The organism is Pseudomonas sp. Con_6 (genome assembly GCF_059379395.1).
Window position 1 is genome coordinate 1,858,613 of record NZ_CM182011.1, and the last position, 54,041, is coordinate 1,912,653.

A 54,041-nucleotide genomic window follows, 5' to 3' on the forward strand; every position below is an offset into this window, starting at 1 on the left:
TTCTGGGCGACTGGTACACTGCGGTGCAGCATGTTCCGTTCACGACTCGCGACAACGGCTTGCCCAAGGTGGCGATCTACGGGGCCGGTGCTGCCGGAAATCAACTGGTCGCTGCTTTGCGTCTGGGCAAGGTTATGCGGCCTGTTGCTTTTATCGATGACGATAACAGCATCGCCAATCGCATCATTTCCGGGCTCCAGGTCTACAAGCCCCGTCACATCCAGCGAATGATCGATATGACAGGTGCTGAAGAAATCCTGTTGGCCATCCCTTCGGCCTCGCGTGGTCGGCGTCGTGAAATCCTAGGGTTTCTCGAAGGTTACCCTTTGCATGTCCGCAGCGTTCCGGGATTCATGGACCTGGCAAGTGGTCGTGTCAAAGTGGATGATATTCAGGAAGTCGACATCGCGGACTTGCTTGGGCGGGATGCCGTTCCTGCCCAGGATGACCTTCTCGAGCGTTGCATTGCCGGTCAGTCGGTGCTCGTGACCGGAGCCGGTGGATCGATCGGATCGGAGCTGTGCAGACAGATCCTCAGTCTGGGTCCTAGAACGTTGCTTATGTTCGAGCATAGTGAGTTCAACCTGTACAGCATTCTTTCCGAACTGGAGCAGCGTGTTTCCCGAGAGTCTCTGCCAGTACGGTTGATTCCGATTCTGGGTTCCGTGCGCAATCAGCCGCAGCTGCTGGATATCATGAAGACCTGGAAAGTGGATACGGTATATCACGCTGCAGCGTATAAACATGTTCCCATGGTCGAGCACAACATAGCTGAAGGGATTCTGAACAATGTTATCGGTACCCTTTACACCGCTCAGGCTGCTCTCCAGGCCGGCGTAGCCAATTTTGTTCTGATATCCACCGACAAGGCGGTTCGTCCGACCAATGTCATGGGTAGCACCAAGCGCCTGGCTGAAATGACCCTGCAGGCGTTGAGCCGTGAGGTGGCACCAGTGCTGTTTGCCGATCAAGGCAATGTGTCCCAGGTAAACAAGACCCGGTTTACCATGGTGCGTTTTGGGAATGTGCTAGGTTCTTCCGGATCAGTCATTCCACTTTTTTACAAGCAGATCAGGTCGGGCGGCCCGCTGACTGTGACTCATCCGAACATTACTCGCTATTTCATGACAATCCCGGAAGCAGCCCAGTTGGTTATCCAGGCAGGCTCCATGGGGCAAGGCGGTGATGTATTCGTTCTGGATATGGGGGCGCCAGTGAAAATTGTCGAACTCGCAGAAAAAATGATTCATCTTTCCGGTCTGAGTGTTCGTTCGGAGCGTAACCCGCACGGGGATATCGCCATCGTATTCAGCGGGCTCCGGCCGGGTGAGAAACTCTATGAAGAACTTCTGATCGGAGACAATGTTGTTGCCACGCGACACCCCATGATCATGAGCGCTACGGAAGATTATCTGCCTTGGGATGTGCTGAAAGACAAACTTTCCATATTGCTGGTGGCCATTTCCAATGATGACTACGATCGTGTCCGTCAACTGCTTCGCGAAATGGTCAGCGGGTATGCTCCAGAAGGCGATATCGTCGATTGGATTCACCAGCAGCGCTGTTGCGAACCTTAGCGTTTGCATACGGCCGTCATTCCAGATCACGGCTGCTTGATGTGGATCGTCAGCATTCACAATGACGTGGCGATATTGCTGTCGGTGTTCAAGGAACCTGTCTGCCGCCGTGCTCGTTGCGCGCAGCCAGTTGAGGAGAGAGTATGCGGATTTTGGTAACCGGCGCGAAGGGATTTGTCGGGAGCGCGGTCTTGGAGCAGTTACAGGCTTATGAGTCCATTTCGGTGACGGGGGTGGTGCGCTCCCTACCCGTTGAAGACCACGCCCAGGGTATTTATCACGCAATCGGGGACATGGGGCCTGATACCAATTGGTCTGCAGCGCTTGAGGGGGTCGACGTCGTTATCCACCTGGCAGCTCGTGCACATATCTTGAACGATACTGATACCGACCCGCTCTCCGCTTTCAGGCGGACCAATGTCGGTGCAGCTCTCGCGCTTGCCAAAATGGCGATCGAAAAAGGGGTCAAGCGTTTTGTCTTCATCAGTTCCATTGGTGTGAATGGAAATGTTACGAATGGTGTGCCGTTCTCCGAAACCTCCTCTCCCGCGCCTCATGCGGACTATGCCACTTCGAAACATGAGGCAGAGCAAGCACTGAAGCAAATGACTTCCGGTAGTGGCATGGAGTTGGTGATCATCAGGCCTCCCCTTGTATACGCTGCCCACGCGCCCGGAAACTTTCGACGGCTTCTGAAGCTGGTCGCTTCGGGGCTGCCCATGCCGTTCGCAATGGTGAAAAACAAGAGGAGTCTGGTTGCCCTGGAGAACCTGGCTGACTTCATTATCACCTGTGCGCGTCATCCAGCGGCTGCTAATGAAATCTTTTTGATCAGTGATGGCGAAGACGTTTCTACTGCGGAAATGTTACGTTTGTTGGCTCAGGGGATGGGAAAAAGGCAGGTGTTACTACCTGTACCTGTACCACTGCTCGGCGGGCTGGCAGTTGCTGCAGGGAAAAAAAACCTTTACACCCAATTGTGCGGTTCATTGCAGGTGGACTCATCCAAGTGCAGAGAACTATTGGGATGGACGCCGCCCGTGGCTGCAAGTGCCGGTTTGATAGAGGCTGGACGTCGGTACCGATTCGAGCGCTGACGAGAGGTCATGTGACGTCACGCTACGGAATCCAATGTCATAGACACATTGGGTTTCATCCTTCCCTGACTCGGCAAGAACGTTGGGGCATGGATGGATTTGATGCAGGCTGGTAATAATCTGGCAAGAAATGTCGCTTTGATGGTTCTCGCGGGTGATCTAAGTTTGAAAGGCAGCCATGGAAATGCTGCCTTTCTTCATCTGAATCCCAAGGAGCTTCATCGTATGCGTAACGCTTCTATCGCTTCGCTTCTGATCGCCGTACTCGGCGTCTTATCACTTCCTCTGAGTGCAGCCCCCGTCAATCCGACCCCAGCGGTCGTGATGGCGACAGATGCCCAGCCAGCACCACTCGACCTGAACAAAGCCGACGCCCTGACGCTGCAAAGCCAGTTGACTGGCATCGGCAAGAACAAGGCGGAAGCCATCGTGGCCTATCGTGAGGAGAACGGTGCTTTCGCGTCGGTAGAGGAATTGTTGGAGATCAAGGGCATCGGCAAGGCGTTGTTGGAGCGCAACCGTGACCGGTTGACGGTAAACTGAGCTTATACGCCTGGAAAGAAAGGCCGATCAATAGATCGGCCTTTTTCATTCGCTGCGCATCAACGATCTTGTGCCTCCTTGGCATCCATTTCCGCATTGCGTTCGTGAATCCGCTTGAGCTGTTCATCCGTCAACGGCAACTTCTTCGCAGTGTCCCTGAGCATCATCAATCCACCCACGATCGAGCCGATCGCCACCAATAGTATCAACCAGGCGTACCAGGGCATGATGTTCCTCCTTTGTACGGCAATGGCGCCGCATCTGTAATATCGAGTCAAACCTGTTCACGTTGGTTCAATTATAGGGTCGGATGCGTCACCTGTTGATTTGCGATCACCGGCCCCCGTTGCAACGCTGCATCGTTTACAATGCGCGCCGTTTTCGACTTGCCAAGAGACCCTGCCCATGTCCGCCTGCCAGACGCCCCTTATTGTCGCCCTGGATTTTCCCACCCGTGACGCCGCCCTGAAGCTGGCCGATCAGCTGGACCCTGCGCTGTGCCGGGTGAAGGTCGGCAAGGAGCTGTTCACCAGCAGCGCTTCCGGCATCGTCGAGACCCTTTGCGCCAAGGGTTTCGAAGTGTTCCTGGACCTGAAATTCCATGACATCCCCAACACCACGGCGATGGCGGTCAAGGCTGCGGCCGAGATGGGCGTGTGGATGGTCAACGTGCATTGCTCCGGCGGCTTGCGCATGATGTCGGCCTGCCGTGAAGAACTGGCCAAGCGCAACGGCCCGCAGCCATTGCTGATCGGCGTGACCGTGCTGACCAGCATGGAGCGCGAGGACCTGGCTGGCATTGGCCTGGATATCGAACCGCAGGAGCAGGTATTGCGCCTGGCCGCGCTGGCGGAAAAGGCCGGCATGGACGGCTTGGTCTGCTCGGCCCTGGAAGCACCGGCACTGAAAGCTGCGCACCCGTCGCTGCAACTGGTGACCCCGGGCATCCGTCCGGCAGGCAGCGCACAGGACGACCAGCGCCGTATCCTGACCCCGCGCCAGGCCTTGGATGCCGGTTCCGACTACCTGGTGATCGGCCGCCCGATCAGTCAGGCTGCCGACCCGGCCAAGGCGCTGGCTGCGGTGGTCGCGGAAATCCGCGGCTAAGAAAGAAGACAGGGCCCGAAAGGGCCCTGTTTCGTTTCAGACCTTCAGCACCAGCTTGCCGAAGTTCTCGCCGCTGAACAGCTTCAACAGCGTCTCGGGGAAGGTCTCCAGACCTTCCACCACATCTTCCTTGCTCTTCAGCTTGCCGCTCGCCAGCCAGCCGGCGATCTCCTGGCCCGCTGCGGCGTACTGAGATACGTAATCCATCACCACGAAGCCTTCCATGCGTGCGCGGTTGACCAGCAGCGCCAGGTAGTTGGCCGGGCCTTTCACCGCCTGCTTGTTGTTGTACTGGCTGATGGCGCCGCAGATGACCACCCGCGCCTTGAGGTTCAGGCGGCTGAGCACCGCATCGAGGATGTCGCCGCCGACGTTGTCGAAGAACACATCCACGCCTTTCGGGCATTCGCGCTTGAGACCTTCCAGCACATCTTCGGCCTTGTAGTCGATGGTGCCGTCGAAGCCCAGTTCATCCTTCAGGTACTGGCATTTTTCCTTACCGCCGGCAATACCCACCACGCGGCAACCCTTGATCCTGGCAATTTGCCCGGCAATGCTGCCCACCGCACCGGCGGCGCCGGAAATCACCACGGTGTCGCCGGCCTTCGGCTGGCCGACATCGAGCAGGGCAAAGTAGGCGGTCATGCCGGTCATGCCCAGCGCCGACAGGTAGCGCGGCAGTGGCACCAGCTTCGGATCGACCTTGTAGAAGCCCTGTGGCTCGCCGAGGAAGTAGTCCTGCACGCCGAGGGCGCCGTTCACGTGATCGCCGACGGCGAACTTCGGGTTGCGCGAGGCGATCACTTCACCGACGCCAAGGGCGCGCATCACTTGGCCCAGGCCCACCGGAGGAATGTACGACTTGCCTTCGTTCATCCAGCCGCGCATTGCCGGGTCGAGGGACAGGTACAGGTTCTTCACCAGCACCTGGCCGTCGGCGGGTTCGCCCACCGGGACCTGTTCGAAGCTGAAGTCGTCCCGGGTCACGGCGCCCACCGGGCGTTTGGCGAGCAGGAAGCGGCGGTTGGTCTGGGCAGTCATGAAGGCCTCGCGAAGGTTGGGCAAAAGTCTTGTGATAGACCCTCACGGCGCCTTCGGCAAGCTCGTGCGCTGCAGCGAATACCCGAGCATCCAGCAGGATGATGAAGGCAAATGGGGATAATCATCGCTTCGCATGGTGCTCCAACCGGCGCCTTGATGATGCTGCCCAAGCGCGACGCCGCCTGACTAGACTCTCGCCACTCTCTTCACCCTTGTTGCAGGAGCTATCGATGAGCATGAAATTCAGCGGCCAGGTCGCTCTGGTCACCGGCGCCGCCGCAGGTATCGGTCGGGCAACGGCCCAGGCATTCGCCGCAGAAGGCTTGAAAGTGGTGGTCGCCGACCTCGATGTGGCCGGTGGCGAAGCCACGGTACAAGCGATCCGCGCGTCAGGCGGCGAAGCGCTGTTCGTGCCGTGCAACGTAACCAGGGATGCTGACGTGCAGCAACTGATGGGTCGCACCATTGAGGCCTACGGTCGCCTGGACTACGCCTTCAACAACGCCGGTATCGAGATCGAGCAGGGCCGCCTGGCCGAAGGCAGCGAGGCCGAGTTCGACGCGATAATGGGCGTCAACGTCAAGGGCGTGTGGTTGTGCATGAAGTACCAGTTGCCACTGATGCTGGCCCAAGGCGGTGGGGCGATCGTCAACACCGCTTCGGTGGCCGGTCTCGGTGCTGCGCCGAAGATGAGCATCTACGCAGCCTCCAAGCACGCGGTGATCGGCCTGACCAAATCCGCCGCCATCGAATATGCGAAGAAGCAGATTCGCGTCAACGCGGTGTGCCCGGCGGTGATCGACACCGATATGTTCCGCCGTGCCTACGAGGCCGATCCGCGCAAGGCCGAGTTCGCCGCAGCGATGCACCCGGTGGGGCGCATCGGCAAGGTCGAGGAAATCGCGGCCGCCGTGCTCTACCTGTGCAGCGATGGCGCAGCGTTCACCACAGGCCACGCCTTGACCGTAGACGGCGGCGCCACCGCTATCTGACCTGCAGCAGTGCCTGGATCCTGGTGTTGCGGCTGGCGCGCAGCAGTGCGCCAGCCACCACCAGGCAGCCGAGCAGCAGCAGGACGCCGAACGACGCCAGCGCGGTGCCGGCTCCAAAGCGGTCGGCGAGCAGGCCGGTGAAGATCACCGGGAGGCTGAACCCGAGGTATGCCAGTAGGAAGAATCCGGCGCTAGCGCGGGTTTTTTCCGGGCCGGCCAGGGCATTCACCGCCGACAATCCCCCCAGGTAGATGAAACCGTAGCAGGCGCTGCTGGCGCCGATCGCCCCCAGCAACACCGCCGCCAGCACGCCGCTGTGGGCACCCCAGGACAGCACGACGTAGCTGCACGGCAGGACCAGCAGCCCGAGCAGGGTAGAGCGGTTCGACGTCATCCGTCGCGCGATTGGCTGGAACAGCAAGCCGCAACTGATCACGCAGAAGGTCGAAAGCCCCGACCAGTTCGCCAATTCATGGCGCGCCAGGATCGACGGCATCAGGGCGATCACCAGGCCGACACAAGCCCAGGCCAGCAGGATCGCCAGGCCATAGGGCAGGCTGCCAGCCGGGTAGAAGGGCAGGCGTAGCAACGGCGTGGAGCGGCGTGGGGCTGGGTCCGGCAGGCGCAGCACCGCCAGCAGCGCGACCAGGGCCAGGCCCAGGTGCAGGGGGAAACTGCCCGGTGCCAGGCTCGGCCCCTGCAACAGAAACAGGCTGGTGACCGCCGCACCCAAGCCGAAGCCCAGCGACGTGCTGGCGGTGACCCGGTTTGCGGCGGCGCGGCTGTCACTACCCTGCAGCAGTTCGCACATGTACGCCGTGCCGGTGGCCGAGGCCAGTGCTGTGCCGACGCCGAGCAGGGTGCGGGCAAAGGCGAGGCTGGTCAGGCCCGGGGCGATCAGCATCAGCACTGTGGCCGCCATGGACAGCAGCAGCGCCACGACGATCAGGCGCTTGTGCCCGACCCGGTCCGCCAGTCCGCCCAGCAGCAACAGCACGGGCAGGACCCCGATCACATAACCGGAAAACGCCACCGCCGTAGCCGCCGCGCCCTGACCGGACAAGGCCGCGTAGGCGGTGTACAACGGGGCTTGGAGGTTGACGGCGAAAGTCACCAGGCACAGAGCGAAGGCCAGTGTGGTGGAGGCGTGGCGGCTGGTCATGGGGTTCTCCTTGGATGCTCCCTCGATTGTCCGCAGGCGTCCGGAGCCGGGAAAGACACAGCTCGCAGGCTTTTGTGATTAACTGTTTGGCCAAACCGACCAAACACTTCACGTCATGAAACTGAATCTCGACCGCCAGTCGACCACGCCCCTGGTGCAGCAACTGAGCGATGGCCTGTGTCACTGGATCACCGTCCAGCGCCTGCGCCCCGGTACCCGTCTGCCGTCGATCCGTCATCTGGTGCGCGAGCAGGGTGTCAGCCAGTCCTGTGCCATCGAGGCCTACGACCGCCTGGTATCCCAGGGTTGGCTGGAGGCGCGGCACGGCGTGGGATTCTTCGTCGCCGAGCGCCGGGGCCAGGCACCGTTCGCCGAGGAACCGGCCTGGGATGAGGGCGCCGAGGGGCGCTGGCGGCTGTTCAGCGACGAGCAGGAAGACCTGCTGCGTCTCGGTTGTGGCTGGCTGCCAGGCAACTGGCGACAGAGCGAGGAGATCGCCCTGGCGATTCGCCAGGTCAGCCGCGGCGCCGACCAGGACCTGTTCGGTTACGGCCCGCCGCTGGGCCTGACCGCGCTGCGCCAGCAGGTGCGCAAGCGCCTGGCGCTGCTTGGCATCCAGGTGCAGCCGGAACAGATCCTCGCCACCCAAGGCGCCAGCCAGGCCCTTGATCTGTTGGTACGCACCCTGCTCAAGCCCGGCGACACCGTGCTGGTGGAGCGCCCCGGTTATTACAACCTGTACAACCTGCTGCGTCTGCATGGCGTGCACATGCTGGAGGTGCCGCGCACTGCGGAAGGTCCGGATCTCGAGGTACTAAGCGTATTGCTGCGCGAGCATCGCCCGCGTTACCTGTTCCTCAACAGCCTGTACCAGAACCCCACCGGCACCAGCCTCAGCCCGCGTTGCGCCCAGCGCTTGCTGGAACTGGCCGGCGAGCATGACCTGCGGATCATCGAGGACGACATCTACGCCGACTTCCAGGAAGGCCCGGCAACCCGCCTGACGACCCTCGACAGCCAGCAGCGGGTGATCTACCTGGCAAGCTTCTCCAAGACGCTCAGCAGTTCGCTGCGGGTCGGCTATCTGGTGGCTGACGCGGGGCTGATCGCGCGCTTGGCCGAGGTCAAGATGATCACCGGTATTGGTGCTTCGCGCTTCGCCGAACAGGTGGTGGCGCAGTTGCTCGGCAGCGGCGTGTACCGCAAGAGCGTGCAACGCCTGCGGGTACGCTTGGCGGAGCATATGGCCAGCGCCCTGCGCCTGCTTGAAGCCAATGGCTGGGAAGTCTTCGCCGAGCCCTACGGCGGCATGTTCGTCTGGACCCGCTACCCGGGCGTGGACTTTGCCTGCCTGCAGCAACTCGCCCAGGCCGCCGGTGTACTCCTTTCACCGGGCTCCGCTTTCGACCCGCAAGGCCGCGACAGCGACTGGCTGCGCATCAACGTCGCCTATGCCCGCGACCTACGTGCCCAGGCGTTTTTCCAGGCCGTCTCGCAAGCATCGTCGCGACGACCTCCAGCTTCCTGAAAACGACGACTCCCTAGCTTTTTGCCATTATTGCGACAGGGGTGTCTTGTGCACTCACCAACGCCATTGCCACTCTGCACCCTTGGATATCCGGCACGTTTTCCAAGGGCAGCAGGAGAGGGCGGCGAACAATGAACTCGGGCGCGAATGGCGGTTTTGCCAACCTGGGCATGGCCCGCAAGCTGGGGCTTGGATTCACTCTGGTACTGCTGCTCACGGCAGTGGTGGCGGCAATCGGTATCGCCGCGTTGTACGGGCTGGGCCAGCGCTTCGACGGGCTCAAGCAGATCACTGCGTTCAACAACGGCGTGCTGGCGCTGCGCATGCATGAGCAACGCTACGCCCAGCGCTCCGATCCCAAGGAGGCCGAGGCGCTGCGCAAGGGCGTCGAGGCGCTGACCAGCCGGGCCGCGGAACTGCCCGAGCTGGCTGGCAGCGATGTCGCAAGCGCGCTCACCGCCTACCGCCAGGCCTTCGACGAGTACGTGGAGCTGACCCAGTCCAAGGAACTGGCGCTGGACATGGCCAGTTGGTCGGTGTCCAGCGTCGCCAACAACCTCGATGTCCTGCAGGCCGGACTGGCCGACGACGGCACCTGGACCCTCAAGGATTCCCAAGGCCAGAAAGGCGCCGAGTTCGTCGAGCAGGCCGGCCAGGTTGCCCAGGTGGCGCGCCTGATGCTGCAGGCCATGGACGAGGCGCGGGTACGTCTGGAGCAGAACCGCAAGGGCGCCGAGGATGCACGCCAGGGTCGTATCGAGCAGGCTGAGCAGGCCGCGCAACTGGCCGGCCAGCTCAAGGGCACGGTGCAGGATCCGGGCTACCAGAGCGTGCTCGGCGAAGTCACCACGCATATTGCCAGCTTCGGCGAGAAGCTCGGTGAATACACCGACCTGCTGGCCCGTGAAGATCAGTTGCGCAAGCAGTTGCAGGCGCGTTCCGAGCAGGTCACTGCACGGGTCGATCAGATCAACGCCGACATCGACGCCGCCATGCAGGCGGAATTGAAGCGCAACGCCTTGCTGATCCTGATTTCTTCACTGGCGGCGCTGCTGGTGGGCGTGGTGGCGGCGGTCCTTATCACCCGCGCGATCGTCCTGCCACTGCGCCGGGTCATCGTCCGCGCCCAGGAAATCGCCGCTGGCGACCTGCGTGGCGAGATTGCCGTTGATCGTCGCGACGAGGTCGGCCAATTGCTCCTGGCCATGCAGCAGATGGGCAGCGGCCTGAGCGGCATCGTCAGCGGCCTGCAGGCCGGCATCGACAAGCTCGCCAGCAACGCCCACAGCCTGTCGGCGGTGACCGAGCAGACCAACCGCGAAGTCAGCAGCCAGAAGGACGAGACCGACCAGGTCGCCACTGCCATGCAGCAGATGACCGCCACCGTCCACAGCGTCGCCCGCGATGCCGAGGAAGCGGCGCAGGCCGCGCAGTCGGCGGACGGCAAGGTGGAAAGCGGCCAGCAGGTGGTGCGCCAGAGCATGCAGCGTATCGAGCGCCTGGCCAGTGCTGCGGACTCTGCCAGCCACAGCATCGAGAGCCTGAGTGCCGAGATTCAGCACATCGGTTCGGTACTGGAAGTGATCAAGAGTGTTGCCGAGCAGACCAACCTGCTGGCCCTCAACGCGGCCATCGAGGCAGCCCGGGCCGGTGAGCAAGGTCGTGGCTTTGCCGTGGTCGCAGACGAAGTGCGCGCCCTGGCCCAGCGCACCCAACAATCCACCGGCGAGATCGAGCGCCTGGTCAGCAGCCTGCGCAGCAATGCCCAGGCCTCGGTGGCGCAGATCCAGGGCAGTGGCGAACTGGTCAAGCTGGCGGTGGCCGACGCCCTGCAGACCGAAAGCGCGTTGGGCAGCATCGCCAGCGCGGTGTCACTGATCCAGCAGATGAACCAGCAGATCGCTGCGGCGGCCGAGCAGCAGAGCTCGGTGGCCGAGGAAATCAGCCGCAGCGTTACGCAGATCCGCAGCAGTGCCGATCAGTCAGCGATGGCCATGCGCGGCAACGCCAGTTCGAGTATCGAACTGGCGCAGTTGGGGACGGAGCTGAAGGGGATGGTCGGGCATTTCCGGATCTGAGTCCGGAAAGGCCTGTCAGACGGCCTTGCGCCAGTTGAGGATCAGCAGGGTCAGCACCCCGGCGACGATGCCCCAGAAGGCCGAGCCGATGGAGAACAGGGTGAAGCCCGAGGCGGTGACCATGAAGGTAATCAGCGCTGCCTCGCGCTCTTTCACTTCGTTCATCGCCACGCTGAGGCCGTTCATGATCGAGCCGAACAGGGCCAGGGCGGCGATAGACAGTACCAGCTCTTTCGGCAGCGCGGCGAACAGCGCCGCCAGGGTGGCGCCGAAGGTGCCGACGATGGCGTAGAAGATCCCGCACCAGACTGCCGCGGTATAGCGCTTCTCAGGGTTCTCGTGGGCGTGTGGCCCGGTGCAGATCGCCGCGCTGATCGCCGCCAGGTTGACCCCGTGGGCGCCAAAGGGGGCGAGCAGCAGCGAGGCCAGGCCGGTGACCGAGATCAGCGGCGACGCCGGCACCTGGTAACCGTCGGCGCGCAACACGGCGATCCCGGGCATGTTCTGCGAGGTCATCGCCACCACGAACAACGGGATGCCGATGCTGATCGTCGCTGCCAGGGAGAAGGTTGGCGTAGTCCACACGGGCGTTGCCACTTCCAGGGTGAAGTGGCTGAAGTCCAGCAGTCCCAACACTGCGGACAACGCCGTGCCCACCACCAGCGCCGCCAGCACCGAATAGCGCGGCGACAGGCGCTTGACCAGCAGGTAGCTGAACAGCATGGCCAGGACCAGGCTGGTGCGATGCTGCGCGGCGACGAAGATTTCGATGCCGATCTTGAACAGGATGCCCGCCAGCAATGCCGAGGCCAGCGAGGCCGGGATCCGTCGCATCAGGCGTTCGAAGCTGCCGGTCAAGCCGCAGATCACTACCAGGACGGCGCAGGTGATGTAGGCGCCAATGGCCTCGCCATAGCTCACGCCGCTCAGGCTGGTGACCAGCAAGGCGGCGCCCGGAGTGGACCAGGCCACGGTCACCGGTGTGCGGTAGCGCAACGACAGGCCGATGCTGCACACTGCCATGCCCATCGACAGGGCCCAGATCCACGAGGAGATCTGGCCTGTTGTGAGGCCTGCTGCCTGGCCGGCCTGGAACATCAGGACCAGCGAGCTGGTGTAGCCGGTGAGCATGGCGATGAAGCCGGCGACCACCGCCGAAGGAGAAGTGTCGGCCAGCGGCCGCAAGTGCGCGGAGGTGGCGTCGGGCATGGGAAATTCCTTATTGTTTCGATGTAAGCAGATTTTTCAGACTACCGTGCGATGGGGTAGCGGGTGCGGTACAGCCGTCAGTGCATTTAACCGTACAGTCATCGTTTTTCGTTTTGCGCAAATGGGGGAGGGGCACGATGTACAAGGTCTATGGGGATTATCAGTCGGGCAACTGCTACAAGATCAAGCTGATGCTGCATCTGCTCGACCTGCCCTACACCTGGCAGCCGGTGGATATTCTCAAGGGTGAGACGGAGACGCCGGAATTTCTGGCGATGAACCCCAATGGCAAGGTGCCGGTACTGCAGTTGGAAGACGGCACCTGCCTGTGGGAGTCCAATGCGATCCTCAACTTCCTCGCCGAGGGCAGTGAATTCCTGCCTAGCGAGCCGCGCCTGCGCACCCAGGTGTTGCAATGGCAGTTCTTCGAGCAGTACAGCCATGAGCCCTATATCGCCGTGGCGCGTTTCATCCAGTTCTATCTGGGGCTGCCGGACGAGCGCCTGGACGAGTACCGCAAGCTGCACAAGGGCGGGCACAAGGCGCTGAGGGTGATGGAGCGGCAACTGGAAGTGACACCGTACCTGGTGGGGGACCGGTATTCGATCGCCGATGTGGCGCTGTATGCCTACACCCATGTGGCCCATGAGGGCGGCTTCGACCTGGCGGCCTATCCGAAGGTGCGTGAGTGGCTGGCGCGGGTGGCGGAGCATCCGCGGCATGTGCCGATGGTGGATTGATGTCGCTGCTGCCGGCCCTATCGCTGGCAAGCCAGCTCCCACCGCGGCGACTCCAGGGCTGTATTCCACAGGCACAGCACTGCTATTGAGATCGGTGCGGTACCTGTGGGAGCTGGCTTGCCAGCGATGAGGCCGGTAGTCACACCGCCGAGAAGCGCTTGTCCAGGTAAGCGATGATCGCCTTGGACTCATACATCCAGGTGGTCTTGCCATCTTCCTCGATACGCAGGCACGGCACCTTGATCTTGCCGCCTTCGTTCAGCAGGGTCTGGCGATCCTGCTCGTTGTTCTTCGCATCCCGCAGCGTCACCGGCACGTTCAGGCGGTGCAGGGTGCGGCGGGTCTTCACGCAGAACGGGCAGGCGTGGAACTGGTACAGGCTCAGGCCACGGGCTTCCTGCTCGACCTTCGCCTGGGCGGCGGGATCACGCTTGAGCTTGGCCGGACGGCTGACCCAGTCGAGAAAGACGATCAGCTGGCCGAGGCCAACCCGCAGGGCTTTGACGATCATGGCAACTCCTCGGGAAATGAAAAGGCCGACCTCGAAAGGTCGGCCCGGATGACGCGCCCGATCACTTGATCAGGCTGAGAAACTCGCTGCGTGTCGCTGCGTTTTCACGGAATTCGCCGAGCATCACCGAAGTGATCATGGACGAGTTTTGCTTCTCCACACCGCGCATCATCATGCACATGTGCTTGGCCTCGATGACCACTGCCACGCCCATGGCTCCGGTGACCTTCTGGATCGCCTCGGCGATCTCGCGGCTGAGGTTTTCCTGGATCTGCAGGCGACGGGCATACATGTCGACGATCCGTGCCACCTTGGACAGGCCCAGCACCTTGCCACTCGGGATGTAGGCGACATGCGCCTTGCCGATGAACGGCAGCAGGTGATGTTCGCACAGCGAGTACAGCTCGATGTCCTTGACCAGGACCATTTCGCTGTTGTCGGAGCTGAACAGTGCGCCGTTGGTGACTTCTTCCAGGGTTTGGGTGTAACCGCGGCAAAGGTACTGCATGGCCTTCGCGGCCCGTTTCGGCGTGTCGAGCAGGCCTTCGCGGGAGACATCCTCGCCGAGCTGGCCAAGGATTGCGGTGTAGTGCTGTTCCAGGGACATGGATCTACCTGTGGTGTATTTCGCAAACGCGAAGGGTACGGCGGCTGTCGCGGCACCGCAAGTGCGGCGTTACTCGTCGCGGCCCTCGAGCATGGTTCGGCGCAACATCACGTACACCGCGCCAGTGCCGCCGTGACGGGCCTGGCAGGAAGTGAAACCGAGCACCTGGGGGTGCTGGCGCAGCCAAGTGTTGACGTGGCTCTTGATCATTGGCCGCTTGCCGTCCAGGCGTACCGCCTTGCCGTGGGTGACGCGCACGCAGCGGATTTCGAAGCGGGTAGCTTCGGCGAGGAAGGCCCACAGGGTCTCCCGGGCCTTCTCCACGGTCATGCCGTGCAGGTCGAGGCTGCCTTCGAAAGGGATCTGGCCGATCTTGAGCTTGCGCATCTGGCTTTCCTGGACGCCGTTGCCGGCCCAGTGCAGGTCGTCCTCGGGACCGACGTCGATGACAAACTGGTCGGACAGGCCGTCGACCACGGTCTGGTCGCTGCGCACCGTCGCGTTCTGCCGCAGGCTGGCCAGTTGCTTGCGATCGGCCTTGGCCTTGCCAGTATCGGCGCGGTCATGCTTGATCTGCTTGACGCCGCGCATCTCGCTCTTGAACAGGGAAAAATCATCGTCTTGCATGTAAAGCCTCCGCCAGAACCGCGCAGAGTCTACGCAGTCAGTCGTGTTTTTTCATCAGGTGCGGTGACAGGTTCAGTTCGCGGCTACGGCGCCGGCGCAGGCGACGGCGGCGCCAGATCCATACGCCGAGGTACAGCACCAGCAGACCGCCGGCGAGCAGCAGGCTGGCGGCGGCGTGGTTGTCGTTCAGTTCACCCAGCGCCGCCGGGCGGCCTAGCAGGCTGGCGGCCCCGGCCATCGTCAGGAGTATGCCGAGGGTCGCCAGCAGGGCGGAGAAGGCCGCGGCCAGCCGCGCGCCCCAACTGCCCGGCTGGCGCGGGCGCAGGCGTTTGGCGTCGAAACCGTCGGATATCTTCATGCCGAGCTCCTCTGTAAATAACCCGAATTGGACCGGGAATCGTCGAGGTGGTTCCGAGCGCCGCCGGTTCAGACCAGGCTGTCGGTCGGGGTCACGCAGGCGAAGTTGTCGGCCATGATCGCCATTTCGCTCTGCTGGATCTGCGCGGCCGGGATCACGCCGTCCTTGAACGGCAGGTCTCGGGTGGCACAGGCATCTTCCACCAGAGTGCAGCGGTAGCCGTAGTCCTTGGCGCGGCGCACGGTGGTGCTGACGCTGGAATGGCTCATGAAACCGCAGACGATCAGGTCGAGGTGACCGAGTGCCTGCAGGGTTTCATGCAGCTTGGTGTTCTTGAAGGCATTGGGCATGCGCTTCTCGATGATGATCTCGTCGCCCTTGGGTTCCAGGCCCGGGATGAATTCGCCGCGCGGGCCCTGTGGATCGAACAGGCCACCGACGGTGCCGAGGTGACGTACATGGATGATCGGACGACCGGCCTTGCGTGCCGCCTCGAGCATTCTGCCGATGTTCGCCACCGCGTCGGCCATGCCCGAGAGCGCCAGGGGACCGCTGAGGTACTCCTTCTGCGCATCGATAATCACCAGGCTGGCGTTGCTCAGTTTGGCCGGCGGATAGCCGCGTCCGCTGAGGTGGAACATCGTCGTTGGAACAGACATCAAGGGCTCCTTTGGATAGGGCTTTTTACCTATTCTCCCCTGCTTGGCCGCCGATGTGAATCGCTTAGCGTACAAGCGGCGTAGTTAGTGGCTTTCAGCCATGTCAGAAAATCGCTCGTCTTCGCCGTCGCGGCCAATTGTGGCGCGGGGGCTGGTAGAATCGCCGGTCGTCTTTCCAGGAGTCTGCCGTGATCACTTCCCGCCTGCGCACGTTGCGCGACCATATTCGTTGGGCTGTCAGCCGTTTCCATGAGCACGACCTGTTCTTCGGGCACGGTGCCGACAACGCCTGGGACGAGGCCCGCCTGCTGGTACTGGGTGCGGTGCACCTGCCATGGGAAGTGGCCGACAGCTACCTCGATTGCCGCCTGGAGGATGACGAACTGGTCAAGTTGCAGCGCCTGCTCAAGCGTCGTATCGAGGACCGCGTGCCCACCGCCTACCTGCTCGGTGAAGCCTGGTTCTGCGGCATGTCGTTCCTGGTGGACGAGCGTGTGCTGGTGCCGCGTTCGCCGATCGGCGAGCTGATCGAGCGGCGTTTCGAGCCGTGGCTGGGCAACGAACCGGCGCGCATCCTCGATCTCTGCACCGGCTCCGGCTGCATCGGCATCGTCAGCGCCGAGGTGTTCCCCGACGCGGAAGTGGTGCTGGCCGACCTGTCCTTCGAGGCCCTAGAAGTGGCCAACCAGAACATCGAGCGGCATGGCCTGGAAGAGCGGGTCTACACCGTTCAGGGCGATGGTTTCGAAGGCCTGCCGGGACAGCGTTTCGACCTGATCCTGTCCAACCCGCCGTATGTCGATGCCGAGGACTTCGCCGACATGCCGGCCGAATACCACCACGAGCCGGAGCTGGGCCTGGCCTGTGGCAACGATGGCCTGGACCTGGTGCGGCGCATGCTGGCCGAGGCGGCGGACCACCTGACCGAGAAGGGTTTGCTGATCGTCGAGGTGGGTAATAGCCAGGTGCATGTCGAGCAGTTGTACCCGGAAGTGGATTTCGCCTGGCTGGAATTCGAGCGGGGCGGGCATGGGGTCTTCATGCTGACGGCCGAGCAGTGCCGGCAGCATCAGGGGTTGTTCGCTTCTCGGGTCTGACCAGCAGATCCAGAGAGCGCCGCGAACCCGCTTCCACAGAGTCCGCGGTGCTTTTCAGCGGTGGGTAGCAATCCAGATCAGCAACCCCGCCTGGAACACCGCGAACGCCACAAGGCACGTGATGGTAAAGCGCAGCCCGCCGTCCTCGCGTTTGTACTTGGCGACCCGCTCATCCCGCTCGCGCAGCTGTGCTTCCTTCTCGTGCAGCCTGGTTTCCGCCTGCTGCAGCATGTTTGCCGCGTCGATGATGTCGACCCGCTGCAGCTTGTCGGTATTCCAGCCACCCTTGAGCTGGCCCACCTGGGTTTCCACCCAGCGGCCCTTGAGATGCTGGGCGTCGGCGTATTCCACTTCCACGCCATGACTACGCAGGGCGTGGTCGCGGCGCAGGCGGGTGTCTTCGTTGAGCGCATCCTTGTTCGCCAGCGCGCCGCCTTCGAGGCGGTAGTGCGACCAGCGCCGCTGCGCCCAGAGGACCGCCTGGGCCAGCAGGAAGCGACCGATGCCGCGGTTCAGCGGTTCGATCTGCAGGCCGCTGTCCGGTTGGATGCTGACCAGCTTCTGCTCGTGATCGACACGGACATCCAGAGTGTTCTGCTCCTTGCGGGTCTTCTGCCCAGGCAAGCGGATTTCCATGCGCAGCAGGCTGTGTTCCTTGCTGTGGCGCTCGGCGTAGCCGTACTGGACGAAGCGCAGCGGACGCGCTCCGCTGTTGCGGTCGGTCGGCAGCGGCGCCAGGCGCAGCAGTTGGAAGTGCTCCGGGGTCAGGTCCGCCCAGGGCAGCGGGGCGGCTTCCGGTACAACCGGTTCGTCAGTCGCTTCGCCAGCGTCCTGGGTGGGTGCATCAGTCATCACGGGTGTCCTCTTTCTATCCGCGCCTGGCAGCCTGCAATGGCATTGCCTGCAACGGTTTATCGGCCGTCACGGCGAGGACTGGAGGACGATTTTGCTCATCCGGGTGTCAACTGGTGCACAAAAGCGACGATGCGTTCGCCCAATTCGCTGGCCAGGGGCAGTTGCGGATTGGTGTAGGCATTGCGCTGCTGGCCCGGGTCCGCCGGGCTGATGCGCAGCATATGGTTCATGCCGTTGATCAGCGCCAGTTGCGCGTCTGGTTTCGCCGCTTTCAGGGCTGCGGCATCGGTCGGGCTGACCTGGATATCGTTGCGCCCCTGGATGATCAGCGCCGGGATCGTCAGCTTGCCGAAGGCCGCTGCCGGGTCCTGGCGGAACAGGGAGATCAGGTAGGGCTGCACACTGGGGCGCAGGATGTCCTTTAGAACAGCAGGCAGCTGGCCGACCTGGTGTCCGGCCTTGAGCTGGTCCAGCGCGGGCTGCGCGCGCTTGAGCTGGTCGGTCGACAGTTGTTCGGCCAGTTGCTCGTGCAGCACCTGGTCCACCGGGCGGCCACTGCCAGCCAGGGCGATCACCGCATCGGCGCCCGCAGGCCCGGCGGCCAGGCTGGCGATCAGCGCACCCTCGCTATGGCCGAGCAGGACCAGCGGGCCGAAGCGCGGATCGGCCTTGATCTGGCGACTCCAGGCCACGGCGTCGGCGACATAGCGCTCGACACTGAGGTCGCGCTCGTCGGGCGTCGCGGCCAGGCTCGCCGCCACGCCGCGCTTGTCATAGCGCACGCTGGCGATGCCTTGGGCGGCCAGTTGCAGGGCCAGACGCTTGAGAATGTCGATGCGCCCGACCGCCGGGTTGTTGCCGTCGCGATCGGTAGGCCCGGACCCGGCGATGATCAGCACCACAGGTGGCGGGGTCTGGCTGCGCGGCAGCAGCAGGCTGCCTTGCAGCACGCCCTGGCCGGTGTCGAGGCTGACCGGACGTTGCAGCACACTGGGCGCAGAGGCCTGGGCGAAGCAGGAGACAAGCAGGAGCAGAAGGACGGCGAGGCGCGACATCATGGGACTACATGCGGGAAGGTGGCATTTTGACCAAGCGCCGGGCAGAAGGTTCGCCGTCAGGGATGAACTGAATGGTTCGCCTGCGTATACTGGCGACCTCGTTCAAATCAGGCTGAATTCGCGGAGCGTCCTGCATGTCCGGCAATACCTACGGCAAGCTGTTCACTGTCACCACCGCTGGCGAAAGCCATGGTCCGGCGTTGGTCGCCATTGTCGATGGCTGCCCGCCAGGCCTGGAGATCGCCCTGGAAGACCTGCAGCGCGACCTGGACCGGCGCAAGCCCGGCACCAGCCGCCACACCACCCAGCGCCAGGAGGCCGATGAGGTCGAGATCCTCTCCGGCGTCTTCGAGGGCCGCACCACCGGTTGCGCCATCGGCCTGCTGATCCGCAACACCGACCAGAAGTCCAAGGACTACTCGGCGATCAAGGACCTGTTCCGCCCGGCCCACGCCGACTACACCTACCACCACAAGTACGGTGAGCGCGACTACCGTGGCGGTGGCCGCAGCTCGGCGCGAGAAACCGCCATGCGCGTAGCCGCCGGTGCCATCGCCAAGAAGTACCTGGCGACCCAGGGCATCCAGATCCGTGGCTACATGAGCCAGTTGGGTCCGATCGAGATCCCGTTCAAGACCTGGGACTCGGTGGAGCAGAACGCCTTCTTCAGCCCGGACCCCGACAAGGTCCCGGAGCTGGAGGCCTACATGGACCAGCTGCGCCGTGACCAGGACTCGGTCGGGGCGAAGATCACCGTGGTCGCCGAAGGCGTGATGCCGGGGCTCGGCGAGCCGATCTTCGACCGTCTCGACGCCGAGCTGGCCCACGCGCTGATGAGCATCAACGCGGTCAAGGGCGTGGAGATCGGCGCCGGTTTCGCCAGCGTCGCCCAGCGCGGTACCGAGCACCGCGACGAGCTGACTCCGGAAGGCTTCCTCAGCAACAACGCTGGCGGCATTCTCGGCGGGATTTCCTCGGGCCAGCCGATCATCGCCCACCTGGCGCTCAAGCCGACGTCCAGCATCACCACTCCGGGTCGTTCTATCGACAAGGACGGCAACCCGGTGGACGTCATCACCAAAGGCCGTCACGACCCGTGCGTCGGCATCCGCGCCACGCCGATCGCCGAGGCGATGATGGCCATCGTGCTGATGGACCACCTGCTGCGCCACCGCGGACAGAACGCCGACGTGCGGGTGAACACCCCGGTACTGGGCCAGCTCTGATGCCCGGCATCGCCCGTCGCGCCACGGCCTGCTGAGCCGTGGCGCTTCCCTACTGGCGGCTGTCCAGTTTCTACCTTTTCTACTTCGCCCTGCTGGGGTCCACCGCACCGTTCCTGTCGCTGTATTTCGATCACCTCGGTTTTTCCAGCGCGCGCATCGGCGAGCTGGTGGCGATTCCCATGCTGATGCGTTGCGTCGCCCCCAACCTGTGGGGCTGGCTCGGCGATCGCAGCGGCCAGCGCCTGCTGATCGTGCGCATCGGTGCGCTGTGCACCCTGTTCAGCTTCGCCCTGATCTTCGTCGACAAGAACTACGCCTGGCTGGCGCTGGTCATGGCTCTGCATGCGTTCTTCTGGCACGCGGTGCTGCCGCAGTTCGAGGTCATCACCCTGGCCCACCTGCAAGGGCAGACCGGACGCTACAGCCAGATCCGCCTGTGGGGTTCGATCGGTTTCATCCTCACCGTGGTCGGCCTCGGACGCCTGTTCGAATGGCTGAGTCTGGATGTCTATCCGGTGGCGCTGGTGTGCATCATGGCCGGCATCGTCCTGGCCAGCCTGTGGGTGCCCAATGCACAACCGGTGGAGCATGCCGAACGGCCGGCCAGCGGCGGCTTCCTCAAGCAACTGACGCGGCCGGGGGTGCTGGCCTTCTACGTCTGCGTGGCGCTGATGCAACTCAGCCATGGACCGTACTACACCTTCCTGACCCTGCACCTGGAACGCCTCGGCTATGCCCGCGGCACCATCGGCATGCTCTGGGCCCTCGGGGTGCTGGCGGAGGTGCTGCTGTTCATGGTGATGAGCCGGATCCTGGCGCGGGTGTCGTTGCGCCGGGTCCTGCTGGCGAGTTTCCTGCTGGCGGCGGTGCGCTGGGTACTGCTGGGCAGCTTCGCCGAGCATCCGGCGGTGCTGCTGTTCGCACAGTTGCTGCATGCGGCGACCTTCGGCGCTTTCCATGCTTCTTGCATCGCCTTCGTCCAGCGCAGTTTCGGCGCGCGCCAGCAAGGCCAGGGCCAGGCGTTCTATGCGGCGCTGTCCGGCACCGGCGGGGCGTTGGGAGCATTGTATGCGGGCTATAGCTGGAAGACGCTGGGCCCGACCATCACCTTTAGTATTGCCAGCGTCGCGGCACTGGCCGCAGCCGTTATCATTGCGACCCGCTTGAAAGAGGACGCCCCGTAGCGTCCGTCCCAGGTTTTCGAAAGATCAGGAGTTGCCCCTTGAGCATCCTCAGCGTTTATCACCAGTCCACCCCCGACACGCCGAACAAGGTCCTCACCCATGCCGAGGATATCGCCGCGACCCTGGCGGAGCGGGGCGTGCGCTTCGAGCAGCGCACGCCTGCGGAGCGTATTCGACCGGGCACAGCGGAAGCCGAAGTGATCGCGGCCCTGGGCGGACAGGTCGAGGCCCTGGGCGCAGGGGCAGTCGAGGTGTTGAGCATTCACCCCGAGCATTCACAGAAAGACGAGATCCGCGCGGGGCTGATCGACGAGCGTCGCCATGCCGGCGCGGACCTGCGCTTTTTCGTCAGCGGAAGAGGGCTGCTGAACCTGCGGATTGGCGAGTATGTCTTTGCGCTGGTGGGCGAGCGGGGGGATGTGGTCAGTGTTCCGGCGGGGATGGCGCAGTGGTTCGATATTGGCGAGCAGCCGAACCTGGTGCTGGTGCGGGTGTTCGAGAATGAGGCGGGGCGTAAGGTCGAGTTGACCGGTGATGAGAGTTCCCGGGCGTTTCCGGGATTGGACGATACCTTCTAAGGCCTCATCGCGGGCAACACCAGCTCCCACAGATTCTGCGTTCAGCCTGGATCTTGTGGCTGGCACCGGACCTTGTGGGAGCGGGCGTTGCCCGCGATGGCGTCCTCCCGGGCAACCTCAACGATAGGTCGGCAGGGCAAATCGCTGCTGGCTCTGCAGCATCGAAATCACCGGCAGTTCACTGGCCTGCTCGGCCAGGTCGCGGCGAATCGCACTGATCGCCCAGGAGAGCTGTTCGGCGTTGTGCAACTGGCCATAGGAAATCGAACGCTTGGTTTGTTTGCCGTCAGCGGCGCGCAGGGTCAACAGGATGCCGCCGTCCGGGCGCGGTTGAGTGGTGACCTGGTAGGCGGAGAATACCGAGGCGAATTTTTCCTGAATGAGGTCCATATCAGCTCCTGGCTGTGGGTGGCAGACATGAACTGATGATTGCAGTGACCGTGCCAGCTTTTATTTGCTAAAAAATTCATATAAAACAATAACTTAATTAATTTTCGAAAATCACCATCCGTGCATTGTGCAAGGTCGTGCATTTTGCACAGTGCAATTTGCAATGCTGCTTTGCCGATCGAACTTTCCTTCCGCTGCGGTGGACTTATCCACATATCCACAAGTCAGCGACCGACAAGCTATTGAGCTTTGCTCTGTCAGGGAGGTTCCTTATGTCCGATCAACGAGCACCCGTCAGCATGGATGCCAAGGAGGCTGCAGCCTTCGCCGCGGAAGTCTTCGACCGTGCCCGCCAGGGCGATGCCGCGATGCTGGTGCGCCTGTTGGCCAGCGGCCTGCCCGTCAATCTGCGCAATCAAAAGGGCGACACCTTGCTGATGCTGGCCAGCTATCACGGTCATCTGGAGGCCGCGCGGGTGTTGCTGGAGCATGGCGCCGATCCTGCGATCGCCAATGACAACGAGCAGATGCCTCTGGCTGGCGCGGCGTTCAAGGGCAATCTGGAAATGGTCCGCCTGCTCGTCGAGCAGGGTGGCGATCCGGATGCGACCGCCGGCGACGGTCGTACTGCACTGATGATGGCGGCGATGTTCAACCGCGTGGCCATTGTCGACTATCTGCTGGAGCAGGGTGCAGATCCGACGCGTCGCGACATTCGCGGCGCCGATGCTCTGGCCTCGGCCCAGGCCATGGGCGCCAGCGACGCGGCCGCGCGCCTGCTGGCGCTGGCCGGCTAACCCCCCGAGAGCGTATCCTTGGCGCCTTTTTCCAGCGGCGCAGGGCCTCACCATGAAAAACCAACTGGTCGAACTCATCGGCAAGATCAGCTCCGGCTGCATGAGCGAACAGGACGTCGAGCGGATCGCCGATGAGGCGACCCAGGCCTACGCCGACCCCGCCGCCTTCCTCGCTGCCAACCCCGACATCAACTACGACGACAGCTTCCCGATCCCGCTGGGCGAGTGGGTGGTGGTCGGGAGCCTGCCGGACACCGTGCTGTTCCAGGCCGACACCTACCCAGACCTGCTCGGCCAGATCATCGGCTCGTTCGACAAGAGCGTGCCGTTCAACATCAAGCCCAAGCAATTGCTCAAGGTCGAGGCGCTTACTGCTTTGAACCGCATGCAGATCCAGATGGGCAGCATGAACAAGGAGGCCGGTGGCTATGTGCTGATGAATTTCAGCCAGTTGCTCGACGATGAGCTGCAGATGGTCCTGGTCTGCGGCAACGACCTGCCGCGGGTACTGGAACTTTGCACCGAGCTGAACATTGCCGCAGCGCCGGCCCTGGAGGCGCTGCGGGTTGCCGTTCACGTCTAACCCAAGGCGGTATCGAGGAACATCATCACTGCGAAGCCGCCCATCAAGCCCAGGGTGGCCGAGGTCTGGTGGCCGTTGCGGTGGGTTTCCGGAATCACTTCGTGGGACACCACGAAGAGCATCGCCCCCGCCGCCAGGCCCATGCTGATCGGGTAGGCGAGGGCAAAACCGCTGGAAATCCCCAGGCCGATCACCGCACCGATCGGCTCCATCAGGCCCGAGCCGATGGCCACCAGCGCCGCCTTGAAGTTCGACAGACCGGTGGCGCGCAAGGCCAGGGCCACCGCCAGGCCTTCGGGGATGTCCTGGATGGCGATGGCGCTGGTCAGCGGCAGGCCGACATTCAGGTCGCCGGTGGTGAAGCCGACACCGATGGCCATGCCCTCGGGCAGGTTGTGCAGGGTAATCGCCAGGACGAACAGCCAGACCCGGTTGATCCGCTCGGCCTGTGGCCCGCAGGGGCCGGTGCTTTCGTGTTCGTGCGGAGTGAAGCGGTCGAGGCCCAGCATCAGCAATACGCCCAGGCCCATGCCGACCACTACGGTCAGCGCGGCGAACGGGCCGTTACCGGTGATCTCGCGGGCGGCGTCCAGGCCCGGCAGAATCAGCGAGAAGGAACTGGCGGCGAGCATCATCCCGGCGGCGAAGCCGAGCATCACGTCCTGGGTGCGTGCGCTGACTTCGCGCAGGACCACGGCGAGGGCTGCGCCAAGGGCGGTGGCAGAGAAACCGGCCAGGCCGCCGAGCATGGCCAGGTGCAGGTTTTCCTGGTGCTCGCCGTGGACCGCGTTCCAGGCGCTGGCGCCCAGCAGCCAGAACACCGCCAGCAGGGTCAGGCCCAGGCCGGCGCTCAGCCAGGGCGTTGTCTGCGCCTGCTGCAGCCATGCGCTGAACAAGGGCGCGGGGGCGGAAGGGCTGTGGGTCTGGGATGGGGGCATGGGTATCTCTCCGGTGGAACGTTGAGCGAGTTTAATCAAGGACTTGGAACGACCTCCAGGCAAGCGCGTCTATAAGGCCGATAGCCAGCTATTCTCTGGTGAAGGTCTGAATTGGGACTTGAATTAGGAGCTGTGAAATGGGTTCGACGTTCAACGGCCTTGCCGGCCTGATCATCCTCGCCCTCGACATCTGGGCGATCCTCAATGTGATCAAGAGCGGTGCCGGAGGTGGCGCCAAGGTGCTGTGGATCTTGCTGATCATTCTCCTGCCGGTGCTCGGCCTGATCATCTGGGCCATTGCCGGTCCTCGCGGAGATGTGCGTCTCTAGGGAAAAACATCCGGTTACCACACGCCGATTTGTGCTGGTGCAACAACCCGGCTAGCCTGAGCCGGGTCCGCGTGTGCCTCAACGAAATTTTCACAATCGATTGAAGACAATCGCGCGCGCCAATATCCATTCGCCAAATGGTCCGGCCACCTGGTAATCCGACCCCGGGTGCCGCCGCTTCGCGTCAATGTGCTCCCCATAACCAGAATCCCAGGGATCTTCCTCTTCATGGCTAAAACGGACGCCCCGCGCCTGCAACCGACGGTCAAATCACACCTGCTCTACACCTTGCTGTGCGGCCTGGTGATCATGCTGATGCTCAGCCTGGTGCGCTTCGCCCTGCTGGTCTACAACAGCGACATGATCGGCGACACGCCGTACTCCACCGTCGCCGAGGGCTTCAGCAACGGCCTGCGCTTCGACCTGCGCGTCGTCGTCTACCTGAGCATCCCGCTGCTGCTGGCGATCCTCAGCGCCCGGGCCATGGCCGCCCGCGGCCTGTTCCGCCTGTGGCTGACCGTGGCGTCCAGCGTCACGCTGTTCCTCGGCCTGGTCGAGATGGACTTCTACCGCGAGTTCCACCAGCGCCTCAACGGCCTGGTGTTCCAGTACATCAAGGAAGACCCGAAGACGGTTTCCAGCATGCTCTGGTACGGCTTCCCGGTGGTCCGCTACCTGCTGGCCTGGGTCGCCGGAACCGTGATCATGAGTCTGGCGTTCAAGGGCATCGACCGTCTGACCCGTCCTCGTGGCCAGTACCAGAGCAGCCTCGCCGGTGCGCGTAGCGTAGCTCCGTGGTACGTGCGTGGCGTGGTGTTCGTGATGATCCTGCTGGTGGCCGTTGTCTCCGCCCGCGGCACCCTGCGCCAGGGCCCGCCGATGCGCTGGGGCGATGCCTTCACCACCGACTCGAACTTTGTCAACCAACTGGGCCTGAACGGCACCTTGACCCTGATCGACGCGGCCAAGAGCCGCATGTCCGAGGACCGCGACAACATCTGGAAGGCCACCCTCGACCAGCAGGTCGCGCAGCAGACTGTGCGCAACATGCTGCTGACCTCGAACGACAAGCTGGTCGACGCCGATGAAGCGGCGATCCGTCGTGACTTCACCCCACCGGCAGACAAGACCCTGCCGATCAAGAACGTGGTGGTGATCCTGATGGAAAGCTTCGCCGGCCACTCCGTGGGCGCGTTGGGCGGCAAGGGCAACATCACCCCGTACTTCGACAAGCTGGCCGAGGAAGGCCTGCTGTTCGACCGCTTCTTCTCCAATGGCACCCATACCCACCAGGGCATGTTCGCCACCATGGCGTGCTTCCCCAACCTGCCGGGCTTCGAATACCTGATGCAGACCCCGGAAGGCGGCCACAAACTGTCCGGCCTGCCGGCACTGCTCAGCGCCCGCGACTACGATGATGTTTACGTCTACAACGGTGACTTCGCCTGGGACAACCAGTCCGGCTTCTTTGGCAATCAGGGCATGACCACCTTCATCGGCCGTCGTGACTTCGTCAACCCGGTGTTCTCCGATCCGACCTGGGGCGTATCCGACCAGGACATGTTTGACCGTGGCGCTCAGGAACTGGCCCACAACTACGGCAAGAAGCCGTTCTATGCCTTGCTCCAGACCCTGTCCAACCACACGCCGTATGCGCTGCCGGCGCAACTGCCGGTCGAGCCGGTGACCGGTTTCGGTCGCCTGGACGAGCACCTGACCGCCATGCGCTACTCCGACTGGGCCCTGGGCCAGTTCTTCGAGAAAGCGCGCAAGGAGCCATACTTCAAGGAAACCCTGTTCGTCATCGTCGGCGACCACGGCTTCGGCAACAACCAGCAGGTCACCGAGCTGGACCTGGGCCGCTTCAACGTGCCGATGCTGATGATCGCGCCGGGCATCCAGGAGAAATTCGGCAAGCGTAGCCATATCGTCGGGACCCAGATCGACATCGTGCCGACCATCATGGGCCGTCTCGGTGGTGAAACCCGTCATCAGTGCTGGGGCCGCGACCTGCTCAACCTGCCGGAAGGTGACGAGGGCATCGGTATGGTCAAGCCGTCGGGCAGCGAGCAGATCGTCGGCCTGTTCCAGGGCGATCACTTGCTGATCGAGTCCAAGGACATGGCGCCGCGCGTCTATCGCTACCAGGTGGGCAGCGAGTTCAAGGCCGAGCTGATCGAAAGCCCGGAACAGGCTGCGATGCAGAAGAAACTCGAGTCCTTTATCCAGACTGCGACCAAGAGCCTGCTGGACAACACTGCTGGCGTGGTTCACGGCATTCCGAAGTGATTGCTCTTGGTTGACGTGCAACTCCATGGACCCCGGCTTTGCCGGGGTCTTTTTTGTCCGGGGCGGGCGTCATGCTACTGAACAATGCCCCTTGGCCAGGGTCAACGGAAGGTAGGCTGGAAATACCCCGTACTTCCATTCGAGGACTACGCCAGATGAAAGAGTGGGAAATCACCTTCGTGGACCAGAAGGGCGAACGTACTTCGCTGTTGTTCGCCTGCGAAAACCGCCCGAGCCTCGAAGAGGCTGCGCGGCGGATCAGGGGCCACCTGTTCCCGATCATGGATGAGCTCGACCTCAACGATTTCCAGGACCGTGCCGAATGCCCGACCGCAAGGTGGCTGAAGGAGCAGAGCGGGGTGGAGATCACCGGAATCGCCGAGAAAGCCTGAACCCAGTCAGCTGGCGATGTGCCAAGGCTGACGCTACGCTGCATACAGGGCCGTCGCTTTTCCGGCGCCGGCCTTTGCCGTCGTTACATCCGCTCGAGAACCCCGCCCGCAAGGGCAGCAGGGGTTGGTGCGAAGGCACCGAAAGTCTATCCATCGTGAGTGAGGAGGACGATTCATGAGCAACCTGTACGAAGACATCAGCAGCACCGTACTGCGCCGCATGAAAGAGGGCGGCTTCGACTTCACGCAAATTCATCCCATCGAGTTTTACGCGGTATTCCCGGACGAGGACCGGGCGCGCAGGGCTGCAGGCAAGTTTCGTGGTGAGTCGCTATGTGCCTTGGTGCACGAGAGCGATGAAGGCTGGCAACTGGAATTGAGCAAGATCATGTACGCCACCCACGGTGGCATCGGCGCTTTCGAACAGGATTTCGAGGCGGTAATCAGGCCACTTGGCGGCGAGGCCCAAGGCTGGGGCGTCAAGCATGAACGACTGATGACCTGAAACCCTCCCGGGGCGGCGCCCGTCGCGGCCCCGGGTCAACCTGCGCTTCGCAATGAAGCGTGCGCCCCGCAGTAGTGGGCATTGCTGCACAGGTCTGGTGCGGCGTCATTCCTCTGTTTTTTCAACTCCTTGATTGCAAAGGCTTATTTCCGCTGGCACGGGCCTTGCGATGACGTTCATGCACGGGTGACAAGGAGTTCGGCATGATTCGCAAGTTCTACGACGAGATGTACGCCGCCGACGGTCAGCTCCGTCCGCACTATCGGGAGTTTGCCCGCTGGCTGGGGGAGACTCCCCCGGAACTGCTGGCTCAACGCCGCCGCGAGGCTGATCTGCTGTTCCATCGCGCCGGCATCACTTTTACGCTCTACGGTGACGAACAGGGCACCGAGCGCCTGATTCCCTTCGACACCATCCCACGGGCCATCCCGGCCAGCGAATGGCGCATGGTCGAGCGCGGTTGCATCCAGCGGGTCAAGGCGCTGAACCTGTTTCTCGCAGACCTCTACAACGAGCAGCGTATCCTGCGTGCCGGAATCATTCCCGCCGAGCAGGTCCTGGCCAACGACCAGTACCAGCTGGCGATGCAGGGCCTGAGCCTGCACCGCGGTCTCTACGCGCACATTGCCGGAGTCGACCTGGTGCGCGATGGCGATGGCACCTACTACGTCCTCGAAGACAACCTGCGCACCCCCAGCGGGGTCAGCTACATGCTCGAAGACCGCAAGATGATGATGCGCCTGTTCCCGGAGCTGTTCGCCGCCCAGCGCATCGCGCCCATCGACCATTACCCCAACCTGTTGCTCGACACCCTGAAAAGCTCCAGCCCTCTGGATGACCCAAGCGTGGTCGTGCTGACCCCGGGACGCTTCAACAGCGCCTTCTTCGAGCACGCCTTCCTTGCACGTGAGATGGGCGTGGAACTGGTGGAAGGCGCCGACCTGTTCGTCCGCGACGAGCGTGTATTCATGCGCACCACCGGCGGACCGAAGCCGGTGGATGTGATCTACCGCCGCCTCGACGATGCGTACCTCGATCCGCTGGCGTTCAATCCGGAATCCATGCTCGGCGTGCCCGGGCTGCTTTCGGCCTACCGCTGCGGCAACGTGGTGCTGGCCAACGCCATCGGCACCGGAGTCGCCGACGACAAGTCGGTCTACCCCTACGTTACCGACATGATCCGTTTCTACCTCGACGAGGAACCCATCCTGAACAACGTGCCCACCTGGCAATGCCGCAATCCCGCCGAGCTGTCCCATGTGCTGGCGCACCTGCCGGAGCTGGTGGTCAAGGAAACCCAGGGCTCCGGCGGCTACGGCATGCTGGTCGGGCCGGCCTCGACCCAGGCGGAGATCGCTGCCTTCGCCGAGCGCATCAAGGCCCGCCCTGCGGCCTATATCGCCCAGCCGACCTTGTCGCTGTCGACCTGCCCGACCTTTGTCGAGAACGGCATCGCGCCACGCCATATCGACCTGCGCCCGTTCGTCCTCTCCGGCCGCGAGACCCGTGTGGTGCCCGGCGGCCTGACCCGGGTGGCACTGCGCGAAGGCTCGCTGGTGGTGAACTCGTCCCAAGGCGGCGGCACCAAGGACACCTGGGTGGTGGAGGACTGAACCATGCTCAGCAGAACCGCTTCCGACCTGTACTGGATGTCACGCTACCTGGAGCGCGCGGAAAACCTCGCGCGGATGCTCGATGTCAGCTATTCGCTGTCGCTGATGCCGCAGGATGGCCGTGGTGATGGCCTGGACGAGATGACCCTGGCCCTGCGCATCACCGGCACCCTTGATGACTACCTGGCTCGCCATGGCCAACTGCATGCCGAGCGCCTGCTGCATTTCTTTGCCCTCGACCCCGAGAACCCGGCGAGCATCTACAGCTGCCTAGGCGCGGCACGGGCCTGTGCCCACGCGGTGCGCGGCAAGATCACCGCCGACATGTGGGAAAACATCAACGCCACCTGGCTGGAGATACGCGGCATCGCCGAGCAGGGCCTGGGGCGCTATGGCATGAGTCGTTTCTGTGAGTGGATCAAGGAGCGCTCGCACCTGTTCCGCGGTGCCACCTACGGCACCATCATGCGCAATGATGCCTTCCGCTTCATTCGCCTCGGTACCTTCATCGAGCGTGCCGACAACACGCTGCGCTTGCTCGATGCGCGTTATGAGATGTTCGGCGAGGCGGCGGAGGATGTCAGCGACAGCTCCGCCCGTGGCTACTACCAATGGAGCGCCTTGCTCCGCGCCCTGTCCTCGTTCGAGGCCTATACCGAGATCTACCGCGACGCCCCTACGGCGCGCCACGTAGCCGAACTGCTGCTCCTGCGTGCCGACGTGCCCCGTTCCCTGCGTGCCTGCACCGAAGAGATTGACCAGATCCTCGCCAGCCTGCCCGGCAGCAACGGGCGCCCGGCCCAGCGCCTGGCGGCCGAGGTGGATGCCAGGCTGCGCTACACCGGTATCGACGAAGTCCTGTCCCAAGGCCTGCATCCCTGGCTGAACCACTACATCCCGCTGGTGCGCGAATTGGGCAATGCCATCCACAGCGCTTACCTGGAGGTCGTATGAGACTGACAATCAGCCACGAAACCGCTTACCACTATGAAGACCAGGTGCGGACCAGCATCCAGTACCTGCGCCTGACCCCGCCGGACAACCAGCGCCAGCAGGTGCTGCAATGGCAACTGGACCTGCCGCGTCCGGTGCAGGCCCGACGCGATCCGTTTGGCAACATCCTTCATGTGCTCAGCCTTGAGGAACCCCATGCCGACCTGCTGATCGCCGCCCGTGGCGAGGTGGAGATCGATCCCGACCTCGAAGCCGAGCAGGACAGCCAGTCACCCTTGCCGTTCCTGCGCTTTACCCGCCTGACCGAGGCCGATGTGGCATTGCGTGCCTTCGCCACCCAGCACTGCGGCGAATACCGCGACCGTGGCGCGCTGATCGGCTTGATGGGCGCCCTGCATGAACACATGGCCTACCGCCCTGGCGCGACAGCGGTGGAGACCAGTGCAGCCCAGGCCTTCGCCGGCGCGGCGGGTGTTTGCCAGGACCACGCCCACGCCTTCATCGCCTGTGCCCGCAGCCTGCAGGTGCCGGCGCGCTATGTCTCGGGTTACCTGTTCGACAATGTCAGCCAGCACATGGCCAGCCATGCCTGGGCCGAGGCATGGCTGGATGACGCGTGGTACAGCTTCGACGTGACCAACCAGCTCGCGGTGCCCGAGCGCCACCTCAAGCTGGCGGTGGGCCTGGATTACCTGGATGCCTGCCCGGTACGCGGCATGCGCCGCGGCGGTGGCTACGAACAGATGCACGCCAACGTGCAGGTGACGTCCGGTTTTACTGCGCAGCAGTAGGCGTCTTGCGCCCGGCCATATGGGCGAGGTAGGCGAGCACGGCGTCGAGGTCACTGTCCGTTAGCACCTCCTTGCTGAACCCCGGCATGCGCGCTTGCGGCCATTGCCGCAAATCCTGCGGATTGCGGATATAACGGCGGAGGAATTCCGGGTGAAAATATTCCGTCGGGTTGTACGGCAGGTTCAGGTCCGGACCGAACTGGGCATCCCCGGCGCCGTTGAGGCGGTGGCAGGCCAGGCAGTTCTTCTGGAACAGGACAAAGCCGCGGTTCACCGGGTCGGCGGCGCTTAGTTCGGAGGCCGGGCGCAGCGCGGGGAAACGCTCGGTCACAGGGGCCAGGCGGCGGATGCTGGCAACCTGGAACGGCCATTGTTCGGGGCTGATGCCGCTGGCTTGCGGCTGGGTCCAGACCAGGTAGAAGGGGCCGGCACTCGGCTTGTCCGGGCCCAGGGGCGGCCAGGGCTGGCGCTGGTCTTCCACGGCCAGCCAGGCTTGCGCGGGGCCGGACTGGAGCAGGGGACCGGCGGGCATTTCCGCGGCGAAACCGTCGAGGGCCACGGCCTGCAGGTGATCCCCCGGCTTGATGCCGGTGAGCAACGCGGCCAGGGGCACGGCACGGTAGTGCATGGTTTTGTTGTAGGAAACGTCTTGGTCGATGCGGATATCCCGGGCCTGCGGATGCTTGAGCAGGGCTTCGCTGTCCCACTGGCGACTAGTGCCGTCCAGCTCCAGGGTCAATTGCGCGGCGAACGCCGGCAGGCTCAGCAGGGCGAGCAGGAGCATGATGCAGCGGCGCATGGGCGGGTCTCCAACCAGTGAGGGTCGGCAGCATACACCAGCCGTTGAGGGACACTGAACTGCGAACGCTCACCCGAACAGACGCGTGAGGTTGGGAAGGATCAGCAGCAGTGTGGTGGCGAACAGGATGAGTCCCGCCTGACGTACCTTGTGTTGTTTGAACATGGCTGTCTGCCTTTTTGTTGTTATTCCTGAGAGCCGGATCGCGTCCTTGTCCGTGACCGCGAATGCTTCTGTGGGCATCTGTTTTTTCGGCCTGCTGTTAATGGGTATACAACCTGGAATGCTGCAACGTTACCGCTGTTTTAGAACGCTTTCGTCTGTACTTTAGTCGTGAAAGACCTTTTGTTCATGAGGCTTTATGCCATCCGCGTACGACGTGCCTGACTAGACACGCGCGCGGGATACACGCACGGATCGCACGGAAATGACCGTTCGTCCGAGGGAATGCTTGCCTGCTGCCAAGATTCGCGGCAGGCTTCACCGGTGTTTTTTCACCACTGTCGTTCAGGGCCAAGTCTATGTCGTTACGCATCTGCATCCTGGAAACCGACGTCCTGCGACCCGAGCTGGTCGAGCAGTATCAGGGCTATGGACGGATGTTCGAGCAACTGTTCACCCAGCAACCGATCGCCGCCGAATTCAGCGTCTACAACGTGATGAACGGCCACTACCCGCCGGAAGACGAAGTCTTCGATGCCTACCTTGTGACGGGCAGCAAGGCCGATTCGTTCGGTGACGATCCGTGGATCGGCCAGCTCAAGGAATTCCTCCTGGATCGCTACCAGCGCGGCGACAAACTGCTCGGCGTGTGTTTCGGCCATCAGTTGCTGGCCTTGCTGCTGGGCGGCAAGACCGAGCGCGCAACCCAGGGCTGGGGCGTCGGCACTCACCGCTACGTGATGGCCGCCCGTGCGCCGTGGATGAGCCCGCAGGTGGAAGAACTGACCCTGCTGATCAGCCACCAGGACCAGGTTACCGCGCTACCGGAAAACGCCACGGTGATCGCCTCCAGTGATTTCTGCCCGTTTGCGGCGTATCACATCGGTGACCAGGTGCTGTGCTTCCAGGGCCACCCGGAGTTCATCCACGACTATTCCCGCGCGCTGCTCGACCTGCGTCAGGAAAACCTGGGCGAGGCCGTGTACCGCAAGGGCATCGACAGCCTGGGCGTGGCGCATCAGGGCCAGACTGTCGCGGAGTGGATGATGCGCTTCGTCGCCCAGCCTAAAGCCAGCCCGAACGCTTGAAACTGCCGTACAGCGCGACACAACCCACCGCAATGGCCCCCAGCACGGCGAAATAGCCGTAGTGCCAGCTCAGCTCCGGCATGTTCTGGAAGTTCATGCCGTAGATCCCCGCCACTGCCGTGGGGAACGCGAGGATCGCCGCCCAGGCGGCGAATTTGCGTTGCACGATGCTTTGCCGCGACGACTCCAACAGCATGCCGATCTCGATGGTCTGGCTGGCCAGGTCGCGGATCCCCGCCAGGTCTTCCATCTGCCGCGTGACGTGGATCTGCACATCGCGGAAGTACGGGCGCATGTTCTTGTCGATGAAGGGGAAAGTCAGGCGCTGCAGTTCCTCACTGATTTCCACCATCGGCGCCACGTAGCGGCGCAGGCGCAGGATGTCACGGCGCAGGTTGTGGATGCGGCGGATATCTTCTTCCACCAGCGAGCCGCTGAGCACGCTCTGTTCCAGCTCTTCGATCTCGCCGTGGATGGCTTCACTGACTGGCTGGTAGTTCTCGGTGACGAAGTCGAGCAGGGCGTAGAGCACGAAATCCTCGCCGTGCTCCAGCAGCAACGGGCGCGCCTCGCAGCGCTGGCGCACCAGGGCGTAGGACTTCGAGTGGCCGTTGCGGCAGGTGATGATGTAGCCCTTGCCGGCGAAGATGTGGGTTTCGATGAACTCCAGCTTGCCGTCCTGGCGCACCGGTGAATACGTGACGATGAACAGCGCGTCGCCGAAGGTTTCCAGCTTCGGCCGGCTGTGCTTTTCCAGGGCGTCCTCGATGGCCAGTTCGTGCAGGTTGAACTGTCGTTGCAGGTTGGCCAGTTCCTGGGCGTTGGGTTCTTCCAGGCCGATCCAGACGAAATGCCCGGGCTTGTTGGCCCATTCGGCGCCCTCGTCGAGGCTGATGTTGGTGACCTTCCTGCCGGCGCTGTACACCGCCGCTGCTACGACTCGACCCATGGTTGTGCGCATCCTCCGCGTTGACATGACAGACAGCTTGGTCTGACCGCGGCGAAACGGCAACTGCTCAGCGGCGCTGGCGCTCCCGTTCCATCAGGTCGATGCAGGCCTGCATCTGCGTGCGGCATTGTTCCATGAGTGCTGGAATGTCCTGCTGGGTCATGCCCCTGGTGGAAATCGGCGGCAGCGAGCGGATCATCACCTTTTCCTTGCGCCAGCCATTGAGGTTGAGACGCTTGGCATAGCGGCTGACACAGACCGGGACGATGGGCACGCCGGCATCGATGGCCATGTGGAAGGCGCCTTTCTTGAACGCGTGCAACTGCTCTTCCGGGTTGCGCGTGCCTTCCGGGAAAATCCAGATCGACGTGTGTTTTTCCTGCAGGGTGCGGGTGGTGAGCTGCATGGCGCGACGGGCCTGGTAGGCGTTGCCGCGGTCCACCAGCACGTTGCCGCCAAGCCAGAACAGTTGGCCGAACAACGGGATCCAGCCGAGGCTCTTCTTGCCGACGCAGACGGTATGCGGAGGGACTACATGGCCGAGGACGAACAGATCGTGGTTGGACTGGTGGTTGGCGATAATCACGCAGCCGGGCGGCTGGTCGAACAACGGACCGACCTCGGCCTCTATTTGCAGGCGCAACAACCAGCTCGAGGGCCAGGCGTACAGACGGGCGAACAGCCGGCTGTTGTCGGGGTTGAAAGGGCGACACAGGCCGATGATCACACCGATCAGGCTCGCCAGGATGAAATGCGCACCTAGCAGAAGCATGCGGGGAACAAAGAGCATCGTACGACTCACTCGACAAAACGCGAGGCAGTGTACGGATGTGCACCGATGGCGGCAAACGCCGTGTTTGTCCTGATGTAAGGTCGCTCCGGCGCCCGATGATGGTGCCGGAGCGAAGGGGCTATCAGCCCATGTGTTCCTGGTCGCGGATGATGGCGTCGTCGAGCGTGTCCAGCAGCGCCTTGCGGACCTTGAGCTTGGTGTTCTTGTGCGCGTTCATATTGATCTTCTTCAACTGACGCGCGGCGGTCAGGGCGGTTTCCAGCAACTGTTCAGCCGGTACCACCTTGTCGAGGAAGCCGGCATCGACGGCGCTGGCCGGGTCGAACATCTCGCCGTTGATCACCGAGCGGTGGAAGGCCGAACGGCGCAGGCGGTCGCGGGCCAGCTCGATGCCGGCGTGGTGCATGGTCATGCCGATCTGTACTTCGTTCAGGCCGATGCTGAACGGGCCTTCGACGCCGATGCGGTAGTCCGCCGAGAGCAGCAGGAAGGCGCCCTTGGCCACGGCATGGCCGGGGCAGGCGACGATCACCGGGAAGGGATGGGAGAGCAGGCGGCGGGCCAGGGTCGAGCCGGCGGTGACCAGCGACACGGCGGCCTGTGGGCTGGCGGTCATCACCTTGAGGTCGTAGCCGCCGGAGAGGATACCCGGCTGGCCGGTGATGATCACCACGGCGCGGTCTTCGCTGGCGCGGTCCAGGGCTGCGTTGAAGGCGGCGATCACGTCGGGGGAAATGGCGTTGACCTTGCCGTTGTTCAGGGTCAGGGTCGCGATGCCATCTTCGAGGTGGTAGGTAATCAGCTCACTCATGACAGGATTCCTTGTAGGAGAAGTGGCGAGAAGGTGGCAAGACGTTACCCAGCCACTGCGGTCAGGTAAAGCACGATGACTGACCGGCTGGTCATCGTTTCGTCTATGACCCTTGTCCGCCGGGAACGCTGCGCAAGGGAGCGGCGAAGCACACCAGGGATTGGCCAAAATGCCATGGCCCGATGCGCTTTTCCGGGCTCCGGCATAAATATCTGAAAATTCTGAAAAAAACCTTTGCCAAGTGAAAAGGTTTCGACTAAATTAGCGCGCCTCGACAGGCTGAAAGGCTTGAAGAGATCCGGTGAAGTGTCCGAGCGGTTGAAGGAGCACGCCTGGAAAGTGTGTATACAGGAAACTGTATCAAGGGTTCGAATCCCTTCTTCACCGCCACTTTCGTAATACTGAAAACCCCTGAAAACGTTAGAGTTTTCAGGGGTTTTTTGTTTTCAACTTCCGGGTTTAGGACACTTTTAGGGCGGAATTAGCGCTTTCCATGCCGCTATGCGCCGCTGTCGCCCGACCCGAAACCCCTCCTCAGCGAAACCAGGGTCGCCATGCTTTTGGTGTCCGTGGGAACCCAGCGCCCGTAGTGCTTTTTCACCATGCTCGTATCTGAATGCCCCAGTTGGTGGGCCACCCATTCGACCGGAACATAACTGGACAGCGCCTGACTAGCGTATGGGATCCATCATCCCCATATTCCAAGCGTCCACCTGATTCCCGATGCTGCGCTCCCGATTTCTTTCTGGAGCCTGGACGGTCAGAACGATGGCTTCGTCGGTGACGTCGGGCGAGGTTTTGAAACGCTCGGCTTCGAGGCGCTCGAGCCAAAGGCAGAATCCGTTGCGCTCCCAGTACAACACCTTGATGCGATTACGGGCTTTATTGAGGAAGACGAAAAGTACCGGGTCGAACACGGCGACCTTGATATCCAGTTCGACCAGGGCAGTGAGGCCGTCGATGGGCTTTCGAAAGTCCACGGGCTTGGGGTAAAGGTAGACTTTTTCGACTTTGCTGTCGGGGCGCATCATGGCGGGCTGGCTCCAGAAAGAAATCGGGAGCACAGCATCGGGAATCAGGTGGACGGTTGGAATGTGGGGATGATGGATCCCTTACCTTCAAACCCGCAGAGCCCACAGGCCCTTCCTGCAAATCACGGCGGAGCTCCTGCCTGCACAAGGTGCGGCAAATCCAACACCAGTTTATCCATACTGAAAACCCTCAACCCCAGCTGGGTTGAGGGTTTTTTTTTGAGCGGTGGAGTGCAATTGTATCTATCTGAAGATGTCGGCCAGGTTTATGGATTCCAGATCAGATTTATTTTCAGTTTTTAGAGTTTTAAATATTTGCTTGGTGAAAGACATGGATAGATGGTTCCAGTCTTCTACCAAGTATGGTACCCCTTCGGAGTTTGACGGGCACTTAGGCTTGTTGTACCCGCAGAGGAGATCAATGACATCAACAAAGGTGTATTTCAAGCCTTTTGGGACAGCGCTTGACGTGGTAGCTTGCTTTTCTGGTGGCCAAGAGGCTCGCTCGACACAAATGTCTGGCCCGCGAGAAAAGCTGAACATGGCGCTCATGCAAGTAGCATTGATTTGTGGGTCTAGTTGGTAGTAATTTCCGAAAATGTAAGCGTGAGCCCCCGTTTTTTTCTGGAGAGTTGCTAGGATGTCAAACCTGAAAAGATTGGCTTGATATTCAAATGGTCTATGTGAGACCAAAAATATTTTTTTGACTGTTTTCAGTAGTTCGGAATTGTTTGTGTATTCTGCAAATTCCCTACAGTTTTTTTCGTAAGGTGCCGACATTGGAGTGGAGGTGATGGTTTCGTTATCAGAAGCTACTTCACAGTGTAGGAAGTTTACTGCAATAACTCTGTATTTCGAGTGGTTTATGTTTTCGTTGAGACCGACGGACCAGTTTCTGACATACGAATCCCCGATGATTAATATGGTGTCCTCGGGTGCGGGAGTGGCTTTGTAGTATTCGCTTTCTTGCGAGTCTAGAGTGAATTTTGTTTCAAGAGCTTGTTCCAGTGCTTGTGCATTCGTGCTGTAGAACTTCTGCATCCTGATCGGATAACCTTGATTCTTTTGTGTGACGAACGCAGCAAAAGCCAGAGCGGCTCCGCACATAATGATTACCGAAAGTAGGGCGGTAGATTTGAAGCCCCTTGTCTTTCTGGCTGGATTCTCGATTAGTTTGTAGGAGATAATCGAAAGTGCTGTAGTGGCCCCAATGATCATAAAGATAATGCCAGTGGGAAGGTCATGTGAATAGCGAAATTTTGCAAACGCCAAAAGAGGTTGGTGCCATAGATAAGCACTGTAGCTAATTAAGCCCATCAAAATCATTGGGCGCAAAGTTAGAAAACGGTAGGCAAGGGAATTTGGTTTTGTGAACTGGATGACTAGAACTGTACCGATGACTGTCGGCGCTGCGTAGAGAGGGATTAAGGCAGTGTCGCTGTCATAAAAAAAGAACGGTGCGGTTACCAGGATCAGGCCTAGGGGGCTCGCCCATTTCTGCAGTGGATGCGCGGGGATTTTGGCTCCCACAAGGGCAACCAAGGCACCCGTGAGTATTTCCCAGGCTCTAGCTGGTAGAAGGTAGAAAGACGCTACTTGATCGACAGAAGTTAACCAGGTTGAGAAAGCGGCACTTGCGATGAGTAGGAGTGCAATAGCCGTTACGACTATTTTCCGTCCTGACTTCCAAAGTGCAAGAATGATAAGCGGAAAAATAATGTAGTATTGTTCTTCTGCTGCGAGGCTCCATGTGTGCAAAAGTGGCTTAAGTTCAGTTGCGGTGTCGAAATATCCGCTTTGCATCCAAAACAGTATATTTGATGAAAATGTCAGGGTCGCAATCACGCTTTGAGCGAAATAATCAAGTTCCTTTGGCGGTAATAGTTTCCAGGCACCTATTGTGGTGAGTGAAATTACGCAAAGAAGAACTGGGAGTATGCGCTTGGCGCGGCGCATGTAGAAAGATCTAAGTTTGAAGGCGTTGGCTTGCTTTTCTTTGATTATGATTGAGGTTATCAAATACCCGCTGATTACAAAAAATACGTCTACTCCAAGATATCCGCCGCTAAAAGCACTGATTCCTGCATGGAAAAATATTACTGGTAGTACTGCTAGGGCGCGCAGTCCATCAATGTCAGGTCTATAGCTCAAGTGTGTTGTTTTTTTTGGAGCATCTATAACGTGCTCTACTCTCAATGATGTCACGGTACAACTCCTGATATAACTAGATCCATAATTTCAGTGCGGTTCCCAGATTTATATCTTGGATCCAAAACGGGTAATTATGACATGTCTCGGGTTGTCATTCGAGAGATTTCACAGGTAGCGATTCGCGAACCGGTAACACGGATTTGCCGTCGGCGTGTCAGCTCGGCCGAGGTTAGGACATTTTTAGGACGGAAATGGGGCCGTTCTAGCCCGCTGGTGGCCTTCGATGCGGTCAACGCATTGAGGAAAATCGGGCCTATGGCAGTTTACCGCGTCGGTTTGGCGGGTTCGAAACTCTTCTTCACCGCCACTTTCGTAAACCAAAAAGCCCCTGGAAACGACGAGTCTCCGGGGGCTTTTTGCATTCCGGCCCTTGAAGTCTGCAGTGTTCTTCCGGACCTCATCGCTGGCTTGCCAGCGATGAGGCCCGGAAGAACCCCACACCAATCAGAAGCTGAACGAAGCCGATACCCGTGCCGTTCGCGGTGCCCCCTGGAACAGATAGTTGTCCCCCAGATAATCCCCAACATCCCGCCAGTAGCGCTTGTCGAAGAGGTTATCCACGGTCAGCCGCAGCACCGTGTCGTACCCGGCGATCCGCGTGCGATAGCGGCTGCCCACGTCGAACACGGTGTAGCCGCCGGCTTCCACCGTCCCTTCCTGGTTGGCGTACTTGCTCGCGCTGTAGCGCATGCCGCCGAGCAGGGCCAGGCCGGGTACCCCAGGGATGCTGTAGTCGGCCTGCAATGCGGCGCGCAGGCGCGGGACGTTGAGGACCTGGTGGTCGTCGTAGGCGTCGGTGCCGCTGTCCTTGACCCGGGCACGGATTGCCGCGGCGCTGGCGTTGATCTGCAGGTCGGAAGTCACCCAGCCGCTGGCGCCGAGTTCCAGGCCGATATTTTTCTGTTGGCCTTGCTGCACGTAGGTGAAGTTGCCGGCGCCGTCCGGCTGCGCGTACTGGTAGGCCTGCCGCAGCTGGAACAGTGCGGCGCTGAAGCTCATGCGCTGCCAGTCGCGCTTGATGCCCAGTTCGATCTGGTGCGAGGTGGTTGGCGCAAGGATGTCCTGCCCGTTCAGGGCGAACCATGGGGCCGCGCCACCGGCGGACAGGCCCTTGCTATAGCTGGTATAGACGGAGATGTCCGGTCGCGGCTTGTAGATGAGCGCGGCATTGGGCAGGAGTTCGTATTGGCGGGTGTGGCGCAGTGACTCGCCGTCTTGGTCGAACGCCTCCTCATCCAGGCGGACCACACGGGCACCGATCACGCTTTGCCATTGCTCGGTGAAGCTGATCCGGTCGCTGAAGAAAAGACCGTACTGGCGACTATCGAGGCGTCGCTCGGAGTGGCCGAGCGGTTTGTCGGACGGTGTAACCGCTGGCGTGTCTTGATAAATGTTTGGCTGGTCAGCGATCAGTTCGGCATGTTCGTTGAACAGGGAGCGTTGATCGACAGTGCGTCGTTGTGCACTGGTTCCAACGGTTAGTTCGTGATTTACGCCCAGCGCATCGAAGCGTCCGGTCAGAGTTGCCTGCGTCTCATCGGTACGACGGGTGTCGTCCGGGCTGCGAAAGTCATAGATGTCGTAATCGCCGTTGGGACTGAAAGTGTTGCCCACACCTGGGCAATCGCTCGTGTAATAGCACCCCCACGCAAACGAACTGTAGTCATCGATCACTACCCGACTGCGCGACGCACTTAACGCCCCGGTCCACGCCTCATTGAAGCGATACTCGAAGCGCCCGCCCAGGTTCAGCGAGTCCGACTTCACCGGCTTCGCCCAATCCTGCCAGGCCAGGCGCTCCTTCGGATCGATGCCATGAGGCAGGGCGGTGCCACCGAGCAACTGGTAGCCCGGCACCGAATACTGTTCGCGGGTCTGGTACTCGACATCCAGTTGCAGCAGGGCATCCGGGCTCATCTGCCAGTCGAAGGCGAGGGAGGCGAAGTCGCGCTTGCCGTCGGCGTGGTCGACGTAGCTGCGGATATCCTCATGGGCCAGGTTGGCGCGCAGGCCGAACTGGCGCTCGCTGCCGAACCAGCCGCCAAGGTCGGTGGCGATGTAGCGCTCACCCTCCGCGCTGCCGGAAACCGTCACCGTACGCACATCCTCCGGGCGTTTGGTCACGTAGTTGATCACCCCGCCGGGCTCGGACACGCCGCTCTGCAAGCCGGACAAGCCCTTGAGCAACTCCACCTGCTGCTTGTTCTCCAGCGCCACGTTCTGTTCGCCGGTGATGGTCTGGCCGTTGATCTTGTAGCTGTGCGCCGCATCGAGGCTGAAGCCGCGCACGTTGAAGTTCTCGTAGTAGCCGATTGGCGCGTAGGACTCACCCACCGAGGCGTCGCTCTGCAGCACTTCGCTGAGCAGTCGCACCTGGCGGTCCTGCAGCAACTGCTCGGTGAACACCGATACCGAGGCCGGAGTGTCCAGCAGCGGCGCGGAGCCGAAGCCGGCGACCTGGGCCTGGCGCGGCTGGTAGCCGTCGTTCCAGCTGTCGGAAACCGTGACCGGGGCAAGGGTGACGCTGTTTTCGGCGAAAGCGTGCGGGGCGCTCAGGGCCAGGCCGACCGTGAGCAGGCTGAGGGGCAGGCGGGGGCGTTGCAGGGACATGCGGCAAAACTCCTTGAGGGCCCGCAGCGGGCGCGCCGTTATGAGTCGGCAGCTACCCCGAAGCTGAAAGCCCGGTACGGCGACAGGAAGGCGCAAAAAGGGCGCGCAAGTGCGAAAGGCTGCTGGCATTGCGCCAGAGGGCGCCGGAGCGCGGGCGCAATCTTAGCAGGGGCGACCGCGTTGCGGTGCCCCAATTGCAATAGATTCGTATCTGAAGGAATGAAGGGGTGACGCCGTAATTCAGCTTTTCGCAGACTGTTTACGGGTGCGGCTGCGCCAGTTGCCGTCCAGTTTCGACCAGGTCTTGCCGTCGGTGACCGCCAGCAGCTTGCGGCCATCCTTGAAGGTGGCGAGGAAGGTGATTTCCTCGTCCTTGCTGCCGAGCCAGAGCCCGGCGAGCAAGCCCAGCGGGCCGGCCATCAGGCAGCCGGCCATGCCCCAACCGAGGGCACTGCTCAGGTTGCGACTGGTTTCCTGGTTGGCGACTTTCATGTCCTTGATGCGGGAGAGAGCAATCTTTTCGCCCGGTGAGGGGCTGGTGGCGGTCTTGAGTGTGAGCGATCCATTGCGGTACTCGCCTTCACCTTGCAAGAAATCGCCGGACTGAACGGTGAGTCTTGTCATAAGGGTTATCCAGGTTGAGAGGGCTTTTTGACCAATCCCTACTGAGCGCTCCGGATATCCCCAAGTCAATCGCCAGGCGACGGAGGGTAGGACGTCTGTCAGACGATTCTGACTTCCATCACCTTTCTTCCCGCCAGCCACCAGATCAGCAACGCGACTGCGCCGAGGCCCAGGCCGGCGATGACGATGGCGTTCCAGCCCCAGTGCTGGAACAGCTGTGTGCCGAGCAGCGAGCCTGTCGCGCCGCCGATGAAATAGCAGGTGATGTAACCGGCGTTGAGGCGGTTGCGTGCTTCCGGACGCAGGGCGATCACTGCGTTCTGGTTGCTGACGTGGACCAGTTGCACCGCCAGGTCGAGCAGCAATACGCCGATCAACAGTGCCGCCAGTGAAGTCGGGGCGAAGGCCAGTGGTATCCACGACAGCATCTGCGCGAGCAGGCCGAAGGTGGTGCCTTGGGCGCCCTTGCCGCGGTCAGCCAGGCGCCCGCCCCAGTTCGCTGCCAGTGCCCCGGCGGCACCGGCCAGGCCGAACAGGCCGATCACGCCGTCGGAATAGTTGTAGGGCTCGGCCTTCAGCAGGAATGCCAGCGGTGTCCAGAACAGGGCAAACAGGCAGAAGGAAAATGCCCCGAGCAACGAGCGCAGGCGCAGTACTGGCTCCTCGGCGAACAGGCGGAACACCGAACCAATCAGTGCCGGATAGGCCAGCCCTGCGTGCTGCCGCCGTTGCGGTAGGGCACGCAGCAGGGCCACAGCGCTCAGGGCCATCAGGCCGGCAGCAAGCAGGTAGATGCTGCGCCAGTCGCCAAGGGTCGCCATGAAGCCTGCGGCGGTACGCGCCAGCAGGATGCCGAGCAGCAAGCCGCCCATCAGCGTGCCAACTACGCGCCCGCGTTCGGCGGGATCGCTGAGGCCGGCGGCCATCGGCACCAGCACCTGGGCCACCACCGAGAACAGCCCGGTCAGCGTGGTGCCCAGCAACAGCCACGGCAGGCTCGGGGCGAAGGCGCTTATCAACAAGCCGAGGGTGGCGATGGAAATCATGCTGACGATCAGCCGGCGCTGCTCGAACAGGTCGCCCAGCGGCGCCAGCAATAGCAGACCGGCGCCGTAGCTCAGTTGCGCGGCGATGACGATGCAGCCGGCGCGGGCCGTGCTCAGGCCGAAGTACTCGGCGATGCTGTGCAGCAGCGGTTGTGCGTAATAGTTGCTGGCCACCGCCAGGCCGACGGCGGTAGCCATCAGCAGGATCAGTGCACGGCTCAGGGGCGGCGTGGTGGTCATGGCCGTCTCCATTCAAGGGGTGAGGCGGGCAGTATGGGAAATGCACTAGGATGACGCCAACGCATCGTTTTCATCCAATCAATCTATTAAGCAGATAGATAAATGAACCTCAAACAGATCGAGTACGCCCTCGCCGTGGCCGAGACCGGCAGTTTCACCCGTGCCGCCGAGCGCTGCCACGTGGTGCAGTCGGCCCTCAGTCATCAGATCGCCCGCCTGGAAGAACAGCTTGGAGCGCAATTGTTCGAGCGCAGTTCACGATGGGTGCGCCTGACGGCGGCGGGGGAGGCCTTCGTGCCCAGCGCACGCACCGCGCTGGAGGCGGCGCGGCGCATCGCCGACGAAGTGGCGGCGGCCTGTGGCGAGTTGCGCGGGCGGTTGTCCATCGGCGAGATCAGTTCGCTGACGGAGTTGGATCTGGTCGACCTGCTGGCCGGTTTCCACCACCAGTACCCGCAGGTGGATATCCGCTGGTTGCAGGGCAAGAGCGAAGTGATGATCGGCGACGTCCGCGAGCGGCGCATGGATGTGGCGTTCATCGGTGTCTGGCCGGGCGAGTCGCTGGAAGGTGTCGAGTGGCGCCTGCTGGCCAAGGAGGAACTGATGGCGGTGTTGCCGCCGGAGCACCCGCTGGTTATCCACAAGCGCTTGTCCCTGGCGGACCTGGAAGACCAGCCTCTGGTGGACTTCCAGGCGGGCACGGGGGCGCGGCGCCAGACCGACGAGGCCTTTGCGGCCGCTGGCTTGCGGCATCGGGTGCAGTTCGAAGTGGGGACCACCCGGCTGATCGAGAAGTTCGTCCAGCGTGGCCTGGCCCTGGGCTTGGTGGCGGAGCGTATCGCGGGCGATTTCGAGCGGGTGGTGGTACGGCAGGTGAGTGATGCACCGGTGCGGCATCTGTATGCCATCTGGTCGAAGAAGCCGACGCCGGCCGCCAGTGCTTTTATCCAGTTGCTGGAGAAACATCTGGCGGCGCGGTAGTCCATCAGGCGGCGAAACCACCGTCGATGGTCAGGCTGGCGCCGGTGATGTAGGCCGCTTCCGGACCTGCCAGGTAGGCGACGAAGCTGGCGATTTCCTCGACGTGACCGTAGCGGCCGACCGCCATCAGGCCCATCAGGCTCTCGGCGAAGTCGCTGCTGGCCGGGTTCATGTCAGTGTCCACCGGGCCGGGTTGCACGTTGTTGATGGTGATTCCGCGCGGGCCGAGGTCGCGAGCCAGGCCACGGGTCAGGCCGACCAGCGCCGACTTGCTCATGGCGTAGGTGGCACCGCCGGCGAAGGGCATGCGCTCGGCGTTGGTGCTGCCGATATTGATGATGCGTCCGCCCTGGCCCATGTGGCGCACGGCGGCTTGTGTGGCGACGAAGACGCTGCGTACGTTGACTGCCACGGTGCGGTCGAAGTCCTCCAGGCTGAACTCGGCGATATCGCCGATGGCCAGCACGCCGGCGTTGTTGACCAGGATATCCAGGCCACCGAACTGCTCGGCGGTGAGATTCACGGCCATCTGCACCGCTGCGGCGTCGGAGCTGTCGGCCTTCACAGCCAGGGCCTTGCCGCCGCTCTGGCGAATTTCGTTCTGCAGCTGTTCGGCACCGGCCTGCGAGCTGACGTAGGTGAAGGCGACGGCGGCGCCCTGTTCGGCCAGGCGCTTGACGATGGCTGCGCCGATACCGCGTGAGCCACCCTGGACCAGTGCCACTTTGCCACTGAGGTTCTGTTGATTCGACATTGCTGATGCTCCTGAAAGGACAAGGCTGATTGCCTTGAGATGGGGCCCAGTATCGAGCGAGGATTACCTACTGATAATCCAATAATCGCTATAGTCTGAATAAACCATTGGTTTGGAATCCCGTGATGGAAACCTTCAGCAGCATAGAGTGCTTCTTGCGCAGCGCCGAAGTTGGCAGCTTCGCCGAAGCGGCCCGTCGCCTGAGCCTGACTCCGGCGGCGGTGGGCAAGAATGTCGCCGGGCTGGAAACGCGGCTCGGCGTGCGCCTGTTCCAGCGCAGCACCCGCAGTTTGACCCTGACCGAGGCGGGGCAATGCTTTCTCACCGAGGTGCGTGACAGCTTCCAGACTATCCAGCATGCAGTAGCCAATATTGCCAGCATCGAAGGGCAGCCGGCGGGGACGCTGAAGGTCAGCATGGGCACGGTGTTCGGGCGTTTGTATATCCTGCCGCTGTTGGGCGAGTTCCTGCGGCGCTTTCCGTCGATCACGCCGGACTGGCACTTCGATAACCGTCAGGTCGATCTGATTGCCCAGGGTTTCGATGCGGCGATTGGTGGCGGTTTCGACCTGCCGCCCGGGGTGGTGGCGCGCAAGTTGGCCCCGGCGCATCGAGTACTGGTGGCCTCGCCGAGTTACCTTGAACAGTGCGGTGCGCCGCAGCAGCCGGAAGACCTGGCGAAGGCGGACGGAATCCTCATTCGCTCACCGCAGACCGGGCGCGTGCGCTCCTGGCCGCTGACCAGCCGGGCCGGGGAGCAACGGCCGTTGGCGCTGCGCCAGCGCATGACCATGACCGACTCCGAAGCTGCCTGTGCGGCGGCGGAGCAGGGCTTGGGCGTGGCGCTGGTAAGCATGCCGTTCGCCGTGCCCTATCTGCAGCGCGGGAGCCTGTCGCGGGTATTGCCGGACTGGTATGTGGATGATGGCAACATTGCGTTGTACTACGCGCAACACAAGTTGCTGCCGGGGAAGACCCGGGCGTTCGTGGATTTCGTGATGGAACAGTTCAGGGAGCAGGGGCTGGATCGGCAGTTCGATGCGCTGGCCTGACTGGCCTCATCGCGGGCAACGCCCGCTCCCCCAATGTCCGCGGCGACGCTAAACCTTGTGGGAGCGGGCGTTGCCCGCGATGAGGCCCGAAAGAACGACCCATCATTCGACGGATATCACCTCAAGCACCTGCCGCCCGCCACCCAGGTCCACTTCATCCCCTTCGCCCTTGCCCAGCAACTGCTGCCCCAGGGGCGAGCGCGGGGTAATCACCGTCACCAGATCCGCCCCCTCGCCAATCTTCAGTCCGGCCGCTTCCGGCCCGAGAAACACCCGCTGACGGTTCCCGTCCTCATCCTCCAGCAACACCAGATTGCTCACCTGAACCCCTACCGCCGGATCGAACGCCCTCAGGCTCAGTTGCAGATAAGCTGCCCGCGCCTGACGGATCTCCTCCATGCGCCGGGCTTGTCCGGTCGCCAGGTAGGACGCTTCCAGGCTCAGGGTGTCGTACTTGTTCTCGGCGATGTTCTCTTCCGCCGTGGCCGCCTCGTAGGCGGCCTGCGCGGCGCGCTGTAGGACATCCAGGTCCACGCCCAGGCATTCGATGATGGCGTGCAGCAATTCGGTCTTGTTCATGTCAACGGCAGAACTCAAGGACATTGGCCCGGCTTTTCTCGGTCGGCGCGGTGCGATTCTGCTGCAGCCAGAACTGGCAGCGCGGGCTGGACAGGTTGCGCAGGTTTTCCTCGGCACGGTCTTGTGCATCCTGGATTTGCTGGGTCTGCAGCGCCTGTTGGTATTGCTCGAACATGTGATTCTGCTCGGGCGACTGTTCCGCTGCGCCCGGCATCCGGGCCGCCGGTGGCTGGCGCGGGGTTGCCGGGGCCGGGAGTGAGGCAGGTGGCAGCGGCTGGCTGAGTGCTGCGGTCACCGGTTCCCGTACCTGCGGAAGGAATTGCCAGGCCCCCCACAAGGTCAGGCCGATGGCGACAAAGCCGAGCCACAGGCCCAGGGCGACGCCGACGATCAACGGCAGCATTTTCGGGGACACCTTCAGTTCGCGACGACGCGCTCGGTAGGACATGGCAACCTCCTGGCCAGGACAGGGGCGGGATTGTCGCACGACGGATCGCAGCCGGCACTTTTGTCGGCAGGCGATAACCCGGACAATCAACCTTTATTGGATGGGTGGGGCAAGAGGTGCCTGATATGAAACCGACCTGGGACATCTTCTGTCGCGTTGTGGATAACTATGGCGATATCGGAGTGACCTGGCGTTTGGCCCGACAACTGGTGGCCGAGCATGACCTCACAGTGCGTCTGTGGGTCGATGAGTTGCGGGCATTCGTGCGGATCTGCCCGGAAGCTGACGAGCAGGCCGTGCGTCAGTTGCGGGCGGGTGTCGAGGTGTGCTGCTGGGATGCTGACTGGGCACCGACAGCAGTGGCCGATGTGGTCATCGGAGCCTTCGGTTGCCAGTTGCCTGCTGGATACATCGAGGCCATGGCCCAGCGTTCAGCCCCGGCGCTATGGCTGAACCTCGAGTACCTCAGTGCCGAGGACTGGGTCGAGGGCTGCCATGGCTTGCCGTCACCCCAGGCCAATGGACTGCGCAAGGTGTTCTTCTTCCCCGGCTTCACCGACCGCACCGGCGGCCTGTTGCGCGAAGCCGACCTGCTGGCCCGGCGTGATGCCTTCGACCGTGGGGCCTTCCTGCAAGAGCTGGGTATCGAGACGCAGCCTGGCGCACGGCTGTTGTCGCTGTTCGCCTACGAGAATACCGGGCTGGCCGGCTGGCTGGACGCTCTGGCTGAAGATGCCCGGCCCAACCACCTGCTGGTGCCGGAGGGGCGGATTCTCGGTGATGTCCGGGCATGGCTGGGGGAGGACGCCCTGGGCGCCGGCGATATCCATCGGCGTGGGGCGTTGACCGTGCAGATCCTGCCGTTCGTGAGCCAGGACGATTACGACCGGCTGCTGTGGAGCTGCGACTTCAACGCGGTGCGCGGCGAAGACTCCTTCGTCCGCGCGCAATGGGCAGGCCAACCGTTGCTCTGGCACATCTATGTGCAGGAGGAATACGCCCACTGGGAAAAACTCGAAGCCTTCCTCGGGCGCTACACCCAGGGCCTGGCGCCCGCCGCAGCGGCAGCGCTGGTGGAGCTGTGGCGGGCGTGGAACATGGACCGCGACATGGGCGAGGCGTGGAAACAGCTGCTGCCGCACTGGGATGAACTGGCCGCGCATGCCCGTCGCTGGTGCGCGGAACAGGCCGCTCGGCCGGACCTTGCCACGGCGCTGGTGCAGTTTTACCGAAATTGGATATGATACGCGGCCTCGATTTTTATAAATCCATCCAGATTCGGATACTTCGTAATGAAAACTGGTAAAGAGCTGAAACCCGGTACCGTACTGCGGATCGACAACGACCCGTGGCTGGTTCAGAAAGCTGAGTTCACCAAGTCGGGCCGTAACAGCGCGATCATGAAGACCAAGCTGAAGAACCTGCTGACCGGCTACAAGACCGAAACCGTCTACTTCGCCGACGACAAGCTGGACGACGTGATCCTGGATCGCAAAGAAGCGACCCTGTCGTTCATCAACGGTGATGACTATACCTTCATGGACACCACCGACTACACCATGTACGAGCTGAACGCCGAGGACATCGAGTCCGTTCTGCCGTACATCGAAGAAGGCATGCAGGATGTCTGCGAAGCCGTCTTCTTCGAAGGCCGCCTGGTTTCCGTAGAGCTGCCGACCACCATCAGCCGTCAGGTCGTCTACACCGAGAACGCTGCTCGTGGCGACACTTCCGGCAAGGTCATGAAGCCTGCCAAGCTGAAGAACGGTACCGAGATCCAGGTTGCCGACTTCATCGAGATCGACGAGTGGATCGATATCGACACCCGCGACAACACCTTCAAGGGTCGTAGCAAGAAGTAAGACTTCTTGACCGACACGAAAAACCCGGCCTTGGCCGGGTTTTTTTATGCCTGTGGATAACTCAGACGCTGACGTGCAGGCGGACGTCGACGTTGCCGCGGGTGGCGTTGGAGTACGGGCAGACCTTGTGCGCCGCATCCACCAGGGCCTGGGCGTCGGCTTGCTCGAGACCCGGGATGCTGATGCGCAGGTCGATGTCGAGACCGAAGCCGCCTTCTATCTGGCCGATGCCGACTTCGGCAGTGATCGAGGTGTCGGCAGGCAACTGGCGTTTGCTCTGCCCGGCGACGAACTTCAGGGCGCCGATGAAGCAGGCCGAGTAGCCCGCGGCGAACAGTTGCTCAGGGTTGGTCGCCGCGCCGCCGGCACCGCCGAGTTCTTTCGGGGTCGCCAGTTTCACATCGAGGATGCCGTCGCTGGAAACGGCACGGCCATCGCGGCCACCAGTGGAGGTTACAGTTGCGGTGTAGAGCGTTTTCATGGGGATTTCCTCGAACCTTGTGAGCGGTGTGCGCTGTTGGCGCTGTCTGGGTACGGGGTAAAGTTAGCGCTCAATTATTTAGTGCGCAAGATAAATTTTTGAAACTTCCTCCGAACGGTACGGCGGCGGGGTCGGCTATTGCGCCGAAAACCCCGTGCCAGAGCCGTTACAGGCTTTTTTGCAGTTGATTGCGCAACTCCAGCAATTGCGCCTGCAGGTGCTGCAGACGCTCCACTGACTGGCCGCTGGCGCCGAGAATGCAGTGCGGCACCTTGCGCGCTTTCTGTTGCAGTTCGCGGCCGGCGTCGGTGAGCTCGACGATCACCACGCGCTCGTCTTCGCGGCTGCGGGTACGCTTGAGCAGGCCCTCGGCCTCCAGGCGCTTGAGCAGGGGCGTGAGCGACCCCGGGTCGGTGAGCAGGCGCTGGCTGATCTCGCCGACGGTCAGGGCGTCCTGTTCCCACAGCACCAGCATTGCCAGGTACTGGGGATACGTCAGGCCCAGCGCTTGCAGCAGGGGCTTGTAGACCTTGGTCATCAGCAACGAGGTGGAATGCAGGGCAAAGCACACCTGGTTGTCGAGCAACAGTTCGTCGCAACTGTCTGGGGCTTGGATATCAGCGTTCATGCAAATCCTTTCTTTCTCGGATTCTTGAAGTTTAGCACGCAAGTATTTAGCGCTATCTCCAGCTCAATTCGCTCTGTAGTGCCAAATCCCAGGGTGGCACCGGACTGAATCGGCTCTTGAGGAATTCGAGCAGCAAACGGCTCCGAGAGTTCGTTTCATGTTCAAGACGAAGGGCGTAGATGCCCGTGGTTTCCGTCGGTGGCAGGCCGTTTTCGCAAAACAGCGGCAGCAGTTCGCCGCGCAGCAGGTACTCGCTGATCAGCCAGGTCGGCAGGTGGGCGATGCCGAGGCCGGCGAGGGCGCCGAACAGCAGGGTCTCGGCATTGTTGGCGGTCATGCGCATCCGTGACGGCCGGAACACGCGCATCTGGCCGTCCATTTCGAAGCGCCAGGCAAAGGGTGGGGCCAGTCCGTCCCAGTCCAGGCCATCGTGTTCCGGTAGTTCCGCAGGGCTGACCGGGACGCCGCGCTGGCGCAGGTAGGCCGGGCTGGCGCAGGCGATGCGCACCATGTAGGCCAGCGACGTCGCCACCAGCCGGGTGTCGGCCAGCGGGCCGGCGCGCAGCACCAGGTCCACCTCGCCGAGGTGGGCGCCGTGCAGGTCGACGAAGCTGTCGATCAGGCGCAGTTGTACGTCCAGGCCGGGGTAGGCGACAAGGAAGTCGGCAATCGCCGGGGCCAGATGGCGGCGTCCGAAGGCCGCTGGCGCATCGATGCGGATCAGGCCTTCCGGAGCGCAACTCAGGGACACCGCTTCGGCCCGCGCCAGACGCAATTCCTCGACGATGCGCCGGGCCCGCTCGGCGAAGGCCAGGCCAGCCTGGGTCGGGCGCACGGCGTGGGTACTGCGCACGAACAGGCGGCTGCCCACGGCGTTTTCCAGGTTATCGATGCGTCGCGCCACCGCCGAAGGCGTCAGCGGATGACGTCGGGAGGCGGCGGAAAAGCTCGCGGTCTCCAGCACATCGAGAAACAGGCCGAGCTGTTCGGTCAGGGCATCGGGGTTCATCAAATACTCGCTTGTGCGAAATAGGCAAAGCCATTGTGCGTTGCTATGCGTTTCCCCGCTAGCCCGCCGCCGGTAGCATGCCGCGATTGGTTTGACTGACGAGGCCGGCATGATCGAGTGGTTGATGTATATCGCTTTGGGCGCTGCCCTGGGCACCGTGGGGGGATTGTTCGGCATCGGTGGTGGCCTGATCGCGATTCCGGCGCTGGGCGTGCTGTTCGGTTTGGACCAGCAACTGGCACAAGGCACGGCGCTGGTGATGGTGGTGCCAAACGTGATGCTGGCTCTATGGCGCTATCACCAGCGCAACCGCATCGAGTTGCGTTATGCGTTGCCCCTGGCGGGTGCCAGCTTTCTCTTCGCCTGGCTCGGTTCAATCTGGGCGGTGGGCCTGGATGCACAGAACATGCGCATCGGCTTCATCGGTTTCCTGATCGCCCTCGCGGCCTGGAACCTGGTGCGCATGTTCATGCGCAGCACACCACCGTCCAGTGAGCTGCGCCATCCGTGGCCGTGGCTGGGCGTGCTGGGCAGTTTTGCCGGGGTCATGGGCGGGCTGTTCGGGGTCGGTGGTGCGGTTGTCGCCACGCCGGTGCTGACCAGCGTCTTTGGCACAACCCAGGTGGTCGCCCAGGGGCTGTCGCTTGCCTTGGCGTTGCCGAGTACCTCGGTGACCCTACTGACTTACGCTGTGCATCAGCATGTCGACTGGATGATGGGTATTCCCCTCGCCGTGGGTGGACTGCTCAGTATCAGTTGGGGGGTGAAGCTCGCCCATGCCATGCCGGAAAAGGCCCTACGCTCGCTGTTCTGCGGCTTCCTCGTGGTCTGTGCGCTGATGCTGGCCTTCAAGGTCTGAAAGCAGTCGCGGCCCTGCGTCGGCAGGGCTACTGTAGTGGGTCTTGCTTGCAGGGAGTCCGGCATGCCCACTACTCAATCGTTTTCCCCCGCCCAGGCGCGCCGCCTGGCGTTGTCTGCCCAGGGCTTCTCGGCCGTTGCCGGCGAGCAGTCCGCGAATACCGCGCAACTGGCGCGGATGCTGCGCCGCCTCGGCGTGGTGCAGATCGACTCGGTCAACGCCCTGGTGCGTTCTCACTACCTGCCTTTGTTTTCCCGTCTGGGTCACTATGCACCCGAACTGCTCGACCAGTTGGCCTGGGGGCGTGGTCGCCAGCGCAAGCTCTTCGAATATTGGGGGCACGAGGCATCTCTGCTGCCGCTGGAGCTTTACCCGCTGCTGCAATGGCGCATGCACCGGGCGCGTCAAGGGCAGGGCATCTATCGACAGTTGGCGGACTTCGGGCGTGAGCAGCAGGCGACCATTGCCCGGGTCCTGGCTGCGGTGACCGAGCAGGGCGCGCTGGGTGCCGGGAGCCTCTCGACTCGCGAGGAACGCGCCGGGCCCTGGTGGGACTGGAGCGCGGAAAAACACGCGCTGGAATGGCTGTTCGCCGCGGGCGAAGTGACGGTGGCGGGACGTCGCGGTTTCGAGCGCCTTTATGACTTGCCGGAGCGGGTACTGCCAGCCAGCGTGCTGGCGCAGTCGATACCCGATGAAGCCGAAGCCCAGCGCGCGCTGCTGTTGCAGGCGGCTGCGGCACTGGGCGTCGCCACCGAGAAGGACCTGCGCGACTACTTCCGCCTGACCCCGGCAGACAGCCGCGCGCGCATCGCCGAGCTGGTAGAGGATGGCCTGTTGCAGCGCTGCGAAGTTCGCGGCTGGGTGCAGCCTGCCTACTGCCTCGATACGCCGCGGGTGCCGCGCAAGGCCATCGCCAGCGCCCTGTTGTCACCCTTTGATTCGCTGGTCTGGGAGCGCGAGCGCACCGAGCGGCTGTTCGATTTCCGCTATCGCCTGGAGATCTACACCCCGGCGCACAAGCGGGTCTATGGCTACTACGTGCTGCCCTTCCTGCACCACGAGCGGATCGCCGCGAGGGTCGACCTGCGCGCCGAGCGCGCTCGGCAGCGTCTGGCGGTGCATGCCTTGCATGAAGAGGAAACGGGTCTGGACGAAGCGGGGATCGAGGCCCTGGCCGCCAGCCTGTGGCGACTGGCCGGCTGGCTGGGCCTGGAAACCGTGCAGGTCAACTGCCTGCGGACCGGCACCGCGCGCTTGCGCGAGGCGCTGGCCCGCGTGGCGATCAGCGGCGAACCTGCTTGAGGGTCTCGGCGATGAGGAAGGCCAGCTCCAGCGACTGATCGGCGTTCATCCGCGGGTCGCAGTGGGTGTGGTAGCGGTCGGACAGGCCGTCCTCGGTGATCGGTCGGGCGCCGCCGATGCATTCGGTGACGTTCTGCCCGGTCATCTCGATATGGATACCGCCGGCGTGGGTGCCCTCGGCCTGGTGCACCTGGAAGAACTGCTTCACTTCGCTGAGGATCTGCGCGAAGTCGCGAGTCTTGTAGCCACTGCTGGCCTTGATCGTGTTGCCGTGCATCGGGTCCGAGCTCCACAGCACCTGGCG

General features: G+C 62.4%; 57 protein-coding genes, 1 tRNA gene and 1 pseudogene (2 of these 59 running past the window's edge). 30 read left to right on the forward strand and 29 right to left on the reverse strand.

The window, feature by feature from the left end:
• The 3 genes from AC5QPF_RS08510 to AC5QPF_RS08520 all read left to right on the forward strand — a co-directional run.
• Positions 1-1,577 carry the 3' portion of a polysaccharide biosynthesis protein gene (locus AC5QPF_RS08510; RefSeq protein ID WP_494962809.1) on the forward strand. The gene continues 448 nt to the left of window position 1, outside the view, so the window shows 1,577 of its 2,025 coding nt (coding positions 449-2,025); its start codon lies off the left edge, out of view; the stop codon is at positions 1,575-1,577.
• Positions 1,578-1,768: 191 nt separating this feature from the next.
• On the forward strand, positions 1,769-2,674 hold the full coding sequence (locus AC5QPF_RS08515; RefSeq protein ID WP_494962810.1) for an NAD-dependent epimerase/dehydratase family protein: 906 nt from the start codon (positions 1,769-1,771) through the stop codon (positions 2,672-2,674).
• A 225-nt stretch (positions 2,675-2,899) separates the two neighbouring features.
• On the forward strand, positions 2,900-3,217 hold the full coding sequence (locus AC5QPF_RS08520) for a helix-hairpin-helix domain-containing protein (protein ID WP_494964144.1): 318 nt from the start codon (positions 2,900-2,902) through the stop codon (positions 3,215-3,217).
• Positions 3,218-3,276: 59 nt separating this feature from the next.
• Here the strand turns inward: AC5QPF_RS08520 and AC5QPF_RS08525 are convergent, their stop codons facing one another.
• Positions 3,277-3,444, reverse strand: a complete 168-nt coding sequence (locus AC5QPF_RS08525) for a DUF2897 family protein (RefSeq protein ID WP_458975742.1) — start codon at positions 3,442-3,444, stop codon at positions 3,277-3,279.
• 178 nt (positions 3,445-3,622) lie between these two features.
• Here AC5QPF_RS08525 and pyrF point away from each other — a divergent pair, with 178 nt between their 5' ends.
• Positions 3,623-4,324, forward strand: a complete 702-nt coding sequence (pyrF, locus tag AC5QPF_RS08530) for an orotidine-5'-phosphate decarboxylase (RefSeq protein WP_494962811.1) — start codon at positions 3,623-3,625, stop codon at positions 4,322-4,324.
• Positions 4,325-4,360: 36 nt separating this feature from the next.
• Here the strand turns inward: pyrF and AC5QPF_RS08535 are convergent, their stop codons facing one another.
• Positions 4,361-5,365, reverse strand: coding sequence for a zinc-binding dehydrogenase (locus AC5QPF_RS08535; protein ID WP_494962812.1), 1,005 nt, complete (start codon positions 5,363-5,365; stop codon positions 4,361-4,363).
• Between the two features lie 230 nt (positions 5,366-5,595).
• Between AC5QPF_RS08535 and AC5QPF_RS08540 the strand changes: the two genes are divergently transcribed.
• Positions 5,596-6,357 (forward strand): SDR family oxidoreductase, encoded by a 762-nt coding sequence (locus AC5QPF_RS08540; protein WP_494962813.1) that lies wholly within the window; start codon positions 5,596-5,598, stop codon positions 6,355-6,357.
• Here AC5QPF_RS08540 and AC5QPF_RS08545 read toward each other — a convergent pair.
• On the reverse strand, positions 6,350-7,519 hold the full coding sequence (locus AC5QPF_RS08545; protein ID WP_494962814.1) for an MFS transporter: 1,170 nt from the start codon (positions 7,517-7,519) through the stop codon (positions 6,350-6,352). The genes AC5QPF_RS08540 and AC5QPF_RS08545 overlap by 8 nt on opposite strands.
• 115 nt (positions 7,520-7,634) lie before the next feature.
• Between AC5QPF_RS08545 and AC5QPF_RS08550 the strand changes: the two genes are divergently transcribed.
• From AC5QPF_RS08550 to AC5QPF_RS08560, 3 genes and pseudogenes are all read left to right on the forward strand, one after another.
• Positions 7,635-9,047: an aminotransferase class I/II-fold pyridoxal phosphate-dependent enzyme gene (locus AC5QPF_RS08550; protein WP_494962815.1), complete on the forward strand. Its 1,413-nt coding sequence runs from the start codon at positions 7,635-7,637 to the stop codon at positions 9,045-9,047.
• 992 nt (positions 9,048-10,039) lie between these two features.
• Positions 10,040-10,213, forward strand: a pseudogene (locus AC5QPF_RS08555) (methyl-accepting chemotaxis protein); the annotation flags it as partial.
• 207 nt (positions 10,214-10,420) lie between these two features.
• Positions 10,421-11,125: a methyl-accepting chemotaxis protein gene (locus tag AC5QPF_RS08560; RefSeq protein WP_494964145.1), complete on the forward strand. Its 705-nt coding sequence runs from the start codon at positions 10,421-10,423 to the stop codon at positions 11,123-11,125.
• 15 nt (positions 11,126-11,140) lie between these two features.
• Here the strand turns inward: AC5QPF_RS08560 and AC5QPF_RS08565 are convergent, their stop codons facing one another.
• Complete coding sequence (locus tag AC5QPF_RS08565; RefSeq protein WP_494962816.1) at positions 11,141-12,334, reverse strand: benzoate/H(+) symporter BenE family transporter; 1,194 nt, start codon at positions 12,332-12,334, stop codon at positions 11,141-11,143.
• A gap of 137 nt (positions 12,335-12,471) precedes the next feature.
• On the opposite strand from AC5QPF_RS08565, the gene AC5QPF_RS08570 reads away from it, so the two are divergent.
• Positions 12,472-13,074 (forward strand): glutathione S-transferase N-terminal domain-containing protein, encoded by a 603-nt coding sequence (locus AC5QPF_RS08570; RefSeq protein ID WP_494962817.1) that lies wholly within the window; start codon positions 12,472-12,474, stop codon positions 13,072-13,074.
• A 139-nt stretch (positions 13,075-13,213) separates the two neighbouring features.
• Here the strand turns inward: AC5QPF_RS08570 and AC5QPF_RS08575 are convergent, their stop codons facing one another.
• From AC5QPF_RS08575 to AC5QPF_RS08595, 5 genes are all read right to left on the reverse strand, one after another.
• On the reverse strand, positions 13,214-13,585 hold the full coding sequence (locus tag AC5QPF_RS08575; RefSeq protein ID WP_494962818.1) for a glutathione S-transferase N-terminal domain-containing protein: 372 nt from the start codon (positions 13,583-13,585) through the stop codon (positions 13,214-13,216).
• 61 nt (positions 13,586-13,646) lie between these two features.
• Positions 13,647-14,192, reverse strand: a complete 546-nt coding sequence (gene folE / locus AC5QPF_RS08580; RefSeq protein ID WP_494962819.1) for a GTP cyclohydrolase I FolE — start codon at positions 14,190-14,192, stop codon at positions 13,647-13,649.
• Between the two features lie 69 nt (positions 14,193-14,261).
• The gene (locus tag AC5QPF_RS08585) at positions 14,262-14,819 is read right to left on the reverse strand and encodes a Smr/MutS family protein (RefSeq protein WP_494962820.1); all 558 of its coding nucleotides are present in this window, start codon (positions 14,817-14,819) and stop codon (positions 14,262-14,264) included.
• A 37-nt stretch (positions 14,820-14,856) separates the two neighbouring features.
• The gene (locus AC5QPF_RS08590) at positions 14,857-15,177 is read right to left on the reverse strand and encodes a hypothetical protein (protein ID WP_494962821.1); all 321 of its coding nucleotides are present in this window, start codon (positions 15,175-15,177) and stop codon (positions 14,857-14,859) included.
• Positions 15,178-15,245: 68 nt separating this feature from the next.
• On the reverse strand, positions 15,246-15,836 hold the full coding sequence (locus AC5QPF_RS08595; RefSeq protein WP_494962822.1) for an isochorismatase family protein: 591 nt from the start codon (positions 15,834-15,836) through the stop codon (positions 15,246-15,248).
• Positions 15,837-16,024: 188 nt separating this feature from the next.
• On the opposite strand from AC5QPF_RS08595, the gene prmB reads away from it, so the two are divergent.
• Positions 16,025-16,933 (forward strand): 50S ribosomal protein L3 N(5)-glutamine methyltransferase, encoded by a 909-nt coding sequence (gene prmB / locus AC5QPF_RS08600; RefSeq protein ID WP_494962823.1) that lies wholly within the window; start codon positions 16,025-16,027, stop codon positions 16,931-16,933.
• A gap of 54 nt (positions 16,934-16,987) precedes the next feature.
• Here the strand turns inward: prmB and AC5QPF_RS08605 are convergent, their stop codons facing one another.
• Complete coding sequence (locus AC5QPF_RS08605; protein WP_494962824.1) at positions 16,988-17,785, reverse strand: hypothetical protein; 798 nt, start codon at positions 17,783-17,785, stop codon at positions 16,988-16,990.
• Between the two features lie 98 nt (positions 17,786-17,883).
• The gene (locus tag AC5QPF_RS08610) at positions 17,884-18,846 is read right to left on the reverse strand and encodes an alpha/beta fold hydrolase (RefSeq protein WP_494962825.1); all 963 of its coding nucleotides are present in this window, start codon (positions 18,844-18,846) and stop codon (positions 17,884-17,886) included.
• Between the two features lie 134 nt (positions 18,847-18,980).
• Here AC5QPF_RS08610 and aroC point away from each other — a divergent pair, with 134 nt between their 5' ends.
• Genes aroC through AC5QPF_RS08625 form a run of 3 tightly spaced genes read left to right on the forward strand, consistent with a single transcriptional unit; the run spans position 18,981 to position 21,834 of the window.
• Positions 18,981-20,072, forward strand: a complete 1,092-nt coding sequence (gene aroC, locus AC5QPF_RS08615; RefSeq protein WP_494962826.1) for a chorismate synthase — start codon at positions 18,981-18,983, stop codon at positions 20,070-20,072.
• Positions 20,073-20,110: 38 nt separating this feature from the next.
• Positions 20,111-21,256 (forward strand): MFS transporter, encoded by a 1,146-nt coding sequence (locus AC5QPF_RS08620; protein ID WP_494962827.1) that lies wholly within the window; start codon positions 20,111-20,113, stop codon positions 21,254-21,256.
• A 38-nt stretch (positions 21,257-21,294) separates the two neighbouring features.
• Positions 21,295-21,834, forward strand: a complete 540-nt coding sequence (locus AC5QPF_RS08625) for an acireductone dioxygenase (RefSeq protein ID WP_494962828.1) — start codon at positions 21,295-21,297, stop codon at positions 21,832-21,834.
• A gap of 117 nt (positions 21,835-21,951) precedes the next feature.
• On the opposite strand, the gene AC5QPF_RS08630 is transcribed toward AC5QPF_RS08625, so the two are convergent.
• Entirely contained in the window at positions 21,952-22,224 is a 273-nt protein-coding gene (locus tag AC5QPF_RS08630) for a DUF3509 domain-containing protein (protein WP_494962829.1), read from the reverse strand.
• Between the two features lie 272 nt (positions 22,225-22,496).
• Here AC5QPF_RS08630 and AC5QPF_RS08635 point away from each other — a divergent pair, with 272 nt between their 5' ends.
• Both AC5QPF_RS08635 and AC5QPF_RS08640 read left to right on the forward strand, forming a co-directional pair.
• Positions 22,497-23,021 (forward strand): ankyrin repeat domain-containing protein, encoded by a 525-nt coding sequence (locus tag AC5QPF_RS08635; RefSeq protein WP_494962830.1) that lies wholly within the window; start codon positions 22,497-22,499, stop codon positions 23,019-23,021.
• Positions 23,022-23,073: 52 nt separating this feature from the next.
• Complete coding sequence (locus tag AC5QPF_RS08640) at positions 23,074-23,604, forward strand: hypothetical protein (protein WP_494962831.1); 531 nt, start codon at positions 23,074-23,076, stop codon at positions 23,602-23,604.
• Here the strand turns inward: AC5QPF_RS08640 and AC5QPF_RS08645 are convergent.
• Positions 23,601-24,542: a ZIP family metal transporter gene (locus AC5QPF_RS08645; RefSeq protein WP_494962832.1), complete on the reverse strand. Its 942-nt coding sequence runs from the start codon at positions 24,540-24,542 to the stop codon at positions 23,601-23,603. The two genes, AC5QPF_RS08640 and AC5QPF_RS08645, sit on opposite strands and share 4 nt — an antisense overlap.
• A gap of 137 nt (positions 24,543-24,679) precedes the next feature.
• Here AC5QPF_RS08645 and AC5QPF_RS08650 point away from each other — a divergent pair, with 137 nt between their 5' ends.
• The 7 genes from AC5QPF_RS08650 (at position 24,680) to AC5QPF_RS08680 (ending at position 31,415) form a co-directional block, all read left to right on the forward strand.
• The gene (locus AC5QPF_RS08650) at positions 24,680-24,871 is read left to right on the forward strand and encodes a PLDc N-terminal domain-containing protein (protein ID WP_494962833.1); all 192 of its coding nucleotides are present in this window, start codon (positions 24,680-24,682) and stop codon (positions 24,869-24,871) included.
• 228 nt (positions 24,872-25,099) lie between these two features.
• Positions 25,100-27,160, forward strand: coding sequence for a sulfatase-like hydrolase/transferase (locus AC5QPF_RS08655; RefSeq protein WP_494962834.1), 2,061 nt, complete (start codon positions 25,100-25,102; stop codon positions 27,158-27,160).
• A 155-nt stretch (positions 27,161-27,315) separates the two neighbouring features.
• Complete coding sequence (locus AC5QPF_RS08660) at positions 27,316-27,552, forward strand: hypothetical protein (RefSeq protein WP_494962835.1); 237 nt, start codon at positions 27,316-27,318, stop codon at positions 27,550-27,552.
• A gap of 175 nt (positions 27,553-27,727) precedes the next feature.
• Positions 27,728-28,057 carry a ribonuclease E inhibitor RraB gene (locus AC5QPF_RS08665; RefSeq protein WP_494962836.1) on the forward strand — a complete coding sequence of 110 codons (330 nt, stop codon included), beginning with the start codon at positions 27,728-27,730 and terminating at the stop codon, positions 28,055-28,057.
• Positions 28,058-28,260: 203 nt separating this feature from the next.
• Entirely contained in the window at positions 28,261-29,670 is a 1,410-nt protein-coding gene (locus AC5QPF_RS08670; RefSeq protein WP_494962837.1) for a circularly permuted type 2 ATP-grasp protein, read from the forward strand.
• Between the two features lie 3 nt (positions 29,671-29,673).
• Entirely contained in the window at positions 29,674-30,624 is a 951-nt protein-coding gene (locus AC5QPF_RS08675; RefSeq protein ID WP_494962838.1) for an alpha-E domain-containing protein, read from the forward strand.
• Entirely contained in the window at positions 30,621-31,415 is a 795-nt protein-coding gene (locus AC5QPF_RS08680; protein WP_494962839.1) for a transglutaminase N-terminal domain-containing protein, read from the forward strand. Before AC5QPF_RS08675 ends, AC5QPF_RS08680 begins: the two co-directional genes overlap by 4 nt.
• On the opposite strand, the gene AC5QPF_RS08685 is transcribed toward AC5QPF_RS08680, so the two are convergent.
• Entirely contained in the window at positions 31,399-32,214 is an 816-nt protein-coding gene (locus tag AC5QPF_RS08685) for a c-type cytochrome (protein WP_494962840.1), read from the reverse strand. The two genes, AC5QPF_RS08680 and AC5QPF_RS08685, sit on opposite strands and share 17 nt — an antisense overlap.
• Positions 32,215-32,735: 521 nt before the next feature.
• On the opposite strand from AC5QPF_RS08685, the gene AC5QPF_RS08690 reads away from it, so the two are divergent.
• Positions 32,736-33,464 (forward strand): amidotransferase, encoded by a 729-nt coding sequence (locus tag AC5QPF_RS08690; RefSeq protein ID WP_494962841.1) that lies wholly within the window; start codon positions 32,736-32,738, stop codon positions 33,462-33,464.
• On the opposite strand, the gene AC5QPF_RS08695 is transcribed toward AC5QPF_RS08690, so the two are convergent.
• The 3 genes from AC5QPF_RS08695 to AC5QPF_RS08705 all read right to left on the reverse strand — a co-directional run bounded on the left by AC5QPF_RS08695 (position 33,442) and on the right by AC5QPF_RS08705 (position 36,017).
• Positions 33,442-34,413: a CorA family divalent cation transporter gene (locus tag AC5QPF_RS08695; RefSeq protein WP_494962842.1), complete on the reverse strand. Its 972-nt coding sequence runs from the start codon at positions 34,411-34,413 to the stop codon at positions 33,442-33,444. The two genes, AC5QPF_RS08690 and AC5QPF_RS08695, sit on opposite strands and share 23 nt — an antisense overlap.
• A 67-nt stretch (positions 34,414-34,480) precedes the next feature.
• On the reverse strand, positions 34,481-35,203 hold the full coding sequence (locus tag AC5QPF_RS08700) for a 1-acylglycerol-3-phosphate O-acyltransferase (protein ID WP_494962843.1): 723 nt from the start codon (positions 35,201-35,203) through the stop codon (positions 34,481-34,483).
• Positions 35,204-35,327: 124 nt separating this feature from the next.
• Positions 35,328-36,017 carry a crotonase/enoyl-CoA hydratase family protein gene (locus AC5QPF_RS08705; protein ID WP_494962844.1) on the reverse strand — a complete coding sequence of 230 codons (690 nt, stop codon included), beginning with the start codon at positions 36,015-36,017 and terminating at the stop codon, positions 35,328-35,330.
• Between the two features lie 300 nt (positions 36,018-36,317).
• Here AC5QPF_RS08705 and AC5QPF_RS08710 point away from each other — a divergent pair.
• Positions 36,318-36,407: transfer RNA gene (locus tag AC5QPF_RS08710), tRNA-Ser, on the forward strand.
• A 281-nt stretch (positions 36,408-36,688) separates the two neighbouring features.
• On the opposite strand, the gene tnpB is transcribed toward AC5QPF_RS08710, so the two are convergent.
• From tnpB to AC5QPF_RS08735, 5 genes are all read right to left on the reverse strand, one after another.
• Positions 36,689-37,048, reverse strand: coding sequence for an IS66 family insertion sequence element accessory protein TnpB (tnpB, locus tag AC5QPF_RS08715; RefSeq protein ID WP_494962845.1), 360 nt, complete (start codon positions 37,046-37,048; stop codon positions 36,689-36,691).
• A gap of 243 nt (positions 37,049-37,291) precedes the next feature.
• The gene (locus AC5QPF_RS08720) at positions 37,292-39,253 is read right to left on the reverse strand and encodes an acyltransferase family protein (RefSeq protein WP_494962846.1); all 1,962 of its coding nucleotides are present in this window, start codon (positions 39,251-39,253) and stop codon (positions 37,292-37,294) included.
• Between the two features lie 450 nt (positions 39,254-39,703).
• Entirely contained in the window at positions 39,704-41,869 is a 2,166-nt protein-coding gene (locus AC5QPF_RS08725; RefSeq protein WP_494962847.1) for a TonB-dependent siderophore receptor, read from the reverse strand.
• A 240-nt stretch (positions 41,870-42,109) separates the two neighbouring features.
• Complete coding sequence (locus AC5QPF_RS08730) at positions 42,110-42,493, reverse strand: hypothetical protein (RefSeq protein WP_494962848.1); 384 nt, start codon at positions 42,491-42,493, stop codon at positions 42,110-42,112.
• A 98-nt stretch (positions 42,494-42,591) separates the two neighbouring features.
• Positions 42,592-43,779: an MFS transporter gene (locus AC5QPF_RS08735; protein WP_494962849.1), complete on the reverse strand. Its 1,188-nt coding sequence runs from the start codon at positions 43,777-43,779 to the stop codon at positions 42,592-42,594.
• Between the two features lie 102 nt (positions 43,780-43,881).
• Here AC5QPF_RS08735 and AC5QPF_RS08740 point away from each other — a divergent pair, with 102 nt between their 5' ends.
• Positions 43,882-44,760, forward strand: a complete 879-nt coding sequence (locus tag AC5QPF_RS08740) for a LysR substrate-binding domain-containing protein (protein WP_494962850.1) — start codon at positions 43,882-43,884, stop codon at positions 44,758-44,760.
• 4 nt (positions 44,761-44,764) lie between these two features.
• Here the strand turns inward: AC5QPF_RS08740 and AC5QPF_RS08745 are convergent, their stop codons facing one another.
• Positions 44,765-45,514: an SDR family oxidoreductase gene (locus AC5QPF_RS08745; protein ID WP_494962851.1), complete on the reverse strand. Its 750-nt coding sequence runs from the start codon at positions 45,512-45,514 to the stop codon at positions 44,765-44,767.
• 125 nt (positions 45,515-45,639) lie between these two features.
• Between AC5QPF_RS08745 and AC5QPF_RS08750 the strand changes: the two genes are divergently transcribed.
• Entirely contained in the window at positions 45,640-46,566 is a 927-nt protein-coding gene (locus AC5QPF_RS08750; RefSeq protein ID WP_494962852.1) for a LysR substrate-binding domain-containing protein, read from the forward strand.
• Between the two features lie 102 nt (positions 46,567-46,668).
• Here the strand turns inward: AC5QPF_RS08750 and AC5QPF_RS08755 are convergent, their stop codons facing one another.
• Complete coding sequence (locus AC5QPF_RS08755) at positions 46,669-47,145, reverse strand: transcription elongation factor GreAB (protein ID WP_494962853.1); 477 nt, start codon at positions 47,143-47,145, stop codon at positions 46,669-46,671.
• Position 47,146: 1 nt separating this feature from the next.
• A complete protein-coding gene (locus tag AC5QPF_RS08760) occupies positions 47,147-47,593 on the reverse strand; it encodes a hypothetical protein (RefSeq protein ID WP_494962854.1) in 447 nt (148 codons plus the stop codon).
• Positions 47,594-47,718: 125 nt separating this feature from the next.
• On the opposite strand from AC5QPF_RS08760, the gene earP reads away from it, so the two are divergent.
• Both earP and efp read left to right on the forward strand, forming a co-directional pair.
• On the forward strand, positions 47,719-48,837 hold the full coding sequence (gene earP / locus AC5QPF_RS08765; protein ID WP_494962855.1) for an elongation factor P maturation arginine rhamnosyltransferase EarP: 1,119 nt from the start codon (positions 47,719-47,721) through the stop codon (positions 48,835-48,837).
• A 48-nt stretch (positions 48,838-48,885) separates the two neighbouring features.
• Positions 48,886-49,455, forward strand: a complete 570-nt coding sequence (gene efp, locus AC5QPF_RS08770; protein ID WP_494962856.1) for an elongation factor P — start codon at positions 48,886-48,888, stop codon at positions 49,453-49,455.
• Between the two features lie 61 nt (positions 49,456-49,516).
• Here the strand turns inward: efp and AC5QPF_RS08775 are convergent, their stop codons facing one another.
• The 3 genes from AC5QPF_RS08775 to AC5QPF_RS08785 all read right to left on the reverse strand — a co-directional run bounded on the left by AC5QPF_RS08775 (position 49,517) and on the right by AC5QPF_RS08785 (position 51,573).
• Positions 49,517-49,936 carry an Ohr family peroxiredoxin gene (locus tag AC5QPF_RS08775; protein WP_494962857.1) on the reverse strand — a complete coding sequence of 140 codons (420 nt, stop codon included), beginning with the start codon at positions 49,934-49,936 and terminating at the stop codon, positions 49,517-49,519.
• A 166-nt stretch (positions 49,937-50,102) separates the two neighbouring features.
• Complete coding sequence (locus AC5QPF_RS08780; protein WP_494962858.1) at positions 50,103-50,564, reverse strand: transcriptional regulator, SarA/Rot family; 462 nt, start codon at positions 50,562-50,564, stop codon at positions 50,103-50,105.
• Positions 50,565-50,616: 52 nt separating this feature from the next.
• On the reverse strand, positions 50,617-51,573 hold the full coding sequence (locus tag AC5QPF_RS08785) for a LysR substrate-binding domain-containing protein (protein ID WP_494962859.1): 957 nt from the start codon (positions 51,571-51,573) through the stop codon (positions 50,617-50,619).
• Positions 51,574-51,682: 109 nt separating this feature from the next.
• On the opposite strand from AC5QPF_RS08785, the gene AC5QPF_RS08790 reads away from it, so the two are divergent.
• Together AC5QPF_RS08790 and AC5QPF_RS08795 are read left to right on the forward strand one after the other, a co-directional pair.
• Positions 51,683-52,432: a TSUP family transporter gene (locus tag AC5QPF_RS08790; protein WP_494962860.1), complete on the forward strand. Its 750-nt coding sequence runs from the start codon at positions 51,683-51,685 to the stop codon at positions 52,430-52,432.
• A 63-nt stretch (positions 52,433-52,495) separates the two neighbouring features.
• Positions 52,496-53,737: a DNA glycosylase AlkZ-like family protein gene (locus AC5QPF_RS08795; RefSeq protein WP_494962861.1), complete on the forward strand. Its 1,242-nt coding sequence runs from the start codon at positions 52,496-52,498 to the stop codon at positions 53,735-53,737.
• Here AC5QPF_RS08795 and AC5QPF_RS08800 read toward each other — a convergent pair.
• On the reverse strand, positions 53,718-54,041 hold the end of the coding sequence (locus AC5QPF_RS08800) for a class II 3-deoxy-7-phosphoheptulonate synthase (protein WP_494962862.1). Its footprint extends 1,023 nt past the window's final position; 324 of the gene's 1,347 nt are visible here — the last part of the coding sequence; its start codon lies beyond the right edge, outside the window; its stop codon occupies positions 53,718-53,720. The genes AC5QPF_RS08795 and AC5QPF_RS08800 overlap by 20 nt on opposite strands.

Bases quoted from the DNA above. Each gene is read 5' to 3' on its own strand.
- AC5QPF_RS08560 (WP_494964145.1), top strand. From the start codon at position 10,421: ATGACCGCCACCGTCCACAGCGTCGCCCGCGATGCCGAGGAAGCGGCG.
- AC5QPF_RS08545 (WP_494962814.1), bottom strand. From the start codon at position 7,519: ATGACCAGCCGCCACGCCTCCACCACACTGGCCTTCGCTCTGTGCCTG.
- AC5QPF_RS08775 (WP_494962857.1), bottom strand. From the start codon at position 49,936: ATGAAAACGCTCTACACCGCAACTGTAACCTCCACTGGTGGCCGCGAT.
- AC5QPF_RS08525 (WP_458975742.1), bottom strand. From the start codon at position 3,444: ATGCCCTGGTACGCCTGGTTGATACTATTGGTGGCGATCGGCTCGATC.
- efp (WP_494962856.1), top strand. From the start codon at position 48,886: ATGAAAACTGGTAAAGAGCTGAAACCCGGTACCGTACTGCGGATCGAC.
- AC5QPF_RS08570 (WP_494962817.1), top strand. From the start codon at position 12,472: ATGTACAAGGTCTATGGGGATTATCAGTCGGGCAACTGCTACAAGATC.
- AC5QPF_RS08590 (WP_494962821.1), bottom strand. From the start codon at position 15,177: ATGAAGATATCCGACGGTTTCGACGCCAAACGCCTGCGCCCGCGCCAG.
- AC5QPF_RS08605 (WP_494962824.1), bottom strand. From the start codon at position 17,785: ATGACTGATGCACCCACCCAGGACGCTGGCGAAGCGACTGACGAACCG.
- AC5QPF_RS08670 (WP_494962837.1), top strand. From the start codon at position 28,261: ATGATTCGCAAGTTCTACGACGAGATGTACGCCGCCGACGGTCAGCTC.
- AC5QPF_RS08735 (WP_494962849.1), bottom strand. From the start codon at position 43,779: ATGACCACCACGCCGCCCCTGAGCCGTGCACTGATCCTGCTGATGGCT.
- AC5QPF_RS08655 (WP_494962834.1), top strand. From the start codon at position 25,100: ATGGCTAAAACGGACGCCCCGCGCCTGCAACCGACGGTCAAATCACAC.
- AC5QPF_RS08740 (WP_494962850.1), top strand. From the start codon at position 43,882: ATGAACCTCAAACAGATCGAGTACGCCCTCGCCGTGGCCGAGACCGGC.
- AC5QPF_RS08565 (WP_494962816.1), bottom strand. From the start codon at position 12,334: ATGCCCGACGCCACCTCCGCGCACTTGCGGCCGCTGGCCGACACTTCT.
- AC5QPF_RS08660 (WP_494962835.1), top strand. From the start codon at position 27,316: ATGAAAGAGTGGGAAATCACCTTCGTGGACCAGAAGGGCGAACGTACT.
- AC5QPF_RS08780 (WP_494962858.1), bottom strand. From the start codon at position 50,564: ATGAACGCTGATATCCAAGCCCCAGACAGTTGCGACGAACTGTTGCTC.
- AC5QPF_RS08550 (WP_494962815.1), top strand. From the start codon at position 7,635: ATGAAACTGAATCTCGACCGCCAGTCGACCACGCCCCTGGTGCAGCAA.
- AC5QPF_RS08680 (WP_494962839.1), top strand. From the start codon at position 30,621: ATGAGACTGACAATCAGCCACGAAACCGCTTACCACTATGAAGACCAG.
- AC5QPF_RS08635 (WP_494962830.1), top strand. From the start codon at position 22,497: ATGTCCGATCAACGAGCACCCGTCAGCATGGATGCCAAGGAGGCTGCA.
- earP (WP_494962855.1), top strand. From the start codon at position 47,719: ATGAAACCGACCTGGGACATCTTCTGTCGCGTTGTGGATAACTATGGC.
- AC5QPF_RS08705 (WP_494962844.1), bottom strand. From the start codon at position 36,017: ATGAGTGAGCTGATTACCTACCACCTCGAAGATGGCATCGCGACCCTG.
- pyrF (WP_494962811.1), top strand. From the start codon at position 3,623: ATGTCCGCCTGCCAGACGCCCCTTATTGTCGCCCTGGATTTTCCCACC.
- AC5QPF_RS08725 (WP_494962847.1), bottom strand. From the start codon at position 41,869: ATGTCCCTGCAACGCCCCCGCCTGCCCCTCAGCCTGCTCACGGTCGGC.
- AC5QPF_RS08685 (WP_494962840.1), bottom strand. From the start codon at position 32,214: ATGCGCCGCTGCATCATGCTCCTGCTCGCCCTGCTGAGCCTGCCGGCG.
- AC5QPF_RS08650 (WP_494962833.1), top strand. From the start codon at position 24,680: ATGGGTTCGACGTTCAACGGCCTTGCCGGCCTGATCATCCTCGCCCTC.
- AC5QPF_RS08755 (WP_494962853.1), bottom strand. From the start codon at position 47,145: ATGAACAAGACCGAATTGCTGCACGCCATCATCGAATGCCTGGGCGTG.
- AC5QPF_RS08790 (WP_494962860.1), top strand. From the start codon at position 51,683: ATGATCGAGTGGTTGATGTATATCGCTTTGGGCGCTGCCCTGGGCACC.
- AC5QPF_RS08640 (WP_494962831.1), top strand. From the start codon at position 23,074: ATGAAAAACCAACTGGTCGAACTCATCGGCAAGATCAGCTCCGGCTGC.
- AC5QPF_RS08695 (WP_494962842.1), bottom strand. From the start codon at position 34,413: ATGGGTCGAGTCGTAGCAGCGGCGGTGTACAGCGCCGGCAGGAAGGTC.
- AC5QPF_RS08675 (WP_494962838.1), top strand. From the start codon at position 29,674: ATGCTCAGCAGAACCGCTTCCGACCTGTACTGGATGTCACGCTACCTG.
- AC5QPF_RS08795 (WP_494962861.1), top strand. From the start codon at position 52,496: ATGCCCACTACTCAATCGTTTTCCCCCGCCCAGGCGCGCCGCCTGGCG.
- AC5QPF_RS08575 (WP_494962818.1), bottom strand. From the start codon at position 13,585: ATGATCGTCAAAGCCCTGCGGGTTGGCCTCGGCCAGCTGATCGTCTTT.
- AC5QPF_RS08630 (WP_494962829.1), bottom strand. From the start codon at position 22,224: ATGGACCTCATTCAGGAAAAATTCGCCTCGGTATTCTCCGCCTACCAG.
- AC5QPF_RS08610 (WP_494962825.1), bottom strand. From the start codon at position 18,846: ATGATGTCGCGCCTCGCCGTCCTTCTGCTCCTGCTTGTCTCCTGCTTC.
- AC5QPF_RS08540 (WP_494962813.1), top strand. From the start codon at position 5,596: ATGAGCATGAAATTCAGCGGCCAGGTCGCTCTGGTCACCGGCGCCGCC.
- AC5QPF_RS08585 (WP_494962820.1), bottom strand. From the start codon at position 14,819: ATGCAAGACGATGATTTTTCCCTGTTCAAGAGCGAGATGCGCGGCGTC.
- AC5QPF_RS08690 (WP_494962841.1), top strand. From the start codon at position 32,736: ATGTCGTTACGCATCTGCATCCTGGAAACCGACGTCCTGCGACCCGAG.
- AC5QPF_RS08750 (WP_494962852.1), top strand. From the start codon at position 45,640: ATGGAAACCTTCAGCAGCATAGAGTGCTTCTTGCGCAGCGCCGAAGTT.
- AC5QPF_RS08645 (WP_494962832.1), bottom strand. From the start codon at position 24,542: ATGCCCCCATCCCAGACCCACAGCCCTTCCGCCCCCGCGCCCTTGTTC.
- AC5QPF_RS08595 (WP_494962822.1), bottom strand. From the start codon at position 15,836: ATGTCTGTTCCAACGACGATGTTCCACCTCAGCGGACGCGGCTATCCG.
- AC5QPF_RS08785 (WP_494962859.1), bottom strand. From the start codon at position 51,573: ATGAACCCCGATGCCCTGACCGAACAGCTCGGCCTGTTTCTCGATGTG.
- AC5QPF_RS08520 (WP_494964144.1), top strand. From the start codon at position 2,900: ATGCGTAACGCTTCTATCGCTTCGCTTCTGATCGCCGTACTCGGCGTC.
- AC5QPF_RS08760 (WP_494962854.1), bottom strand. From the start codon at position 47,593: ATGTCCTACCGAGCGCGTCGTCGCGAACTGAAGGTGTCCCCGAAAATG.
- AC5QPF_RS08730 (WP_494962848.1), bottom strand. From the start codon at position 42,493: ATGACAAGACTCACCGTTCAGTCCGGCGATTTCTTGCAAGGTGAAGGC.
- AC5QPF_RS08665 (WP_494962836.1), top strand. From the start codon at position 27,728: ATGAGCAACCTGTACGAAGACATCAGCAGCACCGTACTGCGCCGCATG.
- AC5QPF_RS08745 (WP_494962851.1), bottom strand. From the start codon at position 45,514: ATGTCGAATCAACAGAACCTCAGTGGCAAAGTGGCACTGGTCCAGGGT.
- AC5QPF_RS08535 (WP_494962812.1), bottom strand. From the start codon at position 5,365: ATGACTGCCCAGACCAACCGCCGCTTCCTGCTCGCCAAACGCCCGGTG.
- tnpB (WP_494962845.1), bottom strand. From the start codon at position 37,048: ATGATGCGCCCCGACAGCAAAGTCGAAAAAGTCTACCTTTACCCCAAG.
- folE (WP_494962819.1), bottom strand. From the start codon at position 14,192: ATGTCCCTGGAACAGCACTACACCGCAATCCTTGGCCAGCTCGGCGAG.
- AC5QPF_RS08700 (WP_494962843.1), bottom strand. From the start codon at position 35,203: ATGCTCTTTGTTCCCCGCATGCTTCTGCTAGGTGCGCATTTCATCCTG.
- aroC (WP_494962826.1), top strand. From the start codon at position 18,981: ATGTCCGGCAATACCTACGGCAAGCTGTTCACTGTCACCACCGCTGGC.